The 57,671-nt window shown below is 42.7% G+C and carries 52 protein-coding genes and 3 pseudogenes (1 of these 55 running past the window's edge); 26 read left to right on the top strand and 29 right to left on the bottom strand.

The features are described 5' to 3' along the window. The first annotated feature begins 409 nt into the window (after window positions 1-409). Complete coding sequence (locus tag MSG37_RS18120) at window positions 410-967, top strand: gamma carbonic anhydrase family protein (protein WP_248472077.1); 558 nt, start codon at window positions 410-412, stop codon at window positions 965-967. Window positions 968-984: 17 nt separating this feature from the next. On the opposite strand, the gene MSG37_RS18125 is transcribed toward MSG37_RS18120, so the two are convergent. Further along, entirely contained in the window at window positions 985-1,263 is a 279-nt protein-coding gene (locus MSG37_RS18125) for a DUF1488 domain-containing protein (protein ID WP_248472078.1), read from the bottom strand. Between the two features lie 22 nt (window positions 1,264-1,285). Next, the gene (gene aroE, locus MSG37_RS18130) at window positions 1,286-2,101 is read right to left on the bottom strand and encodes a shikimate dehydrogenase (RefSeq protein WP_248472079.1); all 816 of its coding nucleotides are present in this window, start codon (window positions 2,099-2,101) and stop codon (window positions 1,286-1,288) included. A 173-nt stretch (window positions 2,102-2,274) separates the two neighbouring features. Between aroE and MSG37_RS18135 the strand changes: the two genes are divergently transcribed. Further along, entirely contained in the window at window positions 2,275-2,721 is a 447-nt protein-coding gene (locus MSG37_RS18135; protein ID WP_248472080.1) for a group II truncated hemoglobin, read from the top strand. A gap of 63 nt (window positions 2,722-2,784) precedes the next feature. Here the strand turns inward: MSG37_RS18135 and MSG37_RS21390 are convergent. The 6 genes and pseudogenes from MSG37_RS21390 to MSG37_RS18160 form a co-directional block, all read right to left on the bottom strand. Next, window positions 2,785-2,868, bottom strand: a pseudogene (locus MSG37_RS21390) (coproporphyrinogen III oxidase); the annotation flags it as partial. Between the two features lie 18 nt (window positions 2,869-2,886). Next, a pseudogene (locus MSG37_RS18140) lies at window positions 2,887-2,982 on the bottom strand (coproporphyrinogen III oxidase); the annotation flags it as partial. Window positions 2,983-3,000: 18 nt separating this feature from the next. Continuing rightward, a pseudogene (locus tag MSG37_RS18145) lies at window positions 3,001-3,096 on the bottom strand (coproporphyrinogen III oxidase); the annotation flags it as partial. An 18-nt stretch (window positions 3,097-3,114) separates the two neighbouring features. After that, the gene (hemF, locus tag MSG37_RS18150; protein ID WP_248472081.1) at window positions 3,115-4,029 is read right to left on the bottom strand and encodes an oxygen-dependent coproporphyrinogen oxidase; all 915 of its coding nucleotides are present in this window, start codon (window positions 4,027-4,029) and stop codon (window positions 3,115-3,117) included. A gap of 24 nt (window positions 4,030-4,053) precedes the next feature. Beyond that, a complete protein-coding gene (locus MSG37_RS18155) occupies window positions 4,054-4,617 on the bottom strand; it encodes an L-threonylcarbamoyladenylate synthase (protein ID WP_248472082.1) in 564 nt (187 codons plus the stop codon). 50 nt (window positions 4,618-4,667) lie between these two features. Then, a complete protein-coding gene (locus MSG37_RS18160; protein ID WP_248472083.1) occupies window positions 4,668-5,231 on the bottom strand; it encodes a topoisomerase DNA-binding C4 zinc finger domain-containing protein in 564 nt (187 codons plus the stop codon). 135 nt (window positions 5,232-5,366) lie between these two features. Between MSG37_RS18160 and MSG37_RS18165 the strand changes: the two genes are divergently transcribed. Continuing rightward, complete coding sequence (locus MSG37_RS18165) at window positions 5,367-7,139, top strand: collagenase (protein ID WP_248472084.1); 1,773 nt, start codon at window positions 5,367-5,369, stop codon at window positions 7,137-7,139. A 200-nt stretch (window positions 7,140-7,339) separates the two neighbouring features. Here the strand turns inward: MSG37_RS18165 and MSG37_RS18170 are convergent, their stop codons facing one another. The 3 genes from MSG37_RS18170 to MSG37_RS18180 form a co-directional block, all read right to left on the bottom strand. Continuing rightward, window positions 7,340-7,813, bottom strand: a complete 474-nt coding sequence (locus MSG37_RS18170) for a DUF494 family protein (RefSeq protein ID WP_248472085.1) — start codon at window positions 7,811-7,813, stop codon at window positions 7,340-7,342. A gap of 2 nt (window positions 7,814-7,815) precedes the next feature. Next, on the bottom strand, window positions 7,816-8,835 hold the full coding sequence (gene dprA / locus MSG37_RS18175; RefSeq protein WP_248472086.1) for a DNA-processing protein DprA: 1,020 nt from the start codon (window positions 8,833-8,835) through the stop codon (window positions 7,816-7,818). 153 nt (window positions 8,836-8,988) lie between these two features. Beyond that, entirely contained in the window at window positions 8,989-10,089 is a 1,101-nt protein-coding gene (locus MSG37_RS18180) for a LysM peptidoglycan-binding domain-containing protein (protein WP_248472087.1), read from the bottom strand. Between the two features lie 136 nt (window positions 10,090-10,225). Here MSG37_RS18180 and def point away from each other — a divergent pair, with 136 nt between their 5' ends. The 5 genes from def (at window position 10,226) to MSG37_RS18205 (ending at window position 16,000) form a co-directional block, all read left to right on the top strand. Further along, a complete protein-coding gene (def, locus tag MSG37_RS18185; RefSeq protein WP_248472088.1) occupies window positions 10,226-10,738 on the top strand; it encodes a peptide deformylase in 513 nt (170 codons plus the stop codon). Window positions 10,739-10,742: 4 nt separating this feature from the next. Further along, the gene (gene fmt, locus MSG37_RS18190; protein ID WP_248472089.1) at window positions 10,743-11,708 is read left to right on the top strand and encodes a methionyl-tRNA formyltransferase; all 966 of its coding nucleotides are present in this window, start codon (window positions 10,743-10,745) and stop codon (window positions 11,706-11,708) included. Between the two features lie 6 nt (window positions 11,709-11,714). Next, window positions 11,715-12,995: a 16S rRNA (cytosine(967)-C(5))-methyltransferase RsmB gene (gene rsmB / locus MSG37_RS18195; RefSeq protein WP_248472090.1), complete on the top strand. Its 1,281-nt coding sequence runs from the start codon at window positions 11,715-11,717 to the stop codon at window positions 12,993-12,995. A gap of 7 nt (window positions 12,996-13,002) precedes the next feature. After that, the gene (gene trkA, locus MSG37_RS18200; protein ID WP_248472091.1) at window positions 13,003-14,412 is read left to right on the top strand and encodes a Trk system potassium transporter TrkA; all 1,410 of its coding nucleotides are present in this window, start codon (window positions 13,003-13,005) and stop codon (window positions 14,410-14,412) included. Between the two features lie 145 nt (window positions 14,413-14,557). Then, window positions 14,558-16,000, top strand: coding sequence for a TrkH family potassium uptake protein (locus tag MSG37_RS18205; protein WP_248472092.1), 1,443 nt, complete (start codon window positions 14,558-14,560; stop codon window positions 15,998-16,000). Between the two features lie 66 nt (window positions 16,001-16,066). On the opposite strand, the gene hemG (MSG37_RS18210) is transcribed toward MSG37_RS18205, so the two are convergent. Continuing rightward, on the bottom strand, window positions 16,067-16,606 hold the full coding sequence (gene hemG / locus MSG37_RS18210; protein ID WP_248472093.1) for a menaquinone-dependent protoporphyrinogen IX dehydrogenase: 540 nt from the start codon (window positions 16,604-16,606) through the stop codon (window positions 16,067-16,069). 200 nt (window positions 16,607-16,806) lie between these two features. Here hemG (MSG37_RS18210) and MSG37_RS18215 point away from each other — a divergent pair, with 200 nt between their 5' ends. Further along, window positions 16,807-17,112 (top strand): metalloregulator ArsR/SmtB family transcription factor, encoded by a 306-nt coding sequence (locus MSG37_RS18215; protein WP_248472094.1) that lies wholly within the window; start codon window positions 16,807-16,809, stop codon window positions 17,110-17,112. 72 nt (window positions 17,113-17,184) lie between these two features. Here the strand turns inward: MSG37_RS18215 and hemG (MSG37_RS18220) are convergent, their stop codons facing one another. The 4 genes from hemG (MSG37_RS18220) to pepQ all read right to left on the bottom strand — a co-directional run bounded on the left by hemG (MSG37_RS18220) (window position 17,185) and on the right by pepQ (window position 21,391). Next, window positions 17,185-17,712 carry a menaquinone-dependent protoporphyrinogen IX dehydrogenase gene (hemG, locus tag MSG37_RS18220; RefSeq protein ID WP_248472095.1) on the bottom strand — a complete coding sequence of 176 codons (528 nt, stop codon included), beginning with the start codon at window positions 17,710-17,712 and terminating at the stop codon, window positions 17,185-17,187. Between the two features lie 140 nt (window positions 17,713-17,852). Then, complete coding sequence (locus MSG37_RS18225; protein WP_248472096.1) at window positions 17,853-19,310, bottom strand: TrkH family potassium uptake protein; 1,458 nt, start codon at window positions 19,308-19,310, stop codon at window positions 17,853-17,855. 93 nt (window positions 19,311-19,403) lie between these two features. Further along, window positions 19,404-20,018, bottom strand: coding sequence for a YigZ family protein (locus tag MSG37_RS18230; protein WP_248472097.1), 615 nt, complete (start codon window positions 20,016-20,018; stop codon window positions 19,404-19,406). A gap of 50 nt (window positions 20,019-20,068) precedes the next feature. After that, window positions 20,069-21,391: a Xaa-Pro dipeptidase gene (gene pepQ, locus MSG37_RS18235; RefSeq protein ID WP_248472098.1), complete on the bottom strand. Its 1,323-nt coding sequence runs from the start codon at window positions 21,389-21,391 to the stop codon at window positions 20,069-20,071. 364 nt (window positions 21,392-21,755) lie between these two features. Here pepQ and fadB point away from each other — a divergent pair, with 364 nt between their 5' ends. Together fadB and fadA are read left to right on the top strand one after the other, a co-directional pair. Further along, window positions 21,756-23,909, top strand: a complete 2,154-nt coding sequence (gene fadB, locus MSG37_RS18240; RefSeq protein ID WP_248472099.1) for a fatty acid oxidation complex subunit alpha FadB — start codon at window positions 21,756-21,758, stop codon at window positions 23,907-23,909. An 18-nt stretch (window positions 23,910-23,927) separates the two neighbouring features. Then, window positions 23,928-25,091: an acetyl-CoA C-acyltransferase FadA gene (gene fadA / locus MSG37_RS18245; RefSeq protein WP_248472100.1), complete on the top strand. Its 1,164-nt coding sequence runs from the start codon at window positions 23,928-23,930 to the stop codon at window positions 25,089-25,091. Between the two features lie 88 nt (window positions 25,092-25,179). Here the strand turns inward: fadA and MSG37_RS18250 are convergent, their stop codons facing one another. The 5 genes from MSG37_RS18250 to MSG37_RS18270 form a co-directional block, all read right to left on the bottom strand. Next, window positions 25,180-26,508, bottom strand: a complete 1,329-nt coding sequence (locus MSG37_RS18250; RefSeq protein WP_248472101.1) for a transglycosylase SLT domain-containing protein — start codon at window positions 26,506-26,508, stop codon at window positions 25,180-25,182. A 65-nt stretch (window positions 26,509-26,573) separates the two neighbouring features. Next, window positions 26,574-27,173 (bottom strand): LPP20 family lipoprotein, encoded by a 600-nt coding sequence (locus MSG37_RS18255; RefSeq protein WP_248472102.1) that lies wholly within the window; start codon window positions 27,171-27,173, stop codon window positions 26,574-26,576. A gap of 9 nt (window positions 27,174-27,182) precedes the next feature. After that, entirely contained in the window at window positions 27,183-28,223 is a 1,041-nt protein-coding gene (locus MSG37_RS18260) for a hypothetical protein (protein WP_248472103.1), read from the bottom strand. Between the two features lie 30 nt (window positions 28,224-28,253). Beyond that, the gene (locus MSG37_RS18265; RefSeq protein ID WP_248472104.1) at window positions 28,254-29,228 is read right to left on the bottom strand and encodes an LPP20 family lipoprotein; all 975 of its coding nucleotides are present in this window, start codon (window positions 29,226-29,228) and stop codon (window positions 28,254-28,256) included. A gap of 32 nt (window positions 29,229-29,260) precedes the next feature. Next, window positions 29,261-30,010, bottom strand: a complete 750-nt coding sequence (locus tag MSG37_RS18270) for an ETEC_3214 domain-containing protein (RefSeq protein ID WP_248472105.1) — start codon at window positions 30,008-30,010, stop codon at window positions 29,261-29,263. A 236-nt stretch (window positions 30,011-30,246) separates the two neighbouring features. Here MSG37_RS18270 and ybaK point away from each other — a divergent pair, with 236 nt between their 5' ends. From ybaK to MSG37_RS18290, 4 genes are all read left to right on the top strand, one after another. Further along, the gene (gene ybaK / locus MSG37_RS18275) at window positions 30,247-30,714 is read left to right on the top strand and encodes a Cys-tRNA(Pro) deacylase (RefSeq protein WP_248472106.1); all 468 of its coding nucleotides are present in this window, start codon (window positions 30,247-30,249) and stop codon (window positions 30,712-30,714) included. 139 nt (window positions 30,715-30,853) lie between these two features. Continuing rightward, window positions 30,854-31,099, top strand: coding sequence for a sulfurtransferase TusA (gene tusA, locus MSG37_RS18280; protein ID WP_248472107.1), 246 nt, complete (start codon window positions 30,854-30,856; stop codon window positions 31,097-31,099). Between the two features lie 39 nt (window positions 31,100-31,138). Continuing rightward, window positions 31,139-31,576, top strand: coding sequence for an MOSC domain-containing protein (locus tag MSG37_RS18285; RefSeq protein WP_248472108.1), 438 nt, complete (start codon window positions 31,139-31,141; stop codon window positions 31,574-31,576). A gap of 416 nt (window positions 31,577-31,992) precedes the next feature. Then, complete coding sequence (locus MSG37_RS18290) at window positions 31,993-35,184, top strand: amidohydrolase family protein (RefSeq protein WP_248472109.1); 3,192 nt, start codon at window positions 31,993-31,995, stop codon at window positions 35,182-35,184. A 180-nt stretch (window positions 35,185-35,364) separates the two neighbouring features. Here MSG37_RS18290 and MSG37_RS18295 read toward each other — a convergent pair whose 3' ends face one another. Beyond that, window positions 35,365-35,922, bottom strand: a complete 558-nt coding sequence (locus tag MSG37_RS18295; RefSeq protein WP_248472110.1) for a DNA-3-methyladenine glycosylase I — start codon at window positions 35,920-35,922, stop codon at window positions 35,365-35,367. A gap of 117 nt (window positions 35,923-36,039) precedes the next feature. On the opposite strand from MSG37_RS18295, the gene glyQ reads away from it, so the two are divergent. Continuing rightward, window positions 36,040-36,945, top strand: a complete 906-nt coding sequence (gene glyQ, locus MSG37_RS18300) for a glycine--tRNA ligase subunit alpha (protein ID WP_248472111.1) — start codon at window positions 36,040-36,042, stop codon at window positions 36,943-36,945. An 11-nt stretch (window positions 36,946-36,956) separates the two neighbouring features. Then, complete coding sequence (gene glyS, locus MSG37_RS18305; RefSeq protein ID WP_248472112.1) at window positions 36,957-39,026, top strand: glycine--tRNA ligase subunit beta; 2,070 nt, start codon at window positions 36,957-36,959, stop codon at window positions 39,024-39,026. 70 nt (window positions 39,027-39,096) lie between these two features. Here glyS and MSG37_RS18310 read toward each other — a convergent pair whose 3' ends face one another. From MSG37_RS18310 to dnaA, 5 genes are all read right to left on the bottom strand, one after another. Further along, window positions 39,097-40,179 carry an HDOD domain-containing protein gene (locus MSG37_RS18310; protein ID WP_248472113.1) on the bottom strand — a complete coding sequence of 361 codons (1,083 nt, stop codon included), beginning with the start codon at window positions 40,177-40,179 and terminating at the stop codon, window positions 39,097-39,099. A 40-nt stretch (window positions 40,180-40,219) separates the two neighbouring features. Further along, window positions 40,220-42,637, bottom strand: coding sequence for a DNA topoisomerase (ATP-hydrolyzing) subunit B (gene gyrB / locus MSG37_RS18315; RefSeq protein WP_248472114.1), 2,418 nt, complete (start codon window positions 42,635-42,637; stop codon window positions 40,220-40,222). Between the two features lie 16 nt (window positions 42,638-42,653). Beyond that, window positions 42,654-43,736, bottom strand: coding sequence for a DNA replication/repair protein RecF (gene recF / locus MSG37_RS18320; protein ID WP_248472115.1), 1,083 nt, complete (start codon window positions 43,734-43,736; stop codon window positions 42,654-42,656). 102 nt (window positions 43,737-43,838) lie between these two features. Beyond that, on the bottom strand, window positions 43,839-44,939 hold the full coding sequence (gene dnaN, locus MSG37_RS18325; RefSeq protein ID WP_248472116.1) for a DNA polymerase III subunit beta: 1,101 nt from the start codon (window positions 44,937-44,939) through the stop codon (window positions 43,839-43,841). A gap of 19 nt (window positions 44,940-44,958) precedes the next feature. Further along, entirely contained in the window at window positions 44,959-46,344 is a 1,386-nt protein-coding gene (gene dnaA / locus MSG37_RS18330) for a chromosomal replication initiator protein DnaA (RefSeq protein WP_248472117.1), read from the bottom strand. Window positions 46,345-46,788: 444 nt separating this feature from the next. On the opposite strand from dnaA, the gene rpmH reads away from it, so the two are divergent. From rpmH to mnmE, 5 genes are all read left to right on the top strand, one after another. Continuing rightward, window positions 46,789-46,926 carry a 50S ribosomal protein L34 gene (gene rpmH / locus MSG37_RS18335; protein ID WP_011867659.1) on the top strand — a complete coding sequence of 46 codons (138 nt, stop codon included), beginning with the start codon at window positions 46,789-46,791 and terminating at the stop codon, window positions 46,924-46,926. A gap of 14 nt (window positions 46,927-46,940) precedes the next feature. After that, window positions 46,941-47,297: a ribonuclease P protein component gene (gene rnpA / locus MSG37_RS18340; RefSeq protein ID WP_086020069.1), complete on the top strand. Its 357-nt coding sequence runs from the start codon at window positions 46,941-46,943 to the stop codon at window positions 47,295-47,297. After that, window positions 47,264-47,518, top strand: coding sequence for a membrane protein insertion efficiency factor YidD (gene yidD / locus MSG37_RS18345; RefSeq protein WP_084221438.1), 255 nt, complete (start codon window positions 47,264-47,266; stop codon window positions 47,516-47,518). The genes rnpA and yidD overlap by 34 nt, the downstream gene beginning before the upstream one ends. A gap of 3 nt (window positions 47,519-47,521) precedes the next feature. After that, entirely contained in the window at window positions 47,522-49,159 is a 1,638-nt protein-coding gene (gene yidC / locus MSG37_RS18350) for a membrane protein insertase YidC (protein ID WP_248472118.1), read from the top strand. A gap of 113 nt (window positions 49,160-49,272) precedes the next feature. Beyond that, window positions 49,273-50,634, top strand: coding sequence for a tRNA uridine-5-carboxymethylaminomethyl(34) synthesis GTPase MnmE (gene mnmE / locus MSG37_RS18355; protein ID WP_248472119.1), 1,362 nt, complete (start codon window positions 49,273-49,275; stop codon window positions 50,632-50,634). A 1,030-nt stretch (window positions 50,635-51,664) separates the two neighbouring features. Here the strand turns inward: mnmE and MSG37_RS21355 are convergent. Next, window positions 51,665-52,180, bottom strand: a complete 516-nt coding sequence (locus MSG37_RS21355; RefSeq protein ID WP_282446722.1) for a type II secretion system protein — start codon at window positions 52,178-52,180, stop codon at window positions 51,665-51,667. A 309-nt stretch (window positions 52,181-52,489) separates the two neighbouring features. Here MSG37_RS21355 and MSG37_RS18365 point away from each other — a divergent pair, with 309 nt between their 5' ends. Then, the gene (locus MSG37_RS18365) at window positions 52,490-53,131 is read left to right on the top strand and encodes a LysE family translocator (protein ID WP_248472148.1); all 642 of its coding nucleotides are present in this window, start codon (window positions 52,490-52,492) and stop codon (window positions 53,129-53,131) included. Window positions 53,132-53,243: 112 nt separating this feature from the next. On the opposite strand, the gene MSG37_RS18370 is transcribed toward MSG37_RS18365, so the two are convergent. Further along, window positions 53,244-54,215 carry a nucleoside hydrolase gene (locus MSG37_RS18370; RefSeq protein WP_248472120.1) on the bottom strand — a complete coding sequence of 324 codons (972 nt, stop codon included), beginning with the start codon at window positions 54,213-54,215 and terminating at the stop codon, window positions 53,244-53,246. Between the two features lie 478 nt (window positions 54,216-54,693). Here MSG37_RS18370 and mioC point away from each other — a divergent pair, with 478 nt between their 5' ends. The 3 genes from mioC to rsmG all read left to right on the top strand — a co-directional run. After that, entirely contained in the window at window positions 54,694-55,134 is a 441-nt protein-coding gene (gene mioC / locus MSG37_RS18375) for an FMN-binding protein MioC (RefSeq protein ID WP_248472121.1), read from the top strand. A gap of 458 nt (window positions 55,135-55,592) precedes the next feature. Then, window positions 55,593-57,482, top strand: a complete 1,890-nt coding sequence (mnmG, locus tag MSG37_RS18380; RefSeq protein WP_248472122.1) for a tRNA uridine-5-carboxymethylaminomethyl(34) synthesis enzyme MnmG — start codon at window positions 55,593-55,595, stop codon at window positions 57,480-57,482. A gap of 119 nt (window positions 57,483-57,601) precedes the next feature. Then, window positions 57,602-57,671, top strand: partial view of a 16S rRNA (guanine(527)-N(7))-methyltransferase RsmG gene (rsmG, locus tag MSG37_RS18385; protein ID WP_248472123.1) — the 5' portion only. The gene runs 554 nt beyond the window's last position; 70 of the gene's 624 nt are visible here — the first part of the coding sequence; the start codon lies at window positions 57,602-57,604; its stop codon lies off the right edge, out of view.

Consider the following 57,671-nt stretch of genomic DNA (forward strand, 5'->3'; position numbering starts at 1 on the left):
TTAAAGAGCGTGAAGTCGTCTTTCAGACTTCGCCTTAGACGCTTAGGTCGTTTGGCTGAGGAGGCGTATTCTACACTCTCCAGTGTCGGCGTCAAGCGCTTATTTTAAGAAGTTTTTCAAGCGATGATTCTTTGTTCAAGTCACATCTAATTGAGCTTCTAAAGCGATTGTCACCTGGTTCAAATCTCTTTCGATTTTCAAACCTCTAACACCGCTGCAAGTCCCTTGCTACCTGAGTAGTTGGCCTGCTGTGCCGTGTCAGTGGATGCGCATTATAGGGATGTGAGATTAAAGCGCAAGGGCAATACTGAATAAAATCGAACTTTTATAATCGTTTGCTCATAAAACCCACTGACTAGCCACTTTTTAAGCTTTATAATGCTAAAAACACCATAATTAGGACTTTTAGATGCCAAACTCTAGAAACAATAACTCGCTACGATCCTATAAAAGTGTCGTCCCTACACTTAAGAAAGGTGTCTATATCGATGAGGCTGCTGTTTTAATTGGCGATATCACGCTGGATGATGATGCCAGTGTTTGGCCTTTAGTTGCAGCGCGCGGGGATGTAAACCGCATATATATAGGTAAACGCTCCAATATCCAAGACGGTAGCGTTTTACATGTAACTAGAAAGTCGGCGGCTTTACCTGAAGGCCACCCTTTGATTATTGGTGATGACGTCACTATTGGACATAAAGCAATGTTGCATGGTTGCCAAGTCGGTAACCGTATTTTAGTCGGTATGGGCGCAATCATTCTTGATGGCGCGATATTAGAAGATGATGTGATTTTAGGTGCAGGCTCGTTAGTCCCACCAGGGAAAATCCTAAAGAGTGGTTTTCTTTATGTCGGCAGCCCAGCTAAACAAGCAAGGCCGCTAACGGAAGCTGAACTTGCCTTCTTACCGCAATCCGCTGATAACTATGTCAGACTCAAGAATGAGTATTTACAAGAAGGCGAATAGTTCGCTATGACTTATCGTTAGATAAGTGCAATTCTTCCCTGCTCATCGAATGTATCTTGTTCGATGAGCATTTCAACCTCTTCTTCTATGTCAAAACGGTATTCATCAAATACAGCTAAAGCGCTAGCCTCAAGTTCATCGCTATCTTGTTCAAATGTGGCAGATGAAAGCTGGGTTAGTTTATTTAGACTAATACGGCATTCAATGTTTGCCCCCTGCACTTGCACAGGAAAGACTACAGTTTGTGTTTGTGGCTCCCAATCTTGTAGATCTGGGAATAAAATACTTTGGTTCATGTCTATCTCAAACTTTTTGAAATTACAATTCAGCTCGCAGCTGAGTTAATACAGGCTCTACGCTTGGCTTAACCTTACGCCAAATATTGAAACTTTCAGCGGCTTGACCAACCAACATGCCTAAACCATCTATCGTCTGACTCGCGCCCTGCGCTGCAGCCCAAAGATTAAATGCTGTAGGCTGTTTGCCATACATCATATCGTAGCAAACTGTTTGCGGCGTAATAGTATTGATACTGATGTTAGGAACATCGCCAGTTAAGCTTGAAGAGGTTGAGTTAATAATTAAATCATAACTTTGGCCGCTATGTTTTATGGGTAATACATCCACGTTACCAAAAGGCGCAAACAAACTTGCTAACGTTTCTGCTTTAGCTTGAGTGCGATTGACTATCGTTAACTTGGCGATCCCAGCATTCAACAATGGCAATATACAACCTCTTGCAGCACCACCAGCACCAACAAGAAGAACATTAAGTCCAGCTAAGGTGCCAAGATTTCTTTCTAGATCGCTAACTAAACCTAAACCATCAGTATTGTCGCCGCGGACCTTACCATTAGCCATTACAGATAAAGTATTCACCGCGCCAGCGAGCTTTGCCTGCTCACTAAGCTCGTCACACAAAGCAAACGCTTGCTCTTTAAATGGCACTGTAACGTTAGCACCACGACCATTGCTACGAGCAAACTCTTTAAAGCTTGCTGCAAACTCATCGACAGGCGCTAAAATAGCTTCATAAGTTAGCGATTGAGCCGTATCTTCAGCAAACATGGCGTGTATTTTTGGAGACTTACTGTGGCTAATAGGGTTACCAAATACTGCGTATCGTTCAGTCATGCTTAGATCTCTTTGCGGTGAAAAATCACAGTGTAACTCGGATCGCCAGCTAGGCAATCGCTTCTATTGGAGTTATTTTCAGCTTTGTAATTTGAGCAACAGTTTGCAGCGCTAATCCATTACTCGTTAAACTTACCTGTATAGAAATAAACAATGAGTAGTAGAGCGATTAAATGAATTGGTTAAAAAAGATCATTGGTAAACAGAATAGTAGTCAAAGTGGCCAACAAGACAGAGATCCAAACCAATCTAATGCCTATGACCGTATAGGTGGTGAACCGGTTATTCGCGCGATTGCCCATCAGTTCTACGCTCAGATGCAAAGCAACCCAGCGACTCAAGAGTTACTCGCTATTCACAGAGCGCCAATTGAAGAGTCAGAACAGAAGTTATTTGAATTTTTAAGCGGTTGGCTTGGCGGGCCACAGTTGTATCAGCAAAAACATGGCCATCCTGCACTGCGAGCCAGACATATGCCATTTAAAGTTGATGAAGCTATGCGAGATCAGTGGCTACTATGCATGAAGGCGGCGATTGAAATAGAAGTGAAAGAGCTGCAACACCAACAAGCCATTTATAGCGCCATATCAACATTGGCTGACCATATGCGAAACCAATAATAGCCAAGTATTATTGGTTTCAGCTAGGTGACGAGTGACGATGTAGATGGCTTATAGGCTTAATCAATCCCTTGGCTTAAGGAAGTCACTATATAATAGTGACTCTGGACTGCCCGCTTCTGGTGTATAAGCATATTGCCAGCGCACCTAGATTGACGCATAGACTTATAGACTTAACCAATCCCTTGGCTTAAGGAAGTCACTATATAATAGTGACTCTGGACTACCCGTTTCTGGTGTATAAGCATATTGCCAGCGCACCTAGATTGACGCATAGACTTATAAACTTAACCAATCCCTTGGTTTGAGGAAGTCGCTATATAATAGTGACTCTGGACTACCCGCTTCTGGTGTATAAGCATATTCCCAGCGCACCTAGATTGACGAATAGACTTATAGACTTAACCAATCCCTTGGTTTAAGAAAGTCGCTATATAATAGTGACTCTTGACTACCCGCTTCTGGCGTATAAGCATATTCCCAGCGAACTAGTGGCGGCATCGACATTAAAATAGATTCTGTACGGCCACCGGTTTGTAGGCCAAATAAGGTGCCACGGTCATACACTAGATTGAACTCAACGTAGCGACCTCGACGATAAAGCTGGAATTGACGCTCATGCTCGCCGTATGCCGTACCTTTACGGCGCTCAACGATTGGTGCGTAGGCAGTTAAGAAACCATTTCCTACCGCTTGCATAAAGGCAAAGCTCTGTTCAAAACCTTGCTTGTTGAGATCATCAAAGAACAAGCCACCTACGCCGCGAGTTTCATTGCGGTGTGGCAGCCAAAAGTATTCATCACACCATTGCTTATATTTAGGGTAAACCTCTTCACCAAATGGTTCGCACAGTGATTTTGCACTTTGGTGCCATTGCACAACATCTTCTAAGTATGGATAGTAAGGTGTTAAGTCAAAGCCGCCACCAAACCACCACACAGGATCCGCACCTTCTTTATTAGCAATAAAAAAACGCACATTGGCGTGGGTTGTTGGTATATGCGGGTTATTGGGGTGAATAACTAATGACACTCCCATGGCTTCAAAACTGCGGCCTGCAAGCTCAGGACGATGCGCCGATGCCGAGGCCGGCATAGAAGCGCCAGTAACATGAGAAAAGTTTACGCCAGCTTGTTCAAATACAGCACCACCGGTTAGCACGCGGCTTTGTCCACCGCCGCCCTCTTCACGCTTCCAAGAGTCTTCCGCAAATGTTGCTGCGCCGTCTAAGGCCTCTAATCCATTACAAATACGGTTTTGAAGATCGAGTAAGAAAGCTTTTACTACTGCAGGATCAGGTGTGCTCATATTATTCCTTTTTATAGTGGCTGATTAACCTTGTCTTAAAATGGTGCCTGTTTTGGCATCAATAATCGTTGATGGTGACGCTTGGGTTCCTAGCTCACCTTTAACTAAACCCGCAATAATGCCGGTAAATTGTTGTTTTATGCTTAACGCTGACAGCGCAGGATCTTGACCAGACAAGTTTGCACTGGTCGACACAATCGGTTTGTTGATAGCCGCACACAGTGCTTTTACACCTTCATGTGCAGTAACCCGTACAGCAATAGAATCAAAACTACCACTGAGTAACTGAGACAAGCCCGGCTTAACAGGCATAATAAAAGTAAACGGCCCAGGCCACTTACTCTTAGCAAACTGTAATTGTTCTGCCGTTAATTGTGATTCATCAATATAGGGCGTGAGTTGCTGATAATCACCGGCCACTAGAATCAAGCCTTTCTGCCAAGGACGCTGTTTGATCTGTAGTAACTGCTCTATGGCATCATTATTATCGGGATCGCAACCTAAACCATATACAGCTTCGGTTGGATAGGCGATTACGCCACCTTGTTCAATTAGGTCAGCTACATCAGCAGGTAATACTTCTAACATTCGTCTCTCTTTATCTTATATAAGCAGTGTAATTTACGAAAACAACAGCTTTAAACTGGACGTTTATACTTACAGGCCTTTTCAGGACACTCTAAACGCATACCCGCAGCGCCTTTACGCTCGACTAAAATACCAAAACCACAATCAGGACATGTTTCAGCTCTAGGTGGATAATTAACTAAAAATTTGCACTTAGGATAAGCGCTACACGCATAAAACGATTTACCAAAGCGGCTAGTGCGGTGTTCTATATGACCTGTTTTACATTTTGGACAAGGGATCTCGTCTTCTGTATTCGTTTGGTCATGCTTTTCTATATGGTGACACTCTGGATAATTAGTGCAGCCAATAAAAATACCGAAACGCCCTGACTTTACCGCCAGTTCGTTGCCGCAGTCGGGGCAAACAGACCCTTGTATCACTTGTGTTTCAATCGACTCATGCTGAACTAAAGGTCTTGTATAGTCACAGCTTGGGTAATTGTTACAGCCAATAAAACCACCGTGCTTACTATTTTTTACCGACAACTCGCAGCCACACTTAGGGCAAAGCTCAAACTCTTTTTCAAGAGCGTGCTCGTGAGTAGTAAACAGTTGCTGATCTATTTTCGCCATGATTGTCTCAATTCATCTATATCGCGCTATTCTACCAAGGAATTGGCTAAGTTTTATATTCCAATGTTAGAATTTAGTAAAAGGTGATGATATATTGTATCCAATAAAATAAAGGACAAATATTAGGGAATCACAATGACCTCACCCTCGAAGCTCTCTACTACAATTATAGCGACTCTATTGGTTACGCTTTCAGCTTGTAGTAACACTGTACAGCAAACTGCCGATCCACAAATTATTAGCCAAATCAGCTCAACCTCTGAAGCAGATCTATTTAACGCGCAAAACCCACTATTAACTACAGATACCTTTATGCAGGCCAGCATTGCACTCGCTGCCACTGAAAATGTCGATACTGCGGATCAACTCCTCTACTATTTTCGTGCTTTTAGTTATTACGGACCCACTGACGAGCTAACTGACAAAGAGATAACTACTTTAGCCGCTGCATTGGCACAACTGGCAAACTCAGGCCTGTTAGATAGTCAAGCTCGCCTGCAAGAGCAATATGCCGTAACCCTGTATCGTTACTTCGCAAATAATGATGCAGCATTAGCTTTAACGCCGCTTCTACCGCAGCTAGGTATTCAACTACAACAACTTGCAGCATCACCAGCTAACTCAACTAATGACTACGGTTTATTAGAAACATTGAAGGCCTACGGATTCTTACTCAACAAAGCCCGTAAAGATATGGATGGCGAGCTAAACAAGGTTTTGATTAGTGCCGATCTCGATTCGCCATTATTAGATTTTGCAGCAAGCCCTGCCAGTATTCGCTTTGGTAGCGATTGGCCGCGCAGCAATGCCTACTGGGCATTAGCCTTATACCGTTTATCACTGCCATCATCAGAAGATGGTCAGCCAACAGAGCAAGAGCTGGCGATAGATAACGCCGTCGCAGCGATTGCCAAAGCAGATGTTGCTGAACGTGGCTATGCAGCGAAAGACACCTACACTGCAGGCTTTCATGTTAACGTATTTGGCGGCCAAGAGCTGTGCGAAACCAACAGCGATATTTGCCGCATACCTGAGTTAAAAACAGCTCTGCCAATCGAACATCACTGCTCTGACTCGCTATTTATATTAACCCAAGATTTAAACGAGCAAGAGCTGGCAGAGAGTTGCACTAAGCTAACTTCGCAAGAATCAAGCTTCCACAGCCTGTTAGAAACAGATCTAAAACCCACACCAAACGACTTCAATACAGCTCTTAGAGTGGTCGCATTTAAAAACTGGAGCCAATACCACCTTTATGGTCAGCTAATTTTCGATATTAATACCGATAACGGCGGCATGTATATTGAGGGCACACCATCAAAACCTGGCAATCAAGCCACATTCTTTGCTTATCGCCAATGGTGGATTGAGCCAGAGTTTAAAGTTTGGAACCTTAACCACGAGTATGTGCACTACTTAGATGGCCACTTTGTTAAATACGCAGGTTTTGGCCACTTCCCAGCCAAAATGGTGTGGTGGTCAGAAGGTCTAGCAGAGTATGTGTCTAAAGGAGATAACAATCCGTCAGCACTACGGGTTATTAAGCGAGATATAAAACAAGCGCCAACTTTAGAAGAGATTTTTGCCACCGAATATAAAGATGGCCAAGATAGAACTTATAAGTGGAGCTATATGGCAATTCGCTTTTTAGCCGAGCACCATCACCAAGACTTTGTGCAGTTAAGTCAGTATCTAAAGACTGACTACTTTGAGGGCTATGAGCAACTCATGCAGTCGCTAACCTCACATCAAGCACAGTTTGCCGACTGGCTAACGGTGCAAGTTGAGGCGTTTGATGACACAGAGGCTAGCACTAAGCCAAGACTACACAAACAAGGACGCTATGATTACCGAGACTACTTGCAGCCACAGCATTTAGCTCATGGTGAGAACCATTTGAAGTTTTAAATAAGCGCCTATTTGTATCCATCCATGGCAAATTGACATAAATGTTCTGACCTCTAGGGATAGAGGAAATGCGAATAAATGTATGGAACATTTATCGCCAGACACAAATCCCTTCTTACGCAATCCTTGCGTTCAGGGATAAGTACATCCATGTACAAAAAAGGAGGCTTAGGCCTCCTTTCTTTTTATAAGTATGAACACTATGAGTGCAGGCGGCCATCTGGCTGCTCAAAGATCAGATCTTCCATCTGTTCATAGGCGGATTCATGACCTGGCGCATTAAATAGCACCATTAAAATAACCCACTTTAAGTCATCTAAGTTTAGTGTTGGCTCATCAATTTCCATCACTCGATCAATAACCATTTCACGAGTCTCAACACTTAACACTTTGATTTGCTCTAGAAACAGTAAAAATCCGCGACTTTCGACGTCGATTTTTTCCATCTCGGCCTTAGTGTAAATACGGAATGAATGCTGATCATGATTACAAAGATAAGGCGTGCCCGCTTCTTGTAGGTCAGCTAAATGCTCTAACCAAGACAGTGCCTTAATAATTTCACTTTGGTGAAATCCTGCGCGAGTAAGTTCTTTAGTGAGTTCGTCTTCATCAACTAGAAGCTCGACTTCACTATGAACATAGTTTTCAAATAAATACATGAGGATATCAAACATGGCTAGCTCCTCTTTAATCTTATGTAACCACCAGGGACTGCAGTAATCCAACCCTGCAGCTCGAGTTCAAGCAATTGCTCCAATACTAGCTCTATGGTTTTTCCACTATGCTCAACTACGTCATCAATTGTCGTAGTCTCATAGCCTACACTAGCTAACAGCGAGGAAAATGGCAAATCAGAGGCGCTTTCCCCCCCTATATGGTGACACGCTTTTAATTCTTCAAGGTGATAACTTGATAAAGCGTTAACTTCTTCCAAAATATCTGTCACCGACTCAACCAACTTGGCGCCCTCACGCAGTAATTTGTGGCAGCCTTCACTTTGTCCGCTAAGTACACTTCCCGGAATGGCAAACACCTCTCGACCTTGTTCATTAGCTAAGCGTGCGGTAATTAACGAACCACTTTTTACACTCGCCTCAACCACTAATGTCCCCATAGTTAAACCACTAATAATGCGGTTACGTTTCGGAAAATTGCCGGCGAATGGCTTAACATCAGGCCAGAACTCAGCTAATAGACAACCTTCGTTTTGAATATCATGGTAAATACTGCGATGGCGTTTAGGGTAAATAACTTCAATCCCGGTGCCTAACACCGCAATACTGGATTTAGCGCTATCGATTGCCGCTTGATGAGCAGCCCCATCGATTCCGAGCGCCATGCCGCTAGTTACACATATTCCATTAGTTGCCAATTGCTCACTTAATTCATAAGCCACTTTTTTACCGCCAAGGGTGGCGTTACGACTACCTACAACGGCAATGCTAGGTAACAGTAACGTATTAATGTGACCTTTTAAAAACAACACTGCAGGAGGGTCATTGATCTGTTTTAGTAATGGTGGATAAAGAGGATCATCAAGGCAAATCAAATAGTGATTATCAGCCTTTTGCTGCCAAGCTAACGCTGCCTCAACCAAAGCATGATCAGGAGTAAAATGCGTTCTTAGAAGTGACTCAGGCAGTGGTAGCGCTTGTGGTTCATGCACTAGCCTTTGTTTTAACTCTGCCACATCCATATGATTGAGTAATTGCTTAACCCGAGCAGATCCTAGTCCCGGTGTAGCCGATACAACTAGCCAATCGACAAGTGTATTGTTAATAATTCATCCTTGAATTCTCGGCATTGCAGCTCGCAATGCCGACCATAAACTAACTTAACATTAGCTTATTTATTCACTGACGCTAGCCGGATTAGGACTGGTCAGCTTATCAGCCACTCTCACTGGGCGTTCGTTAACCAAAATAATTCCCATGCTAGTTTTATCGAACACCTTGAAGACCATTAGCTCACCACGGTATAAGTCTGGCATTTTAACCGCGCTATCTGATGACAAGTTAGCGAGAATTTTTTCGTATCGATTGCGCTCATAAGGCTGTACTGGTGTACCGTCACCATCTATCACCACAACCTTACCGTCTTTAAAAATTGAAAAGACATCTCCCGTTGCCACGCCATCATTAGCACCTCTGTCGAGGTACACAACATCCAATTTACCCATCGCGCGAGTATCTTTACCTGAAGCCAATACAGTTGCAGGCTCAGTAAGCTGCGAAGCTCGCGGCATAAAGTAGGCCGACATCAACGAATCATCTTCAATAGGTAATACATGATAACCCGCTTCCGTTTCGCGCAAATTACTTAATAATTTAACTTTAGAAACCGCCCCCGACTCAACCACCCTGCCCGAGGCAGAAAGAATGACCTCTAAACCAAGGTTTTCACCGTCGCTATTTTTAAAGCTGCGTCCTTGAGCATACACTCCAAGTTTAGTGCCGACGGCAAGCTCGCCTTGCACATAAATAATGTCTGACATGACATGGAATTTTGAGGAGCTTTCACCGGCCATCACTTTCGGCTGCAACTCAAACCAATCGGCATCAACAACACGGTTTTGCAGCAAATAAGGCTGAATTAACGATAAATCTATCGCGGGGATAGCGCCATCTTTGGCAGACACCCGCCCTGCAGGAGTCTTTCTTATATGTGGCTTCATAACAAGGCGTGGTTCACCGTCAATAAAAACCAAGGTCAATTTATCGCCTGGATAGATTAAATGCGGATTCGCAACTTGAGGGTTAACGCCCCACAGTTTAGGCCAGCGCCATGGATCATTTAAGAATGCGGCGGATATATCCCACAAAGTATCGCCTTTCTTAACTACATAAGAGTCAGGATGACCAGACTTTAGCGTCAAGATGTCAGCGAAAGCAGAAGCACAACCAAATATAAGTGAAGCTAGTAATATTAACCGTTTCATCAGGGTATCCATGCTAATTGCTCTTTTATTAAAGTATAAATAGAGCTTTTGCTGTTATTGAATGCCGCTAACGACTAAAATTGAGCCATTAGCAAAAGTCAGTATAACTAACTGGCTCAAATTTGACAGACTTGTTAAGAGTTTAGGTATGAGTTTACTAAAAGTTTTACAATTTCCAGACGAAAGATTACGCACAGTTGCTAAGCCAATTACAGAGTTTAACGACGCACTTCAAACACAAATCGACGATATGTTCGAAACCATGTATGAAGAAAAAGGCATAGGTTTAGCGGCAACCCAAGTTAACTATCACCACCAATTAATCGTGATGGATCTACAAGATGACGTTGAACGTCCAAAAGTGTTTATCAATCTTGAGATTATCGCTAAGAGTGGCGAATTCACTAATGAAGAAGGCTGTCTGTCAGTGCCTGGCGTATACGCCAAAGTTGACCGCGCAGAGTTTGTGACAATTAAAGCACTTGATCGTCACGGCCAAGAATTTACTCTTGAAGCTGATGAACTATTCGCTATTTGTTTGCAACATGAGCTAGACCATTTATCAGGCAAATTGTTTGTCGACTATCTGTCGCCACTAAAGCGTCAACGCATCAAACAAAAGCTTGAAAAAGCAGCCCGTCTAGAAGCAAAGCAAGGATAAATTTTTGAAACCATTAAACGTCATTTTTGCAGGAACGCCAGACTTTGCTGCACGCCATCTTCAAGCGCTAATTGATTCAGAGCATAACGTTATTGCGGTATACACCCAACCAGATAGACCTGCTGGCCGTGGTAAAAAGCTGCAAGCTAGCCCAGTGAAAGCGCTAGCGCTTGAAAATGACATTGCAGTTTATCAACCTAAGTCGCTACGTGACGAAGATGCCCAAGCAGAACTTGCAGCACTCAACGCCGATATCATGGTGGTAGTTGCATACGGCTTAATCTTACCGAAAGTGGTACTCGACACTCCTCGTCTAGGCTGCATCAATGTACATGGTTCAATTTTACCTCGCTGGCGCGGCGCAGCACCTATCCAACGTGCATTATGGGCTGGTGATACCGAAACTGGCGTCACCATTATGCAAATGGATATCGGTTTAGATACCGGTGACATGCTGCTAAAAACGCAGCTAAAAATCGAAGATACTGATACTTCAGCCACGCTTTATGAAAAGCTTGCCGAGCAAGGCCCAAGCGCACTAGTTGAAGCTTTGGCAGCTATTGCAGAAGACCGTTTACCTGCAGAAAAGCAAGATGAAGCGCTAGCTAATTACGCAGAAAAGCTGTCAAAAGAAGAAGCCCGTTTAGATTGGTCTAAGTCGGCTAGCGCACTTTGGCGTGAGATCCGTGCGTTTAACCCTTGGCCAGTCAGCCACTACGACCATGAAGGCAATACCATCAAAGTATGGCAAAGCCATGTTAGCGATGAAACAAGCACAAAGCAGCCAGGCACGATTTTATCTGCCGATAAAAACGGTATTAGCATTGCTACCGGCGAGGGTGTGCTAACCATCACTCAAATGCAGCTTCCAGGTAAAAAACCGCTCAGTGTTGCCGATATCCTTAACTCTAGAGCAGATTGGTTTACACCTGGTACCTTGCTAGCTAGTTCTGACAATCAAGAGGCTTAATCAGCTATGAACTTAAGAGCGTTGGCCGCCAAGGTCGTTTTTCAGGTGCTAGAAAAAGGTATTTCACTGTCTGTAGCCTTGCCTGAACAGCAAAAAAATCTCGATAACGGCAAAGATAAAGCCCTTCTGGCTGAGCTTTGTTACGGCGTAATGCGTTACTTGCCACAGCTTGATAAGCAAGTGAGTGACTGCATGAGCAAGCAGATGAAAGGCAAGCAACGTATTGTCCACCAGCTTTTGCTAGTGGGTTGCTACCAGCTGTATTTCACACGCATTCCAAGCCACGCGGCGATTTCTGAAACAGCTGAAGCATGCCGTCAGTTAAAGTTTGAAGGCTTAGTTAAAGTGGTTAACGGTGTTTTACGCAACATTCAACGCCAAGAAAAGCCACTTGCAACAGACAACGACACGCTGGCCTACAACACGCCAGCATGGATCATTAAGCGTCTAAAAGAAGCGTATCCAGACAACTGGCAAAACGTGATTGAGCAAAGCCACGAGCGTCCACCAATGTGGCTACGCAACAACCAACAATCGCAAACCAGAGAAACCTATTTACAGGCATTAGCTGGGTTAGACATCGAAGCTGAAGCTGGCAATAGCCCAGATTCAATCCTATTGAGCAGCCCGCGTGATGTTATGCAGCTGCCAGGTTTTGAAACCGGTGCCGCATCAGTACAAGATGGCGCTGCGCAGTGGGCAGCAACCTTATTAGCGCCACAAGGCAATGAGCTTGTGCTTGATGCTTGTGCAGCGCCGGGTGGTAAAAGCTGCCACTTATTAGAGCTAGCACCAGAAATCAAACTAGTCGCAGTAGATTTTGATGCCAAACGTCTTGAGCGTGTGCAGCAAAACTTAGATAGGTTGTCGCTTAACGCCGAGCTAGTGCATGGCGACGCAGCCGATATCGACTCTTGGTGGCAAGGTGACAAGTTCGACCGCATTTTGCTAGATGCACCGTGTTCTGCCACAGGTGTTATTCGCCGTCACCCAGATATTAAGTGGCTAAGAAAGAACAACGACATCGAAGAATTGGCACAACTGCAGTCAAAAATTTTCGATCATTGCTGGAAGTGGTTAAAGCCCGGTGGCACACTCCTATATGCAACATGTTCGATTTTGCCACAGGAAAACAAAGATCAAGTCAGCGCATTCTTAGCCAGAACACCTGATGCGACTTTAATTCCTATCGAAGAACAAGCTAACTCAAGCGATATTGGTTGGCAGATTGTTCCAGGGCAAAACAGCATGGACGGCTTCTATTACGCTCGCCTAGTGAAGGATTAGTACGGCAATGAAAATTATCATTTTGGGTGCAGGACAAGTTGGCGGCACATTAGCTGAAAACTTAGTTGGCGAAAACAATGACATCACCATTGTCGATAGCGACAAAAACCGCCTACGCACCTTACAAGATAAATACGATTTACGCGTAATTGTAGGTCACGGCGCTCACCCAAGTGTATTAAAAGAAGCGGGCGCAGAAGACGCTGACATGCTTATTGCTGTAACCAATAGTGACGAATGTAATATGGCAGCCTGCCAAATTGCCTACTCGCTTTACGGCACGCCCACTAAAATTGCCCGAATTCGTTCAGAACAATATCTCGGCCTGCGCGATAAACTGTTTATCGACAGCGAAACCAAGCATGCGGAAAACCGTCCTCGTGGCGGCTTTATTATTGATGAGCTTATTGCACCAGAACAACTTGTTACCGCCTACATTGGCCGTTTAGTTGAATACCCAGGTGCATTGCAGGTGCTAGAGTTTGCCGAAGGCCGCCTCAGCTTAGTGGCTGTGCGCGCATACTACGGTGGCCCACTTGTAGGTAATGCTTTGGCGGCATTGCGAGAACACATGCCAAATATTGATACCCGGGTAGCGGCAATCTTTAGACAAGGTCGCCCTATCATGCCGCGCGGTACCACCATTATTGAAGCCGATGATGAAGTATTCTTCGTGGCGGATAGCCGCCATGTGCGCGCAGTAATGAGTGAGATGCAAAAGCTAGATAACTCTTACCGTAATATTATGATCGCTGGCGGTGGTAATATTGGTTTAGGGCTAGCTAAGCAATTGCAACGTAATCACTCAGTCAAACTGATTGAACGCAAGCAAGAGCGGGCTGAAGAACTGTCTGAAAAGCTAGAAAACACCACGGTATTTTGTGGTGACGCATCAGACCAAGAGTTACTGCTAGAAGAACATATCGATCAAACCGACGTGTTTATTGCGGTCACTAACGATGATGAAGCTAATATTATGGCGGCGCTGCTGGCTAAACGCATGGGCGCTAAAAAAGTTATGGTGCTTATTCAGCGTGAAGCCTATGTTGATATTGTGCAAGAAGCCAATATTGATATCGCTATTTCACCACAGCAAGCAACCATTTCAGCCCTGCTGACTCATATTCGCCAAGGTGATATTTGTAACGTGTATTCATTACGTCGCGGTGCAGCAGAAGCGATTGAAGCGATTGCTCATGGTGACTCAAATACGTCTAAAGTTGTTGGTAAGCAGATTAGTGAAATCAAGCTACCACCAGGTACAACTATTGGTGCCATCGTGCGAGATGAAGAAGTACTCATGGCGCACGATAAAACGGTTATCGAACAAGGTGACCACGTCATTCTCTTCTTGGTGAATAAGAAGTTTATCGGCGAAGTAGAAAAACTGTTCCAACCGAGTGCGTTCTTCTTTTAAAGCGCCTTGGTGTATCAAAGCTTAATATTGCCCCTTTTTAGTCTGCTAAATAAGATTAAAAAGGGGACAAACATAATATTAGCGACCGAACTACAGGAAAGGCTCATCACTGAGCGTCTTCTCACTTAGATTGGTATAACCTATTATGCTGAACTATCGTCCTCTGCTGTTTATTCTGGGCATTTTCTTATCAACACTCACAGTGTTTATGTTAATTCCCGGCGCCTTTGCCCTCTACTACGGCGAAGAAACTGTTGCTGCATTTATGATCTCCTCGTTAGTCGCAGGCAGCGCAGCAAGCTTCTGTATGCATCAAGGCCAAAACAGCGGCTTGCATCTCAATATCCGTGACATGTTTCTGCTTACTAGCCTAACTTGGCTGATCGTAAGCCTGTTCGCAGCAATGCCTTTCACCTTGTACCACGGCATTAACTATACCGACGCTTTCTTTGAAACCATGTCAGGGATCACCACTACAGGCTCCACTGTATTGTCTGGCCTAGATACTATGGATCACAGCATTTTAATTTGGCGCTCATTACTACAATGGATGGGCGGTATTGGTTTTATAGTTATGGCTGTGGCAGTGCTACCTTTTTTAAACGTCGGTGGTATGCGTTTATTTAGAACCGAATCATCGGACTGGAGTGACAAAACCACTCCTCGTACGCAGCACATGGCCAAAAATCTATTTATCGTTTATTGCCTACTAACCTTTTTATGCTTTTTGGCGTATCACAATAGCGGTATGAATTGGTTTGAAGCCATTAACCACGCTATGACAACCCTTTCAACGGGGGGCTACTCAACTTCAGATAAATCAATGGCTGCCTTTTCAAATGAGGCTCACTGGGTTGGCACCACATTTATGCTGGCTGGCGGCTTACCTCTGTTAATGTTTGTATATATGGTGCAGCAGCGCTCGGTAAAAGTGTGGAACGATGCGCAAGTAAAAGGCTTTTTAAAGTTCGTTATTTTTGTTTCCTGCTCACTGGCCTTATGGCTATGGAGTAGCAGAGAAATAGCTCCGCTCGATGCACTGCGCCTTGCCAGCTTTAATGTCGTCTCAGTCGTAACAACGACCGGTTATGGCCTCACCGACTACACGGCTTGGGGCGCTTTGGCTAATATTGCCTTTCTCTTTTTAATGTTTGTCGGCAGTTGCTCAGGCTCGACATCTGGCGGCATCAAAATTTTCCGCTTTCAAATTGCTGGCGTGATCATGCGTGAGCAGCTTAAGCAGCAGTTTCACCCCAATGGTGTATTTAAAGAGCGTTACAACAAACGCGTCATTAAAGAAGATATCGTGCGCTCTTTAGTGACCTTTATTCTGCTGTTTGTCATGGTCATAGTGCTGCTATCGATTGTATTGGTGTTAACTGGTTTAGATCCGGTTACCAGTTTTACCGGAGCGATTACCGCGGTAACCAATGTTGGCCCGGGACTTGGCGGCACAATTGGCCCTGCTGGTAACTTTTCAACTCTACCTGATGTAGCTAAATGGGCTTTAGCAATAGGAATGCTGCTTGGCCGCCTAGAGATTTTAACGGTGGCTGTATTGTTCCACCCAAGCTTTTGGAAGTACTAATTCAGTATAAACCTGATTGTCAGATACAAAAAAGCCGCATCAAGTGCGGCTTTTTGATTGGTACGCTTATTTAGCTAAACTAACCAAATGCTCGGCGTAAACTTTTACGTCTTCCCAGTCGGTGTAATCAATCACTGCTTTAGGATCAGTTGGGCCGTCGGTGATCTTCATGATCAATTGGATCATCATTCTGTCATACCAACGCCAAGATGGATAATCCACCTTACCTGCAATCACTTTTACATCGTTAGGTTTCCACGCAGATAACTCAATAAACTTCTGTAGATATTTATTGTTTTCAGGAACGCGCTTAGCTGGATTGCGAGCGACAACGTTAACACTGAAAAAGCTCGCAGGTTTTGCACTTAACTGTGCTTGATGTTCAGCAACAAACTCAAATACTGACTTATGATACGTGCCATAAAGCACGCAAGCACCCAGTGCTACAACATCGTACTTAGCCCAATCAATGCCTTCGGCTTTAGCTTCGTTAATGTGCATCATATCGCACTGATGACCAGTCGCAGCGAGATGCTCAGCAACGGCGCGACTGATTCTGGCAGTATGGCCGCCGCGTGAATAATAGAGTACCAGAACAGATTTCATCTTTATCCCAATAGAGAATTTGTTGTTTAACTGCATTGTTGCAGCAATTAATACTTTTTAAAGGTTAATGGGTCACAATTTAGGTGTAGCTCATATTATCAACATCAAAAATTGTGAGAATGAGAAACCATAAGTATATTGTTATGGCAGTTCAACTCAATTAGAATAAACTAATTAAAGGCGATGGAGTTAAGTATCGTATGCAAAAAGAAATCGATGCCAGTGCAATGGTGACCAATGCCGAAAGCGCAGCCAAATGGCTTAAAGCTATCGCAAACCCATATCGATTAATGATCCTGTGCTTATTATTAGATAAAGAGTTAAGTGTTACTGAGCTTAATAAAACCGTGCCTCTCAGCCAATCAGCGCTCTCGCAACACTTAGCGGTTCTGCGCTCTGAAGATTTAGTTGCTACCCGAAAAAGCTCACAAGTGGTTTATTACACCCTCAAAAATGAGCAAGTTACCGAAGTTATTTCAATACTGCATCGCAAGTATTGCGCCTAGACGCTTAGATAACAAAAAGCCTGCTTAATCGCAGGCTTTTTTAGTTTTACTTATGCCAAATGGTGGCAAATTTTAACGTTCGGCAAATGCGCGGCCAAACTCATCAACCTTGTTCCAATCGGTAAATTCAAAGGTACCACTAGTGTCTGTTGGGCCTTTGGTCATCCACATAATAAAGCGGATCATCACCTTGTCGAATAGTCGATATTTAGGGTAATCAATCTTACCCGCAAATACCGCCAACTGTTGCGGCTGCCATAAAGAGAGCTCTAAAAACTTCTTCATATATGGGTTAGTTTCCGGGGTGTTTTTCTCAGGTTTACGTGCCACAACATTAACGGTAAAAAAGGCGTTTTGCTTGGCATTTAACACCGCATGATGACGATTAATAAACTGATAAAGTTCGGGTCTATGTTTACCATAGCGAATACTTGCCGCCACCAAGATTTTATCAAATTGCGCCAAGCCGAGCTTATCGGCTTCATCAACTGAAGCCATAGTTACCGTGGCGTTTTGCTCTTGGTTAATCTTCTTGATTTGCTCACAAATCGCTTTGGTTTGACCATCAACCGTCGAATAAATTATTAGTGTATTGCTCATTAACTTCCTACGATTTTCCGATTATCACTTAGGTCTTACTAGGCGCAACATAAAGCCGTAGGCCAAGCGTTCATTAATATACTTACGAATAATTAACGCTAGCTTAGCTCTAGTCTCCTAGTAAGTATCTTTACACTAATTTAGTTTTTCCAAAAGGTCGGCGTAAACAAAATTAATAGCGTAAATACTTCTAAACGACCAAATAGCATGGCAAACAATAGCACCCACTTTTCACCATCGCCAATACTGGCATAGTTACTGGCGACTTCACCAAGTCCAGGGCCTAAGTTATTTAAACAAGCTGCTGTAGCACTAAAGGCGGTAATCGCATCCATGCCTTGCGCCATTAAAATAAGCATACAAACCACAAACACTAAGGCATAAGCTGAGAAGAAGCCCCACACAGCATCAATCACCCTGTCAGGCAGTGCGTTACCACTAATACGAATAGAGAACATACCACGAGGATGTACTAAACGCTTAAGTTCACGCGAACCTTGTAGTAACAACAAAATCACTCGAATAACTTTAATACCACCAGCAGTTGAACCACCACTACCACCAATAAAACTAGAGAAGATAAGTAGGATTGGCAAAAACAGCGGCCAAGCATGGAAACTCTCAGTACCAAATCCTGCAGTTGTAGAGATAGAAACCGCCTGGAACAGTGCATAATCAAAGGTTTCTTCGGCTGAGTCGTAAATACCAGAGCCGTATAACGTTGCGAAACAGATTGCGGTTAGCACCAACTGAATAGCAATTAACACCTTAAACTCAGCGTCTCTAAAGTAGACTCTAAGGTTAATGCCGCGGCGAGAGAATGCTGCAAAATGCAGGCTAAAGTTAAGCGCGGCAATTAATAAAAACACCACACAAATCATGTTGATTGTCGGGCTGTCAAAGTAGCCCATACTGGCATCATGGGTAGAGAAACCACCAATGGCAATGGTGGAGAATGAGTGACAAATCGCATCAAACACATCCATACCCGCTAGCCAATAAGCGACAGCACACGCCACCGTTAGCGCCAAATAGATATACCAAAGCGCTTTAGCGGTTTCGGCGATCCTCGGGGTCATCTTACTGTCTTTCACTGGCCCCGGCATTTCTGCCCTATACAGCTGCATACCACCGACACCAAGCACCGGCAAAATCGCCACCGCCAATACAATAATCCCCATACCGCCTAGCCATTGCAGCAAATGTCGATAAAACAAAATCGCTTTAGGTAGACTGTCTAGACCAACAATAACCGTGGCACCTGTAGTAGTAAGCGCGGAGAAGGATTCAAAAAAACTATCTGTTAAGCTCAGCGATGGCTGACCGGAGAAAATAAATGGCACCGCACCAATAGAACCTAGTACCACCCAAAATAGTACCACCAGCAAAAAACCTTCTCTGGTGCGTAGATCTTTACGGTGTGCACGGTTGGGATACCAAAGCGTAAAACCTAAAATCAAGCACAATACAAATGCCTGAATAAACGCCATGCCGCCGCCATCTTTATAGATAACAGCAACGACCGCCGGTGGAAGTAAAGATAAAGAAAACAGCCCCATTAACAGGCCGGTAATTCTTATAATTGTTCGATATTGCATTGATTCCCATTACCCGCGTTCAGCTAACGCGCACTTAACACTCTTAGTTTATTAAATTTATCGCTTCAATTGCTGGCAATAAGCTGCAAGTTACTATTCGGCGTATATCGCCTTTAACTGGCCTTTACTCATAGTCGCCAAATCAATATTTAGCTGCGCCTTAAACGCTTTTGGTATCGCAAATTGAATAACGACGTTGTCGCTAAACTGTTTATCTTCTATCAATACATCAAATTGAGCCAATAAATGCTCTACATCTTTGAGTTGATGGTAATCACACACTAACGTTGCCGGATAGCGGATCTGTTTTAACTGCGTTTCAAGTTGTGGGATAGCTTGTTTAATTCCAGAGCTATATGCCCGAACTAACCCGCCCACACCGAGTTTTGTGCCGCCAAAATAACGAATAACTATGGCACCTAACTCACCAATATTGGCACCTTGCAATGCCGCTAACATTGGCCGACCAGCACTACCAGAAGGTTCACCATCGTCACTTGAACCTATATTAATGCTGTCGCTTGGCGCACCAGCAACAAAAGCATAGCAATAATGGTTAGCTCCAGGATATTCCACCTTTAAGTTGGTAAGTACACACTTCAAATCTTCAAGCGACTGACAATGAAACAGAAAAGAGATAAAGCGACTATGCTTTATCTCTTCTTCTATCAGTAAATCAGCCGCTGGAATGAGATAACTTTCACTCAAAATCGTTTTCTCAATAAATAAAAGTTTATCGCTCAAATACAGCTAAATAGTTAGCGATTTAAACCTAAATCTCGAGTCATATTCTCAACTCGATCACCATGAATAATCACATTATCTTCAATACGAATACCACCAAATGGGCGTAAGATATCAACGGTATTCCAGTTAACTTGCGCTTGACGCTTATCTTGCTTTAAGCCCGCTAATAGTGAATCAATAATGTAAACACCCGGCTCAATTGTCAGCACCTGATTTACATCTAACTCACGCGTACAGCGTAAGAAAGGATGTGCCTCTGGTGAAGCAATATGAGTGCCTTTATCATCAGCTAGAAAACCGCCCATATCATGGACTTGAATCCCCAACATATGACCTAAACCGTGCGGGAAAAAGACGCTAGTTATGCCCTGCTCAACCAGCCCCTGCACATCGCCGCTGACAATATCAAAATCCAACAAGATCTGCGCTAACTTATAATGAGTTTCGACGTGCAATTGCACATAGCTCACACCTGGCTTCATCATATTGATGATCTGTAGCTGCAAATTATCCATCGCAGTAATCAAATCATCGAAAATATTCTTCTCGAATGCATAGCTACGGGTGATATCAGATGCATAACCGTTAAAATTAGCACCGGCGTCAATTAAGAATGAACGACGTTGAGCTGGCGATTTTTGCTCGAGTGCCGTGTAGTGCAAAATCGCTGCGTTTTCATTAAGCGCAACAATGCTGCCGTAAGGAACTTGGTTCTCGCCTTGCGACACAGCAGACAAATACACCTGTAGGATCTCAAACTCACTTGCACCATTATAAAAAGCAGTCTTGGCCGCCTGATGCCCGGTCACTGCTATTGCGTTTGATTGACGCATACACACCAACTCATAGTCAGTTTTGGTAGCGCGGTGATAGTTAAGGTAACTTAGAACAGAATCTGGATTGCGAGAAGTAAAGCCAAGTACGTCGGCAACATCTAAATGCTCACCAATATAAGCCCAGTTTTCAATATCTTTAGGCAGATACTCGGCAACTTTGTCAGCCTTAGTTAAAAACTTAATATCGACATGTTCAGACCAATATTCAGTTGGTTCTGCCGACACTTTATGCCAAAAATCAACTGGGCGATAAAATATTAATAGTGGTTTATCAGTACCGTTAACCACCAACCAAGAGTTTGGATTATCAGTTACTGGTAACCAAGCTTTAAAGTGTGGATTCACTTTAAATGGATAATCTAAATCATCTAAAAATTGTCTGTGTGGCTGACCTGAGTGGATGACTAAGCCTGATAAATTTTCGCGGGAAGTGATTTCGCTAACACGACGATTAAGTACTTGAAGATGGTCGTGATACAGATGCGCTAACTGTTCCATGAGGGTTACCCTATTGTTATTATTTAGCCAAATTTTCGACATCGACCCAGTCTAACACATAGACAATTAAAATTTTTCTTCAAACACATTATTCGCTAAAGCGGCTAAACTCTTGCGAGCAAAGATAAAATATAAACATCAATTTTTTTGCTATAAGCGTATGATTTTATTTGATCTACTAATAAGGAATAAAAATAACTAAACGACCGTTTAAATTGGGTGTTGTAATTTTTTGTGATTAGTCGCACACTGAATAGCAACTGGTCAAATGATGGCCTAGGCTGCTGTGACAAAGAAGGTTACATTCGGACAATAAAATCATTAATGATCTGGATAGTGAACCTAAGCTAAAAGGAAGCAAGCAATGATCTACCAAAGCCCTACAATTGAGGTTGAGTTACTCGAAAATAATATCGCGCACTTGTGTTTTAACGCACAAGGCTCAGTAAATAAGTTAGACCGAGCAACCCTCGACTCACTCAATGCTGCACTCGATAGCATTCAACAAGATTCTAGTATTAAAGCGTTAATGCTTAGCTCAGCCAAAGATGCCTTTATCGTTGGTGCTGACATCACCGAATTTCTAGGGCTTTTTGCTGAAGACGATACTGTTTTACAGTCTTGGATTGAGCAAGCCAATGATGTATTTAACAAGTTAGAAGACTTACCTTTTCCAACATTGTCAGCGATTAACGGTTTTGCGTTAGGCGGCGGTTGCGAAACCATTCTTGCTACAGACTTCCGTATCGCAGACACCACAGCTCGCATAGGTCTACCTGAAACTAAGTTAGGTATTATCCCAGGCTTTGGTGGCACAGTTCGTTTACCGCGTGTGATTGGTACCGACAATGCACTAGAGTGGATCACCTCAGGTAAAGATCAACGCCCAGACGCTGCACTTAAAGTAGGTGCAATTGACGCGGTAGTAGCGCCAGAGCACCTCAAGTCTGCAGCGTTAAAAATGCTGAATGATGCCCTAGCAGAAAAGCTAGATTGGCAAACTCGCCGCGCTAAGAAGCAAGCGCCACTGACACTGCCTAAACTTGAAGCCATGATGTCTTTTGCAACCGCTAAAGGCATGGTATTTAAAATTGCCGGTAAACATTACCCTGCACCTATGGCAGTAATTAGTGTTATTGAACAAGCTGCACAATGTGGCCGCGCAGAAGCACTACAAATCGAGCATCAAGCATTTGTAAAGCTGGCTAAAACAGAAGTAGCCCAAGCGTTAATTGGTATTTTCTTAAATGACCAGCTCGTAAAAGGCAAAGCCAAGAAAGCTGGCAAGCTAGCCAAACCTGTAAGCTCAGCTGCGGTATTAGGCGCTGGAATTATGGGTGGCGGTATTGCTTATCAAAGTGCCAGCAAAGGCACGCCAATTGTGATGAAGGATATCGCTCAACCAGCCCTTGATTTAGGTTTGGGTGAAGCGGCTAAATTGCTAACGGCTCAAGTTAAACGTGGTCGTTCTAATCCAGCCAAAATGGCAGCGGTACTGAATAGCATCACACCAGCACTCGACTACGCACCGGTTAAAGATGCCGACGTAGTGGTAGAAGCTGTTGTTGAGCATCCAAAAGTAAAATCTATGGTGCTTGCAGAAGTTGAACAGCATGTCAGTGAAGATGCCATCATCACCTCTAACACCTCAACGATTTCAATCAACCTATTAGCTAAGAGCCTTAAAAAGCCCGAACGCTTCTGTGGTATGCACTTCTTTAATCCTGTGCACAAAATGCCATTGGTCGAAGTGATCCGTGGTGAAAACAGCTCAGACGAAACTATCGCCTCAGTAGTGGCTTACGCCAGCAAGATGGGCAAAACGCCAATCGTGGTAAATGACTGCCCAGGCTTTTTCGTCAACCGGGTACTCTTCCCTTACTTTGCAGGCTTTAGCGGCCTACTAGCAGATGGCGCTGATTTTGCGGCTATCGATAAAGTAATGGAAAAGCAGTTTGGCTGGCCAATGGGCCCTGCTTACCTACTCGATGTGGTTGGTTTAGATACTGGTCATCACGCGCAAGCAGTAATGGCCGAAGGCTTCCCTGATCGCATGGGTAAATCAAGCAAAGATGCTATTGATGTGATGTTTGCAGCAGAGCGATTTGGTCAGAAGAATAGTAAAGGCTTCTACCAATATTCAGTAGATCGTCGCGGCAAGCCAAAGAAAGATTTAGACCCAACTAGCTACGAGTTACTGCAAGCCGAGTTTGGCGAGCAAAAAGCTTTTGAATCAGATGAGATCATTGCCCGCACTATGATCCCAATGATTATCGAGACAGTGCGTTGTCTTGAAGAAGGAATTATCGCTTCACCTGCTGAAGCTGACATGGGCCTAGTTTACGGCCTTGGCTTCCCACCATTTAGAGGCGGTGTATTCCGTTACCTAGATACTATAGGTGTGGCTAACTTTGTGGCGCTTGCCGACAAATACGCTCACTTAGGTGGTCTATACCAAGTCACCGACACTATGCGCGAACTTGCCGCCAACAATGGCAGCTACTACCAGCAGGCTTAAGCAGAAAGGATTAAAACAATGAAAAACGCCGTTATCGTAGATTGTATCCGTACGCCAATGGGCCGCTCAAAGGCTGGTGTATTTAGAAATGTACGTGCAGAAACCCTATCTGCAGAACTGATGAAAGCACTACTTGAGCGCAACCCAAAGCTTGATCCAAACACCATCGAAGATGTGATGTGGGGTTGTGTGCAGCAAACACTCGAGCAAGGTTTTAATATTGCCCGTAACGCTGCTTTGCTAGCAGGTATTCCGAAGCAAGTTGGCGCGGTTACCGTTAACCGTTTATGTGGCTCATCTATGGATGCACTACACCAAGCCGCACGAGCCATTATGACAGGCCAAGGCGACACCTTTATCGTTGGTGGTGTTGAACATATGGGCCATGTACCGATGAACCATGGTGTCGATTTCCACCCAGGTCTTGCTAACAACGTGGCTAAAGCCTCTGGCATGATGGGTCTAACCGCAGAAATGCTCGGCAAGATGCACGGTATCACTCGTGAACAACAAGATGCTTTTGCAGTGCGTTCACACCAGCGTGCGCATGCTGCAACTGTTGAAGGTCGCTTTGCTAATGAGATTGTAGCAATTGAAGGTCACGACGCCGATGGCGCGCTGATTAAAGTTGATCATGATGAAGTGATCCGCCCTGAAACATCAATGGAATCACTGTCTGGTTTACGCCCTGCTTTTGACCCAGCAAACGGTACAGTTACCGCTGGTACCTCTTCAGCACTATCAGATGGCGCATCTGCCATGCTAGTCATGGAAGAAGAAAAAGCTAAAGAGCTAGGTCTACCTATTCGCGCGCGCATTCGCTCAATGGCGATTGCTGGCTGTGATGCGGCAATTATGGGTTATGGGCCAGTACCTGCAACCCAAAAAGCACTTAAACGTGCAGGCCTAACGGTTGATGACCTAGACGTTATCGAACTTAACGAAGCCTTCGCAGCACAATCGCTGCCATGTGTAAAAGACTTAGGCCTAATGGATGTGGTTGACGAAAAAGTTAACCTAAATGGTGGTGCAATTGCACTTGGTCATCCACTTGGCTGTTCGGGTACTCGTATCTCAACGACCTTGATAAACCTTATGGAAGCCAAAGATGCTAAGTATGGCCTAGCGACTATGTGTATTGGTCTAGGCCAAGGTATTGCGACGATATTTGAGCGTCCATAAGCTTAATTTACATCTCACAAACCAAGCTTGATAGACACAAAAAAGCCAGCGTAAGCTGGCTTTTTTCATGTTGTAATGCACAAAGATATTAAAGCTTATTTTGATACAGCTCGATTCGACTACTTACCTTTTTCAAGTAATGCTTAGTCTCATCGTAAGGCAAATTAGTTAATAAATGTTGGTACACTTCATCAGGGCTCATTTTATTAATAACTTTAGATGCCTTACGGATATTACGTGCACCATCAGCATTAAAGGCCTTTGCTACATTACCAGCTCCGGTATTGTATGCAGCAATCACACAATACAAACGACTCTCGTCATTTTCTATCGACTTTAAATAGCGCTTATTCAAGATATTTAGGTAGGCCGCACCGGTTTCAACATTAATATTTGGGGTATAAAGTTCACCAGATGACATAGGCTCGCTTTTTTTCCTGACGATTTGATTAACGTCATAACCTGCTGTAGTCGGGACAATTTGCATTAGGCCATATGCAGGGATCGGCGATGTCGCTTTAGGGTCAAAGCTCGACTCTGAATGGATCACAGCCATAATAAGCGCCGATGAAACTTGCCATCTGTCACCCTCAGTTTGGGCAAAGTTGACCACCGCATTAGCACGAGAACTCAAACCATTTTTAGCTAGTGCGACCTTATATTCGACTATTTTCTTTTCAGTTAATTGCGCTTTTTCTTGCTGGCGATGCTGCTCATAATCTTCAGCTACGTTCTCAAGTCTTTGCTTGGCACCAGCAAGGAGCTTTTTCTTTTTTTGTATAGAAACTTGCTCAATAAGATCAACTGAAAGGCTGTCATTTTTAGCGAGCTGCGCTTTATCAGATTCTTTATCAATTTCTGTTAATTGCGCTTTTGTTTGCTCAATAATAACCTGCTTAGCCTGCTTTTCATTCTCAGCAGAAAACTCAACCTCAATGACTTTTATCTGTGCTTGCGTTTGTGGCTGTGCACTTGAAAGAGCTTTTGCTGCTGTGGAATCACCTTTAACAGCTAGCTGGTTAACCTGTTTAGTTACTTCAGCCTTAGCAGCTTCGTCAGATAAGTTTTTATCGACTAAAACAGAAATCGTAAGCTCACCCTTGTCATAATCAATTACGCTTTTAAGGTTTTGTTCCGCAGAGTACTCAACATTTTTATGGGGCTGTGATACATCACCGACACCCCATTTTTGGATAATTTCGGCGCGGTATTTATCAAAATCTTTGAGGTACTCAACGCGCCAGTGCTCATATTTAGCCATGTATGCGAACACAAAGTCTTGATACTCCTTTTCTGTTTGCTGTTCACTAAAACTGTTGTCCATTACTGCATCAATTTCTGCAAATCTACCAACAGCATTCGCCGATGGCATACTCAATAATAAGCAGGCCATTAAGCCTGTTAAACGAGTTTTCATTTTGAATCCCTTCTAATAGAAATAGACTAAGTTGGAGGGGAACTCCCCCCTCCTTTAGCAAATCGTTACAGCTTTTGTAATGACGACAGTGCCGCGTCTAATTCTTCCGCCGCTTTTTTGCTATTAAACTTATTCCAAAGTTCTGGGTCCTTGTTACCCGCTGCTGCTACGACTTTGGCAATATTCTCATCGTAAGTGGCTTTATCCATGCCTACTAACGTATAAAGTCCGCCACCGGGGCTACGCTGAGTCACAATCACTTTGCTATTAGACAGAGTGCGACTAGTTACGTTTTTAATCACAGACTCAAGGTATTCATTTACCTCTTCCGATACTCCATCTGTAGATGATGAAGCAATATTAGCGGTTGTTGCTTGCTTAAATAGCGTATTAACATTGGTCTCAAATTGCTGTGCCAATCGAGCTCTTGCATCGTTGGTCGCCACATCACGCATAATGTTTAGTCCTGCTACACTCTTTTTGGCGTAACCAACGGCGCCCATTTCAATGCCCGTGGGCATAACATCGCACACCCAACGCGGTGCTTCTGTTGTTGGTGCATCAGGGTAGAAACAATCAATTTGTTGTACATCCTTGACGGTATCGTTGCTTTGACAACCGGCTAATACGGCGACTACGGCAGTTGCTACTAATACTTTTTTCATTTTATTCCCTTAAAAGCTAAATGTTTCTGATAGTGATTCTGATGTTTTGTGACAAAGGCTTGCGAAAATAGACATGCTATTACAAGTATCTTCAAATTTTACCTTTACCGTATCTCCCCGTTTTACTAGTCCAGCCATATCGCTATCGATCATGACCCATGAGTGATTTGGCTTAATGCCGTGTTCAGCATTATTAATAACCTCACCTTCACCGTAGCCACGGGTTTCAACTTCAATCTCTCCGGCATAGTTAGTCACTTTTTCATGAGAAATAAAATCTACTTCCCACTCAGGCTCAACACCTTGATTGCTCCCCATATCAATACGAACCATAGTGCCTACATCGCATTGACGCATCTCGACAATACTGGCCCTCGGTGCGAGTAAATTTTTTAAATCGTCATTACGGGTAACTGAATATTTGGCTGCATTCGCAATCATGCTATTGATTTGATCTTGCGAGATTGGGCAACGCGAATTAGAAGTGTCATAAGAGTAAGTCGTATCTCCAGCGAACTCTATTTGATCCATGGTGATCATGTCAGGAAGTGAAACAGCTCTGGTGCTCGCCTCGATTTTAGCCTCAAAGTGGCACGCAGGAGCAACCCTAACTCTCTTATCTTCAATAGGGTCATAAGCAACATGGGCGCCTTTAAATTCACGCGAGAAATGCGCTACACCAATATCGGTAAAAATAGCAAAATCAGCAATAGGAACACCTTCACTACTATATCGACCGCTTGCCTCAGCAATTTCTAATTCTGGTTTCAGCTTTTTAGCTAAACTTCGATCCACAATTTGCGAACCTGTTTTATTAATCTGCTTTCTCAATGATTGATCGAATGAGGCGGTAATACTTTTCGCTGTCGATGTATCCACTTTTAAGTCTGGTTCAAAAATAACGACCTTAGTGCTCGCTGTTCCTTTCACCATGTGACTACTATCTGGCAGCTCTATTCGCGAAGACGCGGAACAGACATTTGGCCCAGTGCTATTACATCCCGTGACAGCTGTGAGCATTGCTAGCGTTATAAAAGATTTTTTTAACATACCAATATCCATATATTGTTAGAAAAATATTTAAAGCCCTAAGGCTCCCCAAAAATTCTGTGCTTTTAACTTGGCAGAGAAATGACGTGACGCGCCTTCATCAGCACGTTCAAAGCTGGTTACTGAGTTAGCGTTGGCAATAATCTCATTGCTGGCGATAACTAGTTGCTGTTGATTTTTAACGGTAATATTTACCTGAACCGTAGAAATGTAGATGTCAGCGACATAATTTTTGCGCCAATCACTATCAAGCACTAACTCATGACTGTGAGCCTCACCACCATGCTTAACAACACTGATTTTATTCTGGTTCAAATAGTGGGTAACTGCTTCACTCATCCACTTATCACTAGGCTCAGCCAAGACCGCAACTTTCAAACCTGAATGAACATCGACAACTTTTGCTTTAAGCGCGGGAATAACGTTAGCTGTCACCTTCTGCTTTTCAGCGGGAGACAGTGCATAAAGCATTGATTGACGGCTGGCCATTTTAGCTTCGAGCTCTGCTGTATTATTGTTTTTTAGCCACCACACTAGTGGATCGGTTTGCGCTAATCTGTCTAACTCAAATTGAGCTGCAGCATTGTACTGTGCAATATCGGCACGTAGTTGAGACTTAATCGTTGCCTTATTAACACTGGCTTCAACATAAAAAGTATCGCCACTTTGCTCGGCTTTAGTGAAGCTCACACCACTTAATATAAGAGCTGAGGTTTGGGTGTTAACGCTAAAATCATTTAACTGCTGATAATGCTCTCGACCATTAATGTCATTGGCAATATTTCGGCTCAAGCCAGTCGATTGAACCTGAGTCCATAATTGTTGGTTAACCGCACTTATAGCTTTTTGCTTTGCGTTTTCAAGACTTGAACCTTGCCCTACCGCCACCAATTGTGTTTCATTCGCCGCTATAGGGTTAAGATACCAATTAGGTACTTTGGCAGTTGTCTGGCAACCAGATAGTAATGCCCAACCTAAAAACAAGCTGGTAAGTTTTAAGTGCATACTTCGTCCTTGAAATAGTTAATTCTTAAAGGTTATTGGCTCTTCAATAGCGTCTTATATTCAAAGTGAGTTAACAGGGCTTCAATCATCACTTGGGGAGCCAACTCTGTAACTGCAAAATAGTTAGGTTCAAGTTTACGACTTGCCTCTAAAGCTCTACTAATATCATCAACGCCTCTATCAAGCTGCGCATTTAACTGAGCAATTGCCGCTACATCTTGGCTGCTTAAACTTCCATAATTAACCGCACCAAGTATTAAGCTGTAAAACATAACGCTTTTACCTAGGTCATGTGCTTCAGCATAATATTCAAGATTATTCGCATCAGAAAAGTAGCTATCTACTCCCAAAAAGTAAGACGCTAAATTATCGGAAAGGAGTGTTTGATTGAGGTATGGAATGGCCGCTTGAAAATCAGGTTTTAAACCCACAATGGCGTATCCTGATAAACGTTGATCTTTTATCGCCAAAGTTAATTGATATTTAGGATGACCATAATAAAAAAAATAGACGTCAGAATCTAAAGACGAACGCTTCGATACATGTGGAGTACCAAACAAACTCGTCACGTAGGCTTTGGTTTGGCCCACATGCAAATGCGAAATTTGCTTGTATTCAATATCATTAGTCCAGTGTGCAACAAAAGATTCATACGCAGAATTGACTGCTTCTTTCGTATCATTCCATTGCCCGACCCATAACATCACAGCGACAGCAGTGAGTGCGATACTTTGGAGTTTACCCCAAAAACCGATCCTAGCCGTCTGTTCACGACCTTCCATGTCAACTCAAATTCCCTTTAAGTCAAAAGTATAAAAACACATCAATGTTAACTAATTTAGTAACATATCACAATTGGACCAATTGTTTCGAAATTATTCCCTAATCCGAAACGAGTAAAAATATTTAAAGTAATAATGTCTGCTTTATAACTCGGGATATATCACGGTATAACCAGTTTGCTTGTGAAAAGATCACTATAATTCAGATTAGCTTTTTATACGGAACACGTTAAGTCATGACTCCAGCAATAGACCTACTTGTAAAAAACAAGATTTCCCATCAAGTACATGAGTATCAACATGACCCATCTTGCCAAGCTTATGGTTTAGAGGCGGCGGAAAAAATAGGTGTTGCACCTGAGTTGGTATTTAAAACCTTAGTCGTGAAACTTGATGGTAAGCAACTCGCAGTCGCGATTATTCCTGTAGCAGAAAAGCTCAGTATGAAATTAATCGCAAAAGCAGCCAAAGCTAAAAAGGCAGTTATGGCAGAAGCAATTGAAGTTCAACGCAGCTCAGGTTATGTACTTGGTGGCGTTAGTCCATTAGGACAAAAGAAATTGCTAACAACGGTTATCGATCAGTCTGCTAGCCAACTGGATAAGATGTTTATTAGCGGTGGACGCAGAGGGCTTGATCTCGAGCTTGCGCCAGAAGATCTTAAACAACAACTAAAAGCGCAGTTTGCCCCGCTAACAGCTTAAGTGACTTTGAGTATGTTCCACGTGGAACATACTCAAAACTGAAATGATGCCAGCTCACAAATTAGTAGCTGCCGCTTGGATAAACCTAAGCGCTGGAGTAATATTAGCCACTTCTGTTTAATCGTTCGGCTGAGGAAATATGAACGACCTATTTAACGCTGCACAACACCAACTCGACGCTTTAGGCTTAAGATGCCCAGAGCCTGTGATGATGGTACGCAAATCAGTAAGACGCATGAACGACGGCGAAACTTTACTTATCATTGCTGACGACCCAGCGACTACACGTGACATTCCAAGCTTTTGTGAGTTTATGGATCACACTTTAGTTGCCAGCCAAACAGAATCTACACCTTATCAATACTTGATAAAGAAAGGTCTATAGTCACCACTAATTCATCTTAAATAGATAAAAGGAATTATCATGGCTTCATTAATTGGTATTGCATTTAAAACTGAAAAACGCGGTCAAATGATTACGGCTGAACAAGCTCAAGTGACTCAAGCCAAAGGTGTTGAAAACGACATCTTTGGTCGTCCGGGTAAGCGTCAGGTTACTGTGATGTCGACTCAGCAATGGCAAATAGCTTGTAACGAAGTAGGAAAAACCTTGCCTTGGTTTACGCGTAGAGCCAACCTACTGATTGACGGCTTACGTTTTAGCGCTAGCGATGTTGGTAAGCAACTAACAATTGGTGAGCTGTTACTTGAGATAACCGGTGAAACTGATCCATGTAAAAAAATGGAGCAAGCTTATCCCGGTTTAGAAGCCGCTCTATTACCTGATTGGCGCGGCGGTGTAACTTGCCGAGTTCTGAACGACGCTAATATTCAAATTAACGATCCTGTCGATTTAGCTTAAGTTTACTAGCTACCCAGGTCAATCAAACAGGCTTGTATCTTATCGATACAGCCTAATGCTGATATCTAAACTTCAACTTAGCTTTATAAAACGATATTCATATCCAATTAGTTTTCACCTCGCACCGTTAGCAATTCAACATACTCCCTGTGATTACAAAAACCTCATATCGATTGGCAAGCTAATCATAACGAAATAGAAAATCTAGCAGCCTTCATACAGCGCTAGAACCATTATTACCCTCTTCATTAACTATATTGAGCTTAACTAATTGAAACAGAATTTTTGTTTTACTGTTAAGTAATTTGTGCGATAACTGTTGCACAAATTAATCTTTATTTAAGCGCTAACACTAACAATCAATAAATTGATTTAAAAACTACTCCTTTAAAACGATAACAATAATTAGGATTATCATGCTAAAGAACAAACTTACTCCCCTATATGCCGCTATTGCATTGAGCTTTAGTGTTCCAACCATGGCAGAAGAAGATAATCAATCTTGGCAAGTTAATGCGCCAGCAAACGCTCCATTAGAACAAGTAAAAATCGAAGTTAATGAAGGTACTTGGATGAACGTCAGTGTTAGCCCGAATGGCAAACATGTGGTGTTCGATCTACTTGGTGATATCTATCAAATACCAATTGATGGCGGAGAAGCTAAACCGTTAGCTAAAGGCATTGCATGGCAGATGCAACCTGTCTATAGCCCTGATGGAAAGTACATCGCCTTCACCTCTGATGAAGATGGTGGTGACAATATTTGGATTATGGAAGCTGACGGTAGCAACCCTCGTCCAGTCACCGAAGAAACATTTCGCTTATTGAACAGTCCAGCCTGGAGTCCGGATGGACAATACCTGGTAGCGCGTAAACACTTTACAGGTAGTCGTAGCCTAGGTGCCGGTGAAGTATGGATGTATCACGTTGCCGGTGGTGACGGTGTAAAACTTACCGAGCGGCCAAATGAGCAAAAAGATTTAGGTGAACCCGCTTACTCGCCAGATGGCCGTTATATCTACTTTAGCCAAGATGCGACGCCGGGTAAGACATTCCACTATTCAAAAGATTCGGTAAAAGGTATCTATAAGATCAAGCGTTACGATACCCAAACAGGTGATATAGAAGTATTGATCCAGGGTACTGGTGGCGCGATTCGACCAACTCCAAGTCCAGATGGAAACAAGCTTGCCTACATTAAGCGTGATGGCTTTCAATCTTCCCTATATCTACTCGATTTAAAGTCTGGTGAAACAGAAAAACTATACGATGAACTAGACCGAGACATGCAAGAAACCTGGGCGATTCATGGAGTTTATCCAACCATGAGTTGGACCGCCGATAATGATGAAATCCTGTTTTGGGCAAACGGTAAGATCAATAAGCTTGATGTTGAGTCTAAGTCGGTTGAGCAAATTCCATTTACGGTTAAGACTGAGCGAGCGGTTCAGCCTGCAGTTCGCTTCACTCAAGATCTCGATAAAGACGTGTTCGACGTAAAGATGCTGCGTATGGCGCAAGTGTCTCCTGATGGTAAAAAAGTGGCCTTTGAAGCCTTAGGCAAAATCTGGGTTAAGAGCTTACCCGATGGCAAAATGTCACGCCTTACCAAACTAGATAGCGACTTACGTGAACTGTTCCCACAATGGTCACGCGATGGCAAACGCGTTGTATTCACAACTTGGGATGACCAAGAACAAGGTACCGTGAGTTTAGCGACAGTACGTAATAAACGGGTAAAAGTACTAACCGATGAGCCAGGTAAATATGTAGAACCGACCTTCTCACCAGACGGTGAAACCATCGTTTATCGTAAGGCTAAAGGCGGCTATATCACGCCACGCACTTGGTCACAGGAAACCGGTCTTTACCAAGTCGATATTGATGGTGATAAAAATACCAAGATCACCTCTGCAGGATACCAACCTCAATTTGGTGCCAATAATGACCGCGTCTACTTTATGGAAAGTGGTGAGACACCACAGCTAGCCTCTATTGGCCTCAATGGCTTTGAAAAGCGCGTGCACTACACTAGCAAACATGCCACTGAATTCAGAGTATCACCTGACGGTAAACAACTTGCCTTTGCTGAACGCTTCAAGGTATTTGTCACACCATTTGCTAAGCATGGCGAAACCATTCAAATTGGCCCTAAGGCCAGCAACCTACCCGTTGAGCAATTAAGTGTCCGTGCCGGTGAAAGCATTAGCTGGAATACCGATAGCGACCAACTTTATTGGACCCTTGGTCCTGAGCTTTATCAAGTCAATGTAGATACCCAGTATCAAACTGCTGCAGACGACAAATCTAAACCGACAATTACTAATCTTGGCTTCAGTCAAAAAGCTGATGTTCCACGTGGAACAATTGCTTTTGTTGGCGGCAATATCATCACCATGGAAAACGACCAAGTCATCGAAAATGGTACTGTAATAGTTAAAAACAATCACATTGTCAGTGTCGGTTCATCATCAGTAATTGATATTCCAAGTGATGCTAAGGTCATCGACATTAAGGGCAAAACGTTAATGCCAGGCTTGTTTGATGCTCACGCTCATGGCGCTCAAGGTGAAAGCGAGATTATCCCACAACAAAACTGGGAGATGTATTCGAACCTATCTTTAGGTGTTACCGCAATTCACGATCCATCAAATGACACTACTGAGATTTTCGCAGCAGCCGAGCAACAGAAAGCCGGTAACATTGCTGGTCCGCGTATCTTCTCAACCGGTACGATTTTATATGGCGCAAATGCTCCAGGCTATACCTCGCATATCGACTCACTTGATGATGCTAAATTCCATTTGGAACGACTAAAGAAAGTCGGTGCGTTCAGTGTTAAGAGTTATAACCAACCACGCCGTAATCAACGCCAACAAGTTATTGCCGCAGCGCGCGAACTTGAAATGATGGTAGTGCCTGAAGGCGGTAGCTTACTGCAGCATAACCTCAGCATGATTGCCGATGGTCATACTGGCATAGAACACTCACTACCCGCTGCCAGTATCTATGACGATATTAAGCAGTTCTGGGGCCAAACTGAAGTTGGCTACACCCCAACGTTAGTTGTTGCCTACGGCGGCATTTGGGGTGAAAACTACTGGTACGATAAAACCGATGTTTGGGCTCACCCTCGTCTATCTATGTATGTCCCGTCTGATATCTTAAATGCTCGCTCAATGCGTCGACCTACCGCACCAGATGAACATTACAACCACTTTAACGTAGCTCGTGTAGCTAATGAACTAAATGCAGTGGGTGTAAAAGCTAATATAGGTGCCCATGGTCAACGTGAAGGTTTGGCTGCCCATTGGGAGATTTGGATGTTCGCCCAAGGTGGCATGAGTAATATGGAAGCGCTAAAAACAGCAACCATTAATCCAGCTAAACATTTTGCAATGGACCATCAAATTGGTTCTATCAAGCAAGGTAAGCTAGCCGACCTAATCGTTATCGATGGCAACCCGCTAGAAGATATTCGCGTAACCGATCGCGTAACCTACACCATGGTTAACGGTAAACTGTTTAATGCTGAGACGATGGATCAGCTAAATGGTGGTAAAAATAATAAAGGTAAGCAGAGAGAAACCTTCTTTTTCGAAAAGTAGATTCCATTTTTAAATTTAAAATCTGGCTAACTTAGCTACGATTTTAAATTTTGAAGAAAATTATTTTTTGATCCAAAAATGAGCTTTTAGCTATACCTAAAAGCTAACAATGAAAAAGGATGTTCCACGTGGAACATCCTTTTTTAATGAGTCACAACTAAGCGGTGTAGTACTTTAGTGCTAGTTGCGACAAAAGCAATCTGTGGTGTGGTCATTGACCATTCCCACAGCTTGCATAAAGGCATAACAAATTGTCGGCCCCACAAAATTGAAGCCCATCTTTTTCAGCGCTTTCGACATTGCCTCTGATTCTGCTGTTTGTGCAGGCACTTGTTGCATAGACTCAAAATGATTCACTTTGGGTGAGCCACCAACAAACTCCCACAAAAATTTAGAGAAGTCATTGCCCTGTCCGGTATAAGCTAAATAAGCTTTGGCATTTTTGATAATAGAATTAACCTTAAGCCGATTGCGCACTATTCCAGGGTTGAGCATCAGTTCTTCGACTTTGGCATCATCGAAGGTCGCAATAATCTCTGGCTCAAAATTAGCAAATGCAGCCTCATAGTTTTGCTGTTTTTTAAGGATGGTTATCCAAGATAATCCTGCTTGTTGGCCATCTAAACATAGCTTTTCAAACAACTCTCGACTGTCATAAACAGGTCTGCCCCACACCTTGTCATGGTACTCTTGATAGATAGGATCTTGTCCCACCCAAGCACAACGTGTCACTTCCATCACCACTTTCCTAAATTTTTAACCAACCAGATAAAAAATAACCTACATAAGCGTTATTCTACAAGGTATAATCGAAACCATTTTCTATTAAGGCTTCCAGGCAGTAGACAAGCGGATATGACGACGAAACACGACGTAAAAACATTCCAGGGCTTCATTATGACCCTGCAGGAATACTGGGCGCAGCAAGGTTGCGCAATCGTTCAACCATTGGACATGGAAGTTGGTGCGGGTACATTCCACCCTATGACATTCTTACGTTCATTAGGCCCAGAGCCAATGAGCAGTGCCTATGTTCAACCATGTCGTCGCCCAACTGACGGCCGTTATGGTGAAAACCCTAACCGCCTGCAGCACTACTACCAATATCAAGTAGTACTAAAGCCATCACCAAGTAACATTCAAGAACTTTACTTAGGTTCATTAGAAGCGCTTGGCGTTGATATGAATGTGCATGATGTTCGCTTCGTAGAAGACAACTGGGAATCACCAACTCTTGGTGCTTGGGGTCTAGGCTGGGAAGTTTGGCTAAACGGTATGGAAGTATCTCAGTTTACTTACTTCCAGCAAGTGGGTGGTCTTGAGTGTAAGCCTGTTACTGGCGAAATCACTTACGGTCTAGAACGTCTTGCCATGTACATTCAAGAAGTAGACAGCGTTTACGATCTTGTATGGACTGACGGCCCAATGGGCAAAGTTATGTATGGTGATATCTTCCATCAAAATGAAGTTGAGCAATCAACTTATAACTTTGAACACGCCAATGTTGAAGTGCTATTCAAGATGTTTGATGACTGCGAACAAGCTTGCGAGCGTTTATTAACTCTAGAAAAGCCACTTCCACTACCAGCTTACGAGCAAGTAATGAAAGCCTCTCATGCATTTAACTTGTTAGATGCTCGCCATGCTATCTCTGTTACTGAGCGCCAGCGTTATATTTTACGCGTTCGTACTATGGCTAAAGGCGTTGCTGAATCTTACTATCAAGCCCGTGAAGCACTTGGCTTCCCAATGTGTAAGTAGAGGAATAAATAATGAATTTTGAAAACTTACTCATTGAAGTAGGCACAGAAGAGTTACCACCAAAGTCACTACGTAAACTAGCTGAATCATTTTTAGCAAACTTTACTGAAGAGTTAACTAAAGCAGAACTTAGCTTTGAGTCTGCAGTATGGCACGCAGCACCTCGCCGCTTAGCAATTTGCATCAACCAACTTGCACTTGCTCAAGCAGACAAAGTCGTTGAAAAGCGCGGCCCTGCGGTTGCACAAGCCTTTGATGCTGACGGTAACCCAACTAAAGCTGCAATGGGCTGGGCTCGTGGTAACGGTATTACTGTTGAACAAGCTGAACGTTTAAAAACAGACAAAGGCGAATGGTTACTACACCAAGCACGCGTTGTGGGTGTTGAGACTAAGAGTCTTATCGCAGATATGGCGCAGCGCTCATTAGACAAATTGCCGATTCCAAAGCCAATGCGCTGGGGTAGCAATACCACACAATTTATCCGCCCTGTTCACACTGTTACTATGCTACTTGGTAGTGAAGTTGTTGACGGTGAACTACTCGGTATTAAGTCTGACCGCGTTATTCGTGGCCACCGCTTTATGGGTGAATCTAGCTTTGAGCTAGACCATGCAGACAACTACTTAGTTGCGCTTAAAGAAAAAGGCAAAGTACTTGCAGATTACGAAGCACGTAAAGCAATTATCAAAACTGACTCTGAAGCAGCTGCAGCTAAAATTGGTGGCGTAGCTGATCTTGAAGACGATTTATTAGAAGAAGTGACTTCTCTTGTTGAATGGCCAGTAGTGCTAACAGCAAGCTTTGAAGAAAAGTTCTTAGACGTACCAGCTGAAGCTTTGGTTTACACCATGAAAGGTGACCAAAAGTACTTCCCTGTATTTGATAATGCGGGTCAGTTGCTACCAAACTTTATCTTCGTGACTAACATCGAATCTAAAGACCCACAGCAAATTATTTCAGGTAACGAGAAAGTGGTTCGCCCACGTCTTGCCGATGCTGAGTTCTTCTTTGAAACAGATAAGAAAGACACACTTGAAGCCCGCCTTGCGAGCCTAGAGACTGTTGTATTCCAAAAGCAACTTGGCACGATTAAGCAACGCGTTGAGCGTATTTCAGCTATGGCGGGTTACATTGCCACTAGCATTGATGCTAACAGCGAAGAAGCAGCGCGTGCGGGTCTATTATCTAAGTCAGATTTAATGACTAACATGGTAATGGAATTTACTGATCTTCAAGGCACCATGGGTATGCATTACGCACGCCTAAACGGTGAAACTGAAGCGGTAGCAGTTGCACTATCAGAGCAATATAAGCCTAAGTTTTCTGGCGATACCGTACCAACAGCACCTATCTCAATTTGTGTGGCATTAGCTGAGAAGCTAGACACACTAGTAGGTATTTTTGGTATTGGTCAAGCACCTAAAGGCGCAGCGGATCCATTCGCACTGCGTCGTGCTGCTATTGGTGTACTACGCATCTGTTTAGAGAACAACTTACCGCTAGATCTTGTTGACCTAATTGCTAAGGCACAAGCACTACACGGTGAAAACCTCACTAATGCAGACGTTGCAGAGCAAGTACTTGAGTTCTTTATGGCTCGTTTCCGTGCTTGGTACCAAGATCAAGGCGTGAGTGTAGACGTGATCTTAGCCGTATTGGCTCGCCGTCCTACTGCTCCTGCAGATTTTGAAAGCCGCATTAAAGCTGTAGCTCACTTCAGAACTCTTGAGCAAGCGTCTGCTCTAGCTGCTGCTAACAAGCGTGTATCTAACATTTTAGCTAAAGTTGAAGGCGAGCTACCAGCTGCAATCGACGACAAGCTACTTGTTGAAGATGCTGAAAAAGCACTGGCCGCTAAACTTGCTGAACTGCAACCGCAACTAGCACCGCTATTTGCTGCTGCAAACTATCAAGAAGCATTAGCGCTATTAGCCAACCTACGTGAAAGTGTCGATACTTTCTTCGAAGATGTAATGGTTATGGCTGATGACGAAGCACTTAAGAACAACCGTCTAGCGCTACTATCTAGCCTACGCGAGCAATTCTTACATGCTGCAGATATCTCGTTACTGCAATAAGTAATTAGCAGATATAAAAAACGCGCCTATCGGCGCGTTTTTTGTTTTGAAACTCGGTCATTTAAAGTAATTAAAATAGTACAAGTTTTTTGTGTATTTCATCAAACGTAGTTCGATCGACTCCAGCATCATATAGCAATCTATTTAGTTGTTCGGCTTGTAACTTACCCGCCTCAAATAACATTGAACATTCACTAATAAGATTAGCCCGCCATATCACTTCAGCAAGGCCACCAGTAGGCTTAGAGTCAACAACTGCGAGACGGTTAAGCTCTGACTCAAATAGTGACGGTAACTGCCAATAATGAGCAAGTAAGGCGCTTAAACTTAAAGATTTTGTCGTCATCACTTGTCTAAATAAACTAGAACATGGCTGCTCACCTGGTTCAGCTTGTTTAAAGGCTTCTAATAACAGCTTGAAGATGGCAATTTTACCTACGTCATGGACTAGACCCAGTAAAAATGCACTATCAGGATCTTCATCGGCAAGCTGGCTAGCAAGATAAGCAACCTGCATTGAATGACGCCAAATTTGGCTGCCAAAACGTCTAAAGTAGATAGGCTTAACATCTATAATCTTGCGCATCATAGCTGTAGTGACAAAGCGACGGATTTGATCTCGACCCAACTGCACTAATGCTAACTGTAAGCTGGTGACATCTTTATCGCTACGTCTAAATAGCGGCGAATTACACAGTTTTAGCACCTCAACACTCAATACAGGATCTTTCTCTATTAAGGCTAATAATGCTTTGGTATCGGTATTTTCATCAGCTAACTGCTTGTCTAGGGCTGCGACCTGTGTCGGCATTTTTAGCACACGTTCAGCAATTGCTTTAGGTGCAGCCAGAGCGGCTTCTACTCGCCTAAAAACACTCTTTTCTAGTTCGTTCGCGGTGCCGTTTAATTGGGTACTTGGAAACAATAAACTATAAAAAAGTGCAGAGAGATCAACAGCTACAACTGGTGCTGTTTCAGCAGATTTTACTTGAGCAGCCGCAGGCTCAACGTGATTTGCTTGCAACTGTTCCATTGAACCACTAAAGCTAGTTGGTTTTTCAATAACCACCCGCTCTCTAATATTGAACAGTTTTTTAAAGGCTTTACTAAACAATTTATGATGACCGATTAATTGGCAAAAAAATCGGTGCATATAGCACCGATTCAATTTTAGCTTTTTGTTTGCAACAAACCTATACGTCTAGGTTTGCTACATTCAATGCGTTAGCTTCGATAAAGTCACGACGCGGCTCTACTTGATCACCCATCAAACAGGTAAACAGTTGGTCAGCACCAATCGCATCTTCAATCGTTACTTGTAGCATACGGCGTGATTCTGGATCCATTGTGGTTTCCCACAATTGTTCAGGGTTCATCTCACCCAATCCTTTATAACGCTGAATGTATAAGCCACGCTTAGATTCAGTCATTAACCACTCTAGCGCGTCAACAAAGCTCACCACATCTTTAGTACGCTCACCACGTTGAACATAGCCACCCTCTTCAATCATACCGTTGATTTCAGCGCCCATCTTAACGATGCGTTGATAATCAGTAGACTGGAAGAAGTCGTATGAGAACAAGTAGTGCGTATCAATACCGTGTTTACGGATAGTGATTTTCGGCAAGTAAGACTGACGCTCAGGGTCGAGAACTGGCTCACCGCTATATAAAACACCACCGGTTTCTTTGTTAGTTAAGTCAGCAACAAATGCATCAGCCCAAGCTTTAACTTTCGCTTCATCAGCTAACATCTCGTTGTTAAGTGCTGGGTGATATAACATCAAGTCAGTGATGTTAGTTGGGTAACGTTGCTCTAAACGAGCAATAATAGCCTCAACTTCACGGTACTGATTAACCAAGCGCTCTAATGGCTGACCAGACATACCTGGTGCACCTTGCGATGGATAAATGTTTGCATTATCTAGCGCTTGAGTTGTTAAGTACTCAGTTAGTGCAGGATCGTCTTTAAGGTACTGTTCTTGCTTACCTTTCTTAACCTTATAAAGCGGTGGTTGTGCAATGTAAACATAACCACGTTCAATAAGTTCAGGCATTTGACGGAAGAAGAAAGTCAACAGCAGCGTACGAATGTGCGAGCCGTCGACGTCAGCATCGGTCATGATAACGATGTTGTGGTAACGCGTCTTATCAGGATCATATTCGTCGCGGCCAATACCACAACCTAATGCTGTAATTAGCGTTGCAACTTCTTGTGAAGATAACATCTTATCAAAACGTGCTTTTTCAACGTTTAGGATCTTACCTTTCAGTGGCAGAATAGCTTGGTTCTTACGGTTACGACCCTGCTTAGCACTACCGCCCGCAGAGTCACCCTCCACTATGTAAATTTCAGAAAGACCAGGGTCCTTCTCTTGGCAGTCAGCTAGCTTACCTGGCAAACCACCCAAATCTAATGCGCCTTTACGACGAGTCATTTCACGCGCTTTACGTGCAGCTTCACGAGCACGAGCAGCATCGATAATCTTACCAACAATCAGTTTAGCTTCGTTTGGATGCTCCATTAGGTAGTCACCTAATTGCTCACCCATAGTTTGCTCAACAGCAGACTTAACTTCGCTAGAAACTAGTTTATCTTTAGTTTGTGAACTGAACTTTGGATCCGGCACTTTTACAGAAATAACAGCAGTTAGACCTTCACGAGCATCATCACCCGTTGCAGCGGTCTTACCTTTCTTGTTAAAGCCTTCACGTTCCATGTAGTTGTTCAGGTTACGTGTTAACGCACCGCGGAAGCCCGCTAAGTGAGTACCACCATCACGCTGTGGAATGTTGTTGGTAAAACAGAAAATGTTTTCTTGGAAGCCGTCGTTCCACTGCATTGCAACTTCAACGGTAATACCGTCTTCACGCTCTTGACAGAAATGGAACACTTCTTTGTTTACTGGTGTTTTGTTAACGTTTAAGTAGTCAACAAATGCGCTAATACCGCCTTCGTACTTAAAGAACTCATCACGGTTGTCACGCTCGTCCACTAGACGAATACCAACACCTGAGTTCAAGAAAGATAATTCACGAACACGTTTAGCTAGGATGTCGAAGTGGAATTGAACGTCAGAGAAAGTCTCTTCACTTGGCCAGAAACGAATTTCTGTACCAGTGTTAGACGCTTCGCCCACTTCTTTAATTGGCTCATCTGGCTCACCCATGGTGTAGAACTGCTCATACACCTTGCCGTCACGACGAATAGTTAGCTGCAGCTTTTTAGACAGCGCGTTAACTACCGATACACCTACACCGTGTAGACCACCAGATACTTTATAAGAGTTATCATCGAACTTACCACCAGCGTGCAGTACAGTCATAATAACCTGAGCTGCTGATACACCTTCTTCTGGGTGAATCGCAACTGGAATACCACGGCCGTCATCGCGTACTGAAACAGAACCATCGGCATGAATGGTAATATCAACGTCGTTACAGTGGCCTGCTAAGGCTTCATCGATAGAGTTATCGACCACTTCGAATACCATGTGATGTAGACCTGTACCATCATCAGTATCACCGATGTACATTCCTGGTCTCTTACGTACCGCATCAAGGCCTTTTAAAACCTTAATACTCGAAGAATCATAACTATTCTCTGACATATTATTCTCTCGTCGGTTATTCAATTACCGTTACACAACCGTGTTCCACATGGAACATCTTACTTGGCGGCGTGATTAACGAATCTACTATTGATGCTGGCTCAATAGCCGTGACAAAAACTTGTGCCCCGGTATCCGCTAATTGCTGTAACAATAGTTTTCTATGCTGTGCATCCAATTCCGATGGAAGATCATCCACCAGATAAATACTTTTTTTATCTATTTGTTGTTTGAGCAACTTTCCCTGTGCAATGCGTAATGCACAGACTAATAATTTCAGCTGACCGCGCGATAAAGCATCTTGTGCAGGCAGTGTTCCTACTCGCAACCGTAAATCCGCTTTATGTGGCCCACTGACGGTATAGCCTGTGGCTAAATCTCTAGGATATTGCGTCTCGAGCAGCTGTGCATACTCGGTTTTTGCATCCCATCCTCGGGTAAAAGAAACCTTAACATCAACCTGAGGTAAAAACTCTCCGATTATACCCTTAAGTAGCTCATTTAACGAGTCTACATATTGCTTTCTTATGTCGGTTACCAGTTCAGCATAACGAATAAATTCTTTATCCCAAAATTGAATCGAACTATAGGGCGATCCATCTCTGAGCAATTGATTTCTCTGCTTTAAAATCCGGCGAACATTAACCCAAGCGGCATAAAAACGTGGGTCCGAATGAAACGCGCCCCAATCAATAAACTGCCGTCTTGATTTTGGCCCCTCAAAAAGCAAAGAAAAGCTCTCTGGCGTGATAACTTGGATTGGTAAAGTTTCAGCTAATGTCGATAAACGCTTTACTTTATCACCATTAATTTTTACTTCAATATCACCGCTTCTAAAACGGCGTAAGCCAATTTTGCTCTGCTCATCACCACTTTCCATGCTGGCAAACAATGTCAACGCGTCATCGTCGTTCTTAATCACACGTTGTGAAAGGTGGCTGCGGAAAGAGCGACCCATTCCCAGAAAATAGATTGCCTCTAAAATACTGGTTTTGCCACTGCCATTTTGACCATAAATCAGATTCAGGCCTTCACCAGGCAACAACTGGGCTGAGGTTATATTTCGAAAAGCTTCAATATGAAGACGGCTAAGACTCATTAATGACCTTATAAAGCAACAGGAAGCATAATCTAACAAAAGATAAGGCTAGTCAGTTACCGTTAACTGACTAGCCTTAGAATATAGAAAGGATGAGCGAGACTAAAGTCTCATTGGCATAACAACGTACATAGAATCTTGTTCTACATGGTTATCAATTAGTGCACTTGAGTTACCGTCAATCAGCGTGATACGAACATCGTCTGATGGCAAGTTGTTAAGTACATCTAGTAAATAACTGACGTTAAAGCCAATCTCTAATGGTGCGTTTTCATATTCAACATCTAAAATCTCTTCCGCTTCTTCCTGTTCAGGATTGTTAGCGGTGATCTTAATTAGATTGTTTTCTAACTGAACACGTACACCACGGAACTTCTCATTAGATAAAATAGAAGCGCGTAATAATGCTTGTTTTAACTGCTGACGGCTGGCAATAACCACCTTGTCACCACCTTTTGGCAGTACTCGGCGGTAATCAGGGAAACGGCCATCAACTAACTTACTGGTAAATACCGCTGTAGCTGTTGTGGCACGAATAGCATTGTCACCAATCGCAATCGTTACGTCTAAATCATCAGCCTCAAACGAGCGCATTAATTCAAGTACGCCTTTACGCGGCACAATCACCTGCTTTTCAGGTAATGTTGCTTCGATTTGGCGATGACTTAATGCTAAACGATGACCGTCTGTGGCAATAGCGCGCAGTACATTACCTTCTGTTTCTAACAACAACCCATTTAGATAGTAACGTACATCTTGGTTAGCCATCGAGAACTGAGTCGCATCAATTAACGACTTCATCGTACCTTGCTTAAGGGTAAACTCAATTTCCGCTTCAAACGCTTCAACGTTTGGATACTCTTCTGCTGGCAAGGTTGCTAAAGTAAAGCGACTGCGGCCAGAGCGTAATAATAAGCGGTTATCTTGTTGCTCAATCTTTAACTCGACTTGATCGGGTAAAGATTTAACGATATCCAAAAACTTCTTCGCAGGAACGGTTGTACGTCCCTCAAGGATTTCACCTTCTAGCTGAACCTCACCCACCAATTCAACTTCTAAATCGGTACCGGTAAGTTTTAGAGAGTGATTACTCACTTCCACTAGAAGGTTTGCCAATATAGGCAAGTTGTGACGTCTTTCTACCGCACCACTCACTAGCTGCAACGGTTTTAATAAAGCGTCCCTATCAATTGAAAATTTCATTGATTAAATATCCCTGATATTAAGAAGATAAGGTTCTTATCAAGTTAGCATAATCTTCTTTAATGTCATGACTTTCTTCACGCAACTGCGCAATTTTACGACATGCATGTAAAACCGTCGTATGGTCACGACCACCAAACGCATCACCGATCTCCGGCAAGCTTTGGTTAGTTAACTCTTTTGATAACGCCATTGCCATCTGTCTAGGGCGTGCCACGCTGCGTGAACGACGCTTAGATAACATGTCAGCCATCTTAATCTTGTAGTATTCAGCTACTGTCTTTTGAATATTATCGATAGTGACTAACTTCTCTTGCAGAGCCAGTAAGTCACGCAGTGCTTCACGCACAAAATCGATAGTAATCGGACGACCAGTAAAGTTAGCGTTTGCAATAACACGATTCAATGCACCTTCAAGCTCACGTACGTTTGAACGTAAACGCTTAGCAATAAAGAACGCCACTTCATCGGGTAAGTTAATGCCACTCTCTTGTGCCTTACGCATCAAGATCGCTACTCGGGTTTCTAATTCTGGTGGCTCAATAGCAACCGTTAGACCCCAACCAAAACGAGATTTTAAACGATCTTCAACACCGTCGATCTCTTTCGGATATTTATCCGACGTCAAAATGATCTGGTGGTTACCTTCTAATAGAGCATTAAAGGTATGGAAGAACTCTTCTTGAGATCTATCTTTATTAGCAAAGAATTGGATGTCATCAATAAAGAGTGCATCAACGCTACGGTAGTAACGCTTAAATTCTTCGATCGCGTTATTTTGTAACGCTTTAACCATGTCTTGCACAAAACGCTCAGAATGCATGTAAACCACTTTTGCATCTGGCTTATTCTTAATAATGCCATTACCAACAGCGTGCAATAGGTGAGTTTTACCTAAACCTGTTCCACCATAAAGGAACAACGGGTTATACGCTCCACCAGGATTTTCAGCCACTTGCAAAGCAGCCGCTTTACCTAATTGGTTTGATTTACCTTCAACGAAGTTATCAAACTGGTAAGTCGGATTAATATTACTGCGATGATTAGCATTCGCCATAGGCTCTGCATGCGGAGTATTAAAAGAAGGCTTAACGACTTCTCTACTAGCAGGTCTGCTAGTTTTTACTGCTGCTGTGGCCTGAACAACAGGTTTAGCCGACGGACGACTACCGATATCGAAACGCAAACTTGGCGCATCGCTACCCATTTGTTCAGTAAAAAATTGGTTGATGATATTTAGGTATTTATCCCTAACCCAATCCAACACAAAGCGATTAGGTGCATAGATGACGAGTGTATCGCCTTCCATTTCTGCTTGTAACGGTCTTATCCACATACTGAATTGTTGAGCAGAAAGCTCATCTTGCAGCCTTGCGATACATTGTTGCCAAAGTGAAACCGCCACGAGTTATCCCCAAAAGATCATACAAAAGAGGTCTATTCTATAATGAGATCACGCTGATCGCTATCCTTTAAATAGATTTATCCCCAGATAGATCATCTAATCTTGAATATCTCGATCTTAAAAGATCGGTTGCGATCGAAAAATATTAGCAAAGCTGCAAATCCAGCTTTATAAAGCGATCCAGATCGATCTATAATAAACAGCTTTCGATCAGCTTTTTGATCTGCTAAACCACAACATGTAGTGGTAACTCACAGAGTTATCCACACATTCTTGTAGACCTAAACCTTCGAAGCATTTCCAGAGGAACTAATATTTAATCACTTGCGCTGATTCGTAGTTGACGCGCATAACTAAAGTGATTACAATTCGGCCTCTTTTTTGCCCTTAGTTCTATTTTATAGAATTTAAGGATTATTAACCTAACAAAGACGGATTGCCATAATGAGTAAACGTACTTTTCAACCTAGCAACCTGAAGCGCAAGCGTTCTCACGGCTTCCGCGCTCGTATGGCTACAGTAGGTGGCCGTAAGGTCATCGCACGTCGCCGTGCTAAAGGTCGCGCTCGTCTTTCTGCGTAATCGTAGAAATGCAAGTGACTAGCTACACCTTTACGCGGGAGTTACGTTTGTTAACTCCCGCGCAATTTAAATCTGTATTTACCAAACCTATCAAAGCGTCCTCCGCTGAAATAACCTTACTTGCAATTCCTAATTCTGAACAACACCCACGTTTAGGACTAACTGTTGCCAAGCGTTATGTCAAAAAAGCAAACCAACGTAACCGTATTAAACGCATAATTAGAGATAATTTCCGTTTACACCAGCATGATCTACCCGCTGTGGATATCGTGGTGCTTGTAAGGAATGGCGTGCTTGATATGGAAAACGCAGAACTTAAAAACTTAGTAGAAAAGCTATGGCGAAAACTCTCTCGCCGTTACAATGGCTAGCGACTACGATTATTCGTGGTTACCAACTACTCATAAGCCCCATGCTGGGGCCTCGTTGTAGGTTCAATCCAACGTGTTCACATTACGCAATTGAAGCAATTCGATTGCATGGAGTGGTGAAAGGGTGTTGGTTTGCAGGTAAACGCATATTAAAATGTCACCCTTTACATCCGGGCGGTGAAGACCCCGTCCCTAACAAAAAACATAGGTGCGATAAATAGGTTATGGAATCTCAACGCAATATATTGCTGATCGGTTTACTGTTTGTCAGCTTTCTACTGTGGCAACAGTGGCAAGCAGATAAAGCTCCTCAACCGGCGGTTGCAGCTCAAACACAATCTTCTATTCCAGCTTCTACAGTTGCTGACGCCCATAGTTCAGACGTCCCTGATGCCGATTCAGCGGTACCAGAAACTGTGGCTGCATCTAAAGAACTCATCACAGTTATTACTGACCAACTAGAAATCAAAATTGATCCTGTTGGTGGTGATATTGTTTACTCTGCACTACTTTCTCACAAACTTGAGGAAAATGGAGACGACCCATTCGTTCTTCTAGAGCAAACAAACGATATCTATTACATCGCGCAAAGTGGCCTAATTGGTCGTGACGGTATCGACAGCTCTGTAAAAGGTCGAGCTCACTTTGACAGCGCATCACGTGAATACAAATTGGCAGAAGGCCAAGACACACTAAACGTGCCGCTAACTTTTGTTAGCGACAAGGGTGTGACTTACACTAAAGTCTTTGAATTCACTCGCGGTAAGTACAACATCGCTGTTGATTACAAAATCAACAACACTTCAGATGCACAGCTTCAAGTGCAGATGTATGGTCAAATCAAACACAGCATCAAAGAAAGCGAAAGCAGCATGATGATGCCGACTTATCGTGGCGCAGCGTTCTCAACGACTGACACTCGCTATGAAAAGTACACTTTTGATGACATGGCTGATAACAACCTAGACAAAGCGACACTTGGTGGCTGGGTTGCTATGCTACAACACTACTTTGTATCTGCTTGGGTACCACCTGCGAATGATAAAAACATTATCTTCTCAAGTATTAGTGCTGGTGGTTTAGCTAATATCGGTTTCCGTGGTGCACTATACGATATCGCACCAGGTAGCGAGCAAAGTATTAAAGCTGAATTCTATGTTGGTCCTAAGGATCAAGAAGCACTTTCAGCACTATCAGATTCTTTGAATCTAGTAGTTGATTACGGTTTCCTATGGTGGTTAGCGGTACCAATTTACAAACTATTGATGTTCTTCCAATCAATCGTTGGTAACTGGGGTATTGCGATTATCCTAATCACCCTAACTGTTCGTGGTTTGCTATACCCGCTAACGAAAGCGCAATACACCTCTATGGCGAAAATGCGTAATCTACAGCCTAAACTAGCTGAACTAAAAGAACGCTTTGGTGATGACCGTCAGAAGATGGGTCAAGCTATGATGGAACTGTACAAGAAAGAAAAAGTTAACCCTATGGGTGGCTGTCTTCCAATCTTGCTACAGATGCCAATCTTCATCGCACTTTACTGGGTACTACTAGAAAGCGTTGAATTACGTCACGCGCCATTCATGCTTTGGATTACTGACTTGTCAGTACAAGATCCATACTATGTATTGCCAATCCTAATGGGTATCTCGATGTTCATTATGCAGAAGATGCAACCAATGGCACCGACGATGGACCCAATGCAAGTTAAGATGATGCAGTGGATGCCAGTAATCTTTACCGTATTCTTCCTATGGTTCCCAGCTGGTCTGGTTCTATACTGGTTGGTAGGTAACTTAGTAGCGATTACCCAGCAGAAAATTATCTATGCTGGTCTAGAGAAAAAAGGGTTAAAATAACCTTTAGCTCTGACTAACAAAAAGCGGTCAATACTGAGTATTGACCGCTTTTTTGCTTTCTATGTAGAGACAATATTTTTAACCCGCTGAAAATCAGATTAGGAAACACAGTAATGACTACAGATACTATCGTGGCACAAGCGACCGCTCCAGGGCGTGGTGGCGTAGGTATTATTCGCGTATCAGGCGACCTAGCCAGCAATGTTGCTATGGCCGTACTAGGGCATATTCCTAAAACTCGTTATGCAGATTACTGTGACTTTAAAGATCATGATGGCGAGGTTATTGATCAAGGCATTGCACTGTTCTTTAAAGGTCCAAATTCATTTACCGGTGAAGACGTATTAGAGCTGCAAGGTCACGGCGGCCAAATTGTGCTTGATATGCTGATCAAGCGTGTTATGGAAGTCGACGGACTACGTATTGCTAAACCAGGTGAGTTTAGCGAACAAGCTTTTATGAACGACAAACTTGATTTAACCCAAGCAGAAGCCATTGCTGACCTAATCGATGCCACCAGTGAACAAGCCGCTAAAAGCGCCTTAAACTCGCTTCAGGGTGAATTCTCTACTCAAGTACACGATTTAGTCGAAAAGGTCACCAACCTGCGCTTATACGTCGAGGCTGCAATTGATTTTCCAGACGAAGAAGTCGACTTCTTATCTGATGGTAAAATCGCTGCTTCTCTTAATGGCATTATCGGCCAATTAGACGGTGTCCAAGCCAGTGCTAAGCAAGGTTCAATTATCCGTGAAGGTATGAAGGTGGTTATTGCTGGCCGGCCTAATGCAGGTAAGTCGAGCTTACTCAACGCCCTTGCTGGTAAAGAGTCTGCCATTGTAACTGAGATTGCCGGTACCACACGTGACGTGCTACGGGAACACATTCACTTAGATGGTATGCCGCTGCATATTATCGACACTGCAGGTTTACGCGATACCGCAGACACCGTTGAAAAAATCGGTATTGAGCGTGCTTGGGATGAGATAAAAACTGCCGATCGCGTGCTATTCATGGTTGACGGCACCACAACCAATGCAGTTGATCCACATGAAATCTGGCCTGACTTTATTGATCGTCTACCAACTAATTTAGGCGTAACCGTTGTGCGTAACAAAGCCGATCTAACCGGTGAAGATCTTGCTGTAACCCAAGAAGCTGGTCATAGCGTTTATCGCATTTCAGCTAAAACAGGTTTAGGCGTAGAAGATCTAAAACAACACTTAAAGTCACTAATGGGTTACCAGAGCAATCTAGAAGGTGGATTTATTGCTCGCCGCCGTCACTTAGAAGCACTCGATTTAGCCAGCAGCCATTTAATGTTGGGTAAAGAACAACTGGAAGTATATTTCGCAGGCGAGCTACTAGCCGAAGAACTACGTATGTGCCAAATGGCATTATCTGAGATCACTGGTAAATTTACTTCTGATGATCTACTAGGAAAAATCTTCAGCTCGTTCTGTATTGGTAAGTAACACTTAGTAAACTCACCAATACGCTTAAGCAGCAATCAAAGCGACTGTAGTTAGCCCTACCGTCGCTTTTTTATTATATCGACCGTTATAACTTCTCAGATGAGTAACCATTGTTTCCGATATTCACTTTAAATCAGCTTACTAAAGAGCGCTCTACACTGATTAGTATTAAATTTAACTACAGGCTCATTCGATAACTTATCTCAAATCCCCTCTTTTGCAGCATCACTATCAACAAAAGCTACAGACGCATTTTAGCTGTTTACTTCGCCCCCTGAGCGCTAGGCAACAAAGCCCAAAAGTGACGAGTAATAGATCGACATAAGTACAAATTGCTGTAACTGCGATCAACATTGATCTCAAACTTAAAAATAAAGATCGTAGCCAATAAATATTAGATAAGTATCAACAGAGATATCAACAAGTAAATACGATCTGTGGATAGATCCTAACAACACTAACAAATACAAATCAAGACTATGATTTACATAGATTTTATTGATATTAACTTTTGAAAATAGTTTAGAGTTATCCCGGAGAATTGGATCTTTTTCGATAAGTTATACTCAGAAAAAAACGCAAACGATCGATAGCTAGTTTACAACTCAAGCATAAAACCAAAAAGGTGATCATTAAGCCCGATATTAAACTCTAAAAAACTTCAAATTAGCCATCGTTTGGACTAGGGAAAAGTAAAGCCTATCAGCACAAATAAAATGTAAAACTTAGTTCCACGTGAAACCAACTCGATACTTTAATTGGAAAAGGGCTACTTAAATGATGTAAATCGTTCTTACCTTATAAGCACGAAAAGTATGGTTTATCTATCTAGGAAATACTTAACTAGAACGTTAAAAATCTACTTTTTACAGTACCAAGACAAGAGCACTCTCTAGCTTGAGCGAATAAACTAAGCTGTTAAATAATGCAGTGATTACCGCTATAAGCGGCATCAAATTAAATATTTGTTTTAAATGAACTTTAATTAAATTTGCTCTAATCGTTTAGCTAAAAACTTGAACAATTATGATTAACAACCACTATCAAGGATTTCGAAAATAGGTGGTGTGGTAGGACTCTGCGCTTCAGTATATTTAAGGTAGCAATTATCACCTTTAAACTTCTTCGTTTGTGGCATGAATAGAATAAAATTTTCAGCTGGATTATTTTGGAAATACCAATCGGCTGGACGTTCAGGATTAAATTGCGAGTCCTCAAATTTAGCCATAATCAACTTGCTCCAGCTGTTAGCAGCATCTGCAGCAGGATAGCCATACACTAAATCGACCTTTACCCCATCAATAACAATAAAGTTTTCCTCGCCATTGTCTTTGTCAGGCTTAGGTTTATTCTCTAATCCCTGAAAAACAGATTTTGGGTAAAGTACACTCATCACTCCGTGCATCTCAGCTTTTAAGCCTTGTAGCGAGGCAAGCCTAGCATCTGACTGCAAACCGATAAACTTGGGAACAGCAATAACAGAAAGTATGGCCAATATAATAATAGTTACTACTAACTCTATAAGAGTAAAACCATTTTTCTTCATTCAACCCTACTTTAAATTAACAAATTCAATACTGCATTATACAAAATAGCTTGGTAATTTAATATCGAATGCCCTAATTTCACCACTAATAATTAACAATCAAAATCAAAGCTAGAAAAACTAAATATACGCTTAAAATGGTGATAAATGAGTAATGCCTAGCTCGAAAAAAGTTATATAAAAACCAGCGTAAACAAAGTATGCCAATTCGGTCGCAATTTTTACTAGCTGTATCACTTTCATTCCAATTCGATCACTGTAGAATCCGCGCCTTGTTTTCAGCGCACACTTTATACCTGCATATATATGATGATCGATTTGGCTCTATTGCCACTATATTTAACTACTGTTGTCGCCCTCCTTCTTATACCTGGTCCGGACATGCTTTTAATTGCAAGCTCCAGCCTAAGCTACGGTAAAAAAGTGGGTGTCTATGCCAGCTTTGGTAACGCTACCTCTGGCCTAATCTTAACTTTGCTGGCTGCTATGGGTGTATCAGCTGTTATCGCTATGAACCCAATGGCTTTAGAGGTATTACGTGTTCTTGGCGCGGCATATTTATTAAAAATGGGCTGGGACTGTATTCGAAGTTCTGCTGCTGAAGCACCAGAAATAAGCCAACAAAATAACTTAGCAAAGTTGCTATATAAGCGTGCAGTTGTCAGCAATCTATTAAATCCTAAAGCACTAATATTCTTTGTATTGTTCTTGCCGCAATTTGTCTCAACTCAGCTAACAGCTAGCTCTGGCGAACAAATGCTAGCACTAGGTTTATTACTCAATGCCATGGGATTAGCTTTTAATTTACTACTCGTAGCATTGGTCGGTACAGTAGGTAAACCATTGCTAAACAGTGAAAAATTTAGAACTTATCAGAATAAGTTTATGGGTGGGATCTTCTTTATATTGGCTATTTGGCTACTGGCATCGCAAGTACAAAACATTAGCTAAATCAGTGTAAAGAGTGTGCTCTACTCAGAGCTAATTTTGGTTGTAATGATTGGTATAATAAAAAGCGGAGATTAATCTCCGCTTTTTCATAGTGATAACTTCACTTTAGTGTCTATTTACGATGACCGTATTCAATAATTGTTTCACGGTATAACTCAAGTAAAGCTTGGTCGCGTACTGCTACCCCAACCTTTTGCGCTGGTTTTGATGCCCAGTCATCATGCTGATAACGGCGCTGATCAAACTTCTGAATAGTTAACCCTTCCGCCGGGCCATCAGTTACCACGCGAACTGGACCTTCACGTAACGTGAATAAGCTAGGATCGATAACATAGGCAATAGCTGATGGATCATGCACATGACAGCCTTCTAAGCCTACTTTTTCAGAATAGAACTTCAAATAGTAACGACTAATATCCCAAATAAACTGACCAACTTCAGCAGCGTCATCACGCAGTTGATCAAGATAATCTTTACTAAAGAAGCTTTCTTCAGTGACATCCAGACCAATAACAACCACAGGCCAAGCTGCTGTAAATACGATATCAGCGGCATGAGGATCGTCGTGAATATTAGCCTCAGCATACGGCGTAACATTGCCACGATGGTCGTTCATACCAAACGCACCGCCCATGACTACAACTTCTTTAACTAGAGAGGCGATCTCTGGAGCCGCTTCAAGTGCTAATGCTAGGTTAGTGAGAGGCCCTACAGCTACTAAAGTGATTTCACCTGGTTCGGCTTTTACCGCATCAATAATGTATTGATAGGCTGGACGAGGATCTGCTTTAACAGTTAGATCTGTAGGCGCATGTACGTCACCAAAACCCGTTTCGCCATGTACCACAACTGTAGGCCCAACAGGATCGCGTACTAAAGGTCTATCTGTACCTTGGACGATATCAGCTTTAAAACCATATTTTTGTTTTAAATATAATGCGTTATTTGTGCCATTTTCGATGGTTGCATTACCGTAAACTGTGGTAATAGCCTTCAATTCGATTGCAGGGTGTGCTTCAGCAAAAAGAATTGCCATTGCATCATCAATTCCCGGATCGCTATCGAGAATTATCTTGTTTATCATTTTATTCAAATCCTATTTGTAGATCTTTTATTGTATGGGTAGCCCGCTAAGATACCTTTATAAGCTTTAGATAAACGTGATAGAGATTTTAAGCTACAAAAATCTACAACTCTACAATGCACCGACTGCTGTAAAAAACAGCCTATTTATCCCATCTAACTGACTTCGAACAGCCAGATCCTTGATAAATTTCCAGCACAATAAGCAGTGATTCAATCCATACATATGTAGCTAAAGCAATATAAGTAATAAGACCCTTAGTCTAATTTCACTTATCATGTACATCAGCACTAAGCTATATAATACCAATCAATACCAGAAATGAGTCAGGCTAGAGTCTAGTTTGGCAAGCGATTTAGAGTAGGTAAACAGCACTATTTTACTGTTCTCATGCATGAGTTTACCTATAAATAGGTGTTCAAAAGGCTTGTTAACAACAATTTTTAGCGCTATTTGAAAGTAATAATTAGGATACAGAATGGCAAAAGTAGAGATTTTAGTAGGTACAACTCTCGGTGGTACCGAATATGTTGCAGATGAAATATCAGATCAATTAAGTGATTTAGGCCATGAAACCTTAATACATTTAACCCCTAATTTAAGCGAATTAAGCAAAGATTCACTTTGGATCATCGTATCTTCTACTCATGGAGCAGGTGATCTTCCAGACAATATCTTGCCTTTTTTCGAAGAGATCCAAGCCAACAAACCGGATCTGAGCACAGTAAAATATGCTTTATGTGCGATTGGCGATTCAAGTTATGACACTTTTTGCCAAGGCCCTGAAAAACTGATTGAACAGCTAGATTTGTGCAGTGCACAAGTATTTGTGGATAAGATCCAGATCGATGTGCAATATAATCCAATTGCAGAAGAAGCAGCATTATCATGGCTTAGCGAGTGGCAAGCCAAAATTTAAAGATCATATTCAAAAATGATCTTCCCACCGATATGAATAATAACTCACAGATTTGATCACACTTATCCACATAAAACTTATTAATTTAATAAATATGTGGATAAGCTATTATTTTGATCTGATCAACGCTTGTATTAATTCACATCCGATCTGCTCAATGATCCACCTTGTGGATAAGTAGGCGATCTACCCACAAGCTTAATCCAGTTAGATCGCGATCAGATCACAAGATCATTTTAACGTTATCTATTGAATATAAAGAGAAATTAGAGTTATCCACCGAAAACAGCGATCCTAATAGTAAACATAATAAGAGATCTATATAAAGATCTTAAGATCTATTAAGCGGATCCATGCTGATCAAAACAAGCGAAATAGATCGTTCACCTTAAGCAAAGCAAGTGCTAAAATGATCTGCTCAAAAACTATTTATCCTTTTACGAATCGAAGGCTGTCGAATGCAATTTCATGAACGGTTTGATGTAATCGTTGTTGGTGGTGGTCATGCTGGTACTGAAGCGGCGTTAGCTTCAGCTAGAATGGGCTCCAAAACGCTGTTACTGACCCATAACATAGATACTTTAGGACAAATGTCCTGTAACCCTGCTATCGGCGGCATAGGTAAAGGACACTTAGTCAAAGAAATTGACGCCTTAGGTGGCGCAATGGCAGTCGCTACTGACTATGCAGGAATTCAATTTCGTACATTGAATTCAAGTAAAGGGCCAGCAGTTCGTGCAACTCGAGCACAAGCTGATAGAGCGCTTTACCGTAATAAGATCCAAGCGATCTTACAAAACCAACCAAACTTACGTATTTTTCAACAAGCAGTAGATGATCTTGTTGTTGAAAATGAAAAAGTTATCGGTGTAGTAACCCAGATGGGCTTAGCGTTTGAAGCACCTGCAGTTGTATTGACTGCAGGTACATTCCTAGGCGGTAAGATCCACATAGGTCTTGAAAACTACAGCGGTGGTCGTGCTGGTGATCCGCCAGCAATCGCATTGGCTCATAGATTACGTGAGTTACCAATTCGTGTTGGCCGTTTAAAAACCGGTACCCCACCACGTATCGATGCAAACACTATTGATTTTTCATTGATGACAGAACAAAAAGGCGATGATCCATTGCCAGTTATGTCTTTCATCGGTGATGTAAACGATCATCCAGAGCAAGTGTCTTGTCATATCACGCATACCAATGAGCGAACTCACGATATTATTCGTGGCGGATTAGACCGTAGCCCAATGTATTCAGGTGTTATCGAAGGTATTGGCCCACGCTATTGCCCTTCTATCGAAGACAAAGTTAATCGCTTTGCTGATAAAACATCGCACCAAATTTTTATTGAGCCAGAAGGTTTAAATACCACTGAAATTTATCCAAACGGTATTTCAACTAGCTTGCCATTTGATGTGCAGTTGAATTTAGTTCGCTCAATCAAAGGCATGGAGCATGCTGAAATCATGCGTCCTGGTTATGCAATTGAATATGATTATTTTGATCCGCGTGATCTTAAAAATTCATTAGAAACTAAAACCATTAGTGGTTTGTTCTTTGCTGGTCAGATCAACGGTACTACTGGCTACGAAGAAGCAGGTGCTCAGGGTTTATTAGCCGGTATGAACGCTTCACTGCAAGTTCAAGGCAAAGAAGCTTGGTGCCCACGTCGCGATCAAGCTTACCTAGGCGTATTGGTTGATGATTTATCAACCCTAGGAACTAAAGAACCATACCGCATGTTCACTAGCCGTGCGGAATACCGTTTGTTATTACGCGAAGATAACGCTGATTTACGTCTAACTGAAAAAGGCCGTGAGCTTGGGTTAGTTGATGATAAGCGTTGGGCAATGTTCAGCGAAAAAATGGAATCTATTGAAACTGAACTACAACGCCTGCGCAGCCAATGGATCCACCCTAATTCGCCACTAGTTAGCGCATTAAATCCACATTTGAATACGCCGATCACCCGTGAAGCGACATTTGAAGATTTATTACGTCGTCCAGAAATGGATTATCCTAAACTAATGGCAATTGAAGGATTTGGTCCAGCACTTGAAGATCAACGAGCTGCAGAGCAAGTTCAGATCCAAGTGAAATATTCTGGTTATATTCAGCGCCAACAAGGTGAGATCGATAAAGCGATCCGTCATGAAACAACCCTATTGCCGCTAGATCTGGATTACCAAGAAGTACCTGGTTTATCGAATGAGGTAATTGCTAAGATGAATGAGCATAAACCTGAAACGATTGGTCAGGCATCGCGTATTTCAGGCATGACACCAGCTGCTATTTCAATCTTACTGGTACACCTTAAAAAACGCGGTTTATTACGTAAAAGCGCTTAATACGCCGTATATTCGGTAGTTTTGTATGATAAAGGGAAGTCTGAAGGCTTCCTTTCATCATTTCAGCACTTCATAATACCGATTGATTTCTGAATTGCTCTATTTTGAGGACACACAAAGTGTTATCTGCCCAATTAAATGATTATTTAGCCGAAGTAGGCCTGACTGCTACTGAACACCAAAAACAGC

This window comes from Shewanella sp. 1CM18E (assembly GCF_023161665.1).
Taxonomy (GTDB): domain Bacteria; phylum Pseudomonadota; class Gammaproteobacteria; order Enterobacterales; family Shewanellaceae; genus Shewanella.

Bases quoted from the DNA above. Each gene is read 5' to 3' on its own strand.
- mnmG (WP_248472122.1), top strand. From the start codon at position 55,593: ATGCAATTTCATGAACGGTTTGATGTAATCGTTGTTGGTGGTGGTCAT.
- dnaN (WP_248472116.1), bottom strand. From the start codon at position 44,939: ATGAAATTTTCAATTGATAGGGACGCTTTATTAAAACCGTTGCAGCTA.
- glyS (WP_248472112.1), top strand. From the start codon at position 36,957: ATGAATTTTGAAAACTTACTCATTGAAGTAGGCACAGAAGAGTTACCA.
- mioC (WP_248472121.1), top strand. From the start codon at position 54,694: ATGGCAAAAGTAGAGATTTTAGTAGGTACAACTCTCGGTGGTACCGAA.
- MSG37_RS18215 (WP_248472094.1), top strand. From the start codon at position 16,807: ATGCAAAAAGAAATCGATGCCAGTGCAATGGTGACCAATGCCGAAAGC.
- MSG37_RS18160 (WP_248472083.1), bottom strand. From the start codon at position 5,231: ATGGCGAAAATAGATCAGCAACTGTTTACTACTCACGAGCACGCTCTT.
- MSG37_RS18120 (WP_248472077.1), top strand. From the start codon at position 410: ATGCCAAACTCTAGAAACAATAACTCGCTACGATCCTATAAAAGTGTC.
- ybaK (WP_248472106.1), top strand. From the start codon at position 30,247: ATGACTCCAGCAATAGACCTACTTGTAAAAAACAAGATTTCCCATCAA.
- gyrB (WP_248472114.1), bottom strand. From the start codon at position 42,637: ATGTCAGAGAATAGTTATGATTCTTCGAGTATTAAGGTTTTAAAAGGC.
- MSG37_RS18225 (WP_248472096.1), bottom strand. From the start codon at position 19,310: ATGCAATATCGAACAATTATAAGAATTACCGGCCTGTTAATGGGGCTG.
- MSG37_RS18155 (WP_248472082.1), bottom strand. From the start codon at position 4,617: ATGTTAGAAGTATTACCTGCTGATGTAGCTGACCTAATTGAACAAGGT.
- MSG37_RS18365 (WP_248472148.1), top strand. From the start codon at position 52,490: ATGATCGATTTGGCTCTATTGCCACTATATTTAACTACTGTTGTCGCC.
- MSG37_RS18270 (WP_248472105.1), bottom strand. From the start codon at position 30,010: ATGGAAGGTCGTGAACAGACGGCTAGGATCGGTTTTTGGGGTAAACTC.
- MSG37_RS18255 (WP_248472102.1), bottom strand. From the start codon at position 27,173: ATGAAAAAAGTATTAGTAGCAACTGCCGTAGTCGCCGTATTAGCCGGT.
- dprA (WP_248472086.1), bottom strand. From the start codon at position 8,835: ATGGATGTGGCAGAGTTAAAACAAAGGCTAGTGCATGAACCACAAGCG.
- MSG37_RS18250 (WP_248472101.1), bottom strand. From the start codon at position 26,508: ATGAAAACTCGTTTAACAGGCTTAATGGCCTGCTTATTATTGAGTATG.
- trkA (WP_248472091.1), top strand. From the start codon at position 13,003: ATGAAAATTATCATTTTGGGTGCAGGACAAGTTGGCGGCACATTAGCT.
- hemG (WP_248472095.1), bottom strand. From the start codon at position 17,712: ATGAGCAATACACTAATAATTTATTCGACGGTTGATGGTCAAACCAAA.
- MSG37_RS18290 (WP_248472109.1), top strand. From the start codon at position 31,993: ATGCTAAAGAACAAACTTACTCCCCTATATGCCGCTATTGCATTGAGC.
- MSG37_RS18285 (WP_248472108.1), top strand. From the start codon at position 31,139: ATGGCTTCATTAATTGGTATTGCATTTAAAACTGAAAAACGCGGTCAA.
- mnmE (WP_248472119.1), top strand. From the start codon at position 49,273: ATGACTACAGATACTATCGTGGCACAAGCGACCGCTCCAGGGCGTGGT.
- rpmH (WP_011867659.1), top strand. From the start codon at position 46,789: ATGAGTAAACGTACTTTTCAACCTAGCAACCTGAAGCGCAAGCGTTCT.
- yidD (WP_084221438.1), top strand. From the start codon at position 47,264: ATGGCGAAAACTCTCTCGCCGTTACAATGGCTAGCGACTACGATTATT.
- MSG37_RS18370 (WP_248472120.1), bottom strand. From the start codon at position 54,215: ATGATAAACAAGATAATTCTCGATAGCGATCCGGGAATTGATGATGCA.
- hemG (WP_248472093.1), bottom strand. From the start codon at position 16,606: ATGAAATCTGTTCTGGTACTCTATTATTCACGCGGCGGCCATACTGCC.
- tusA (WP_248472107.1), top strand. From the start codon at position 30,854: ATGAACGACCTATTTAACGCTGCACAACACCAACTCGACGCTTTAGGC.
- fadA (WP_248472100.1), top strand. From the start codon at position 23,928: ATGAAAAACGCCGTTATCGTAGATTGTATCCGTACGCCAATGGGCCGC.
- rsmB (WP_248472090.1), top strand. From the start codon at position 11,715: ATGAACTTAAGAGCGTTGGCCGCCAAGGTCGTTTTTCAGGTGCTAGAA.
- MSG37_RS18135 (WP_248472080.1), top strand. From the start codon at position 2,275: ATGAATTGGTTAAAAAAGATCATTGGTAAACAGAATAGTAGTCAAAGT.
- MSG37_RS18265 (WP_248472104.1), bottom strand. From the start codon at position 29,228: ATGCACTTAAAACTTACCAGCTTGTTTTTAGGTTGGGCATTACTATCT.
- yidC (WP_248472118.1), top strand. From the start codon at position 47,522: ATGGAATCTCAACGCAATATATTGCTGATCGGTTTACTGTTTGTCAGC.
- MSG37_RS18165 (WP_248472084.1), top strand. From the start codon at position 5,367: ATGACCTCACCCTCGAAGCTCTCTACTACAATTATAGCGACTCTATTG.
- MSG37_RS18180 (WP_248472087.1), bottom strand. From the start codon at position 10,089: ATGGATACCCTGATGAAACGGTTAATATTACTAGCTTCACTTATATTT.
- pepQ (WP_248472098.1), bottom strand. From the start codon at position 21,391: ATGGAACAGTTAGCGCATCTGTATCACGACCATCTTCAAGTACTTAAT.
- MSG37_RS21355 (WP_282446722.1), bottom strand. From the start codon at position 52,180: ATGAAGAAAAATGGTTTTACTCTTATAGAGTTAGTAGTAACTATTATT.
- glyQ (WP_248472111.1), top strand. From the start codon at position 36,040: ATGACGACGAAACACGACGTAAAAACATTCCAGGGCTTCATTATGACC.
- MSG37_RS18205 (WP_248472092.1), top strand. From the start codon at position 14,558: ATGCTGAACTATCGTCCTCTGCTGTTTATTCTGGGCATTTTCTTATCA.
- MSG37_RS18295 (WP_248472110.1), bottom strand. From the start codon at position 35,922: ATGGAAGTGACACGTTGTGCTTGGGTGGGACAAGATCCTATCTATCAA.
- def (WP_248472088.1), top strand. From the start codon at position 10,226: ATGAGTTTACTAAAAGTTTTACAATTTCCAGACGAAAGATTACGCACA.
- hemF (WP_248472081.1), bottom strand. From the start codon at position 4,029: ATGAGCACACCTGATCCTGCAGTAGTAAAAGCTTTCTTACTCGATCTT.
- MSG37_RS18125 (WP_248472078.1), bottom strand. From the start codon at position 1,263: ATGAACCAAAGTATTTTATTCCCAGATCTACAAGATTGGGAGCCACAA.
- recF (WP_248472115.1), bottom strand. From the start codon at position 43,736: ATGAGTCTTAGCCGTCTTCATATTGAAGCTTTTCGAAATATAACCTCA.
- fadB (WP_248472099.1), top strand. From the start codon at position 21,756: ATGATCTACCAAAGCCCTACAATTGAGGTTGAGTTACTCGAAAATAAT.
- MSG37_RS18170 (WP_248472085.1), bottom strand. From the start codon at position 7,813: ATGTTTGATATCCTCATGTATTTATTTGAAAACTATGTTCATAGTGAA.
- MSG37_RS18310 (WP_248472113.1), bottom strand. From the start codon at position 40,179: ATGCACCGATTTTTTTGCCAATTAATCGGTCATCATAAATTGTTTAGT.
- aroE (WP_248472079.1), bottom strand. From the start codon at position 2,101: ATGACTGAACGATACGCAGTATTTGGTAACCCTATTAGCCACAGTAAG.
- MSG37_RS18260 (WP_248472103.1), bottom strand. From the start codon at position 28,223: ATGTTAAAAAAATCTTTTATAACGCTAGCAATGCTCACAGCTGTCACG.